The organism is Actinomadura fulvescens, assembly GCF_039533225.1.
Taxonomy (GTDB): Bacteria; Actinomycetota; Actinomycetes; order Streptosporangiales; family Streptosporangiaceae; genus Spirillospora; species Spirillospora fulvescens.
Window position 1 is genome coordinate 503,076 of record NZ_BAAATD010000003.1, and the last position, 56,393, is coordinate 559,468.

Genomic DNA, 56,393 nt, shown 5'->3' on the forward strand with positions numbered 1-56,393 from the left:
CGGCGAAGTACGCGAGGCCTTCGAGGCCGCCGGTATCAGCCCCGCCCAGGGCCGCTCGATCCTGCGCGGGCTCTCCGAGGCCGGCATCAGCCTGGCCAGCGAGGCCGAGTCCGCCGGGAAGAAGACCCCCGCCACCAAGACCAGGACCCGCAAGCCGGCCAAGGCGGCCGGTGCCGCCGAGGGCGACGCCGAGGCTCCGGCCGACGCGGACGTGACGAAGGTCACCAAGGCCCCCGCCAAGAAGCGGGTCAGCGCCAAGAAGGCCGCGAGCGGCGTCAAGTCCGCCGCCGCGTCGGCCGTGCAGGCCGTCGACGACCGCGAGCCCGCCGCCGCGGAGCTCGACGACGCCGAGGCCGAGGCCACCGCCGACGAGACCTTCGAGGTCACCGAGGTCGAGGCCGCGCCGGTCGCCGATCTGGACGACCAGTCGACCACCATGGGCGACTCGGTGCACACCTACCTCAAGGCGATCGGGCGGCGCCAGCTGCTCACCGCCGAGCAGGAGGTCGATCTGGCCAAGCGCATCGAGGCCGGACTGTACGCCGAGCACCTGCTGGAGACGACTGAGAAGCTCAGCCGCCAGCGGCGCCTGGACCTGGAGTGGGTGGCCGCCGACGGCAACCGCGCCAAGTCCCACATGCTGGAGGCCAACCTGCGCCTGGTGGTCTCGGTCGCCAAGAAGTACTCCGACCGCGGGCTGTCGCTGCTGGACGTCGTCCAGGAGGGCAACCTCGGGCTGATCCGCGCGGTCGAGAAGTTCGACTACTCCAAGGGCTACAAGTTCTCCACCTACGCCATGTGGTGGATCCGCCAGGCCATCCAGCGCGGCTTCGCCGACTCGGCCCGCACGATCCGCCTGCCCGTCCACGTCCTGGAGATGCTCAGCAAGCTGAGCCGTATCGAGCGGGACATGCACCAGCGGCTGGGCCGTGAGCCCACGCCGGAGGAGCTGGCGGTGGAGCTCGACAAGAGCCCCGAGCAGGTGCGCGAGCTCCTGCGCACGAGCCGGCAGCCGATCAGCCTGGACTCCACGATCGGCGAGGACGGTGAGACGCGCATCGGCGACCTCATCGAGGACACCGACAGCCCCGAGGCCTCCGATCTGGTCGACCGCCAGCTCATGGCCGAGCAGCTGCGCCGCACCCTCGACATCCTCAACCCGCGCGAGGCCAAGATCATGGCGATGCGGTTCGGGCTGTACGACGGGACGCCGCGGACGCTCGACGAGATCGGCAAGGCCCTCGGCCTGACCCGCGAGCGGATCCGGCAGCTGGAGAAGGAGTCGCTGTCCAAGCTGCGGCACCCCAGCAACGCCCAGCCCCTGCTGGACTTCGCGGTCTGACGTTCGCAAGCGCGCACACGAGCCCCGCCCGGCCTCCACGGCCCGGCGGGGCTCGTCGTTTTCCCGTCTCGTCAGGCCCGTCTCGTCAGGCGCCTCTCGTCAGCCGTCCCTCGTCAGTCGCCCCGGCGGAACTCCCAGATGGCCACGCCCATCAAAGCCAGCCCCATGGCGACGACGAGGAGGAGTTCCAGCCAGACCGGGACGACCCAGCCGTTCCACGTGACGCCGGGATTGAAGGTCCGCTGCAGCTCCTGCGACACGTCCAGGTGGGCGAAGACGGCCTGGCGCAGCGGGTCGACCGCGTACGTCAGCGGGTTGAGCCGGGTGAGCACGCTCAGCCAGGTGGGCAGGCCGCTCAGCGGGTAGAGGGCGCCCGACAGGAACATCATCGGCATCATCGCCATCTGCATGAGGGCGAAGAACGACTGCATCGTCTTGATCCGCGCGGCCATCACCACGCCGAAGCCGGTCAGCGCGAAGGCGCCCAGGAACATCATCCCGACCAGCTGGAGAAGCAGCAGCGGATCGTACGGCACGCCCGCCAGCCCGGCCAGCAGCACGATCACCACGCCCTGCAGGGTCGCCACCGTCGCGCCGCCGACGCACTTGCCGACGACGATCGCGGCCCGGCTGACCGGCGCGACCAGCATCTCGCGCAGGAAGCCGAACTCGCGGTCCCACACGATGGACCCGGCCGAGAACATCGCGGTGAACATCACCGACATCGCGCAGACGCCCGGGAAGATGAACGTCCTGAGGTCGACCTCGCCGGCCGGTCCGCCGGCGGCCATGAGGCTGGACAGGCCGGTGCCCATCACCAGCAGCCACAGCACCGGCTGGATCAGGCCCGCGACCAGGCGCATCTTGTCGTGCCAGAACCGGAGCAGCTCCCGATGCAGAACGATCTTCACCGCGCGCAGATCGTGCCGAGCGCTGCGCTCGGGCACCACGACCCGGACGATGCCGCCGCCCGCCTCCGCCGTGGCCGGAGTCCCCACGGTCATCTCCTTCCCCGCGCCATCACGCGCATCCAGTCGTTCACCGATCCCTCGGCGTCGCGGATCGTGCTGCCGGTGAACGACATGAACACATCGTCCAGCGACGGCCGCGACACGCTCACCGACCTGATCGGCAGTCCCAGCTCGGCGAACAGCCGCGGCACGAACGACTCCCCCGACGCCACCGCGAAGGTCACCGCGCCCTCGGCCACCTTGGCCGCCAGGCCGAAGCGGTCCCGCAACGCCGCGATCGCCGCCGCGTCGTCGTCGGTCTGGATCTGCACCCGGTCCTTGCCCACCCCCGCCTTGAGCGCCTCGGGGGTGTCCAGCGCCACGATGGCGCCCTGGTCGATGATCGCGATCCGGTCGCAGTACTCCGCCTCGTCCATGTAATGGGTCGTCATGAAGATCGTGATCTCTTCAGCGTCCTTGAGGCGGCGGATGTAGTCCCAGATCGAGGAGCGCGTCTGCGGGTCGAGGCCGACCGTCGGCTCGTCCAGGAACAGCACCCGGGGCGAGTGCAGCAGGCCCCGGGCGATCTCCAGCCGCCGCTTCATCCCGCCGGAGTAGGTCTCCACGCGGTCGCCGCGCCGGTCCCACAGCGCGACCATCTCCAGCACCTGACGCATCCGGTCCGGTACCAGCGAGCGAGGCACCCCGTAGAGCTCGGCGTGGAAGCGCAGGTTCTGCTCGCCGGTCAGATATCCGTCCAGTGTCGGGTCCTGGAAGACCAGCCCGATGTTGCGCCGCACGTCGTCGCGTTCGGTGACGACGTCGTGGCCGCCGACCCGCGCGGTGCCGGACGTGGGCCGCAGCAGGGTGCAGAGCATGTTGATGGTGGTCGACTTGCCGGCGCCGTTGGGCCCGAGGAAGCCGAAGATCTCACCCTGCTCCACCCGGAGCTCGATGCCCCGTACCGCCTCCACCTCGCCGAAGCGCTTGACCAGCCCGTCGACCACGACGGCGGGTTCCCCGTTCGCCATGTCCCTCCCGCAGAAAACTTGGCGATGCCAACGATAGGAATATCCTAAGTTTCGGGTCAAGAGACGATACGACCGCGAGGAGTAGGAGACGTGACGAATTCCGACGGCGCCGAGACGCCACCGGATCCGTTGCTCCGGGTGCCCACGTACCTGATGTTCGAGCTCATCAGGCTCGCCCGCCGCCGCTCGGCCGAGCTCTACCCGCAGGAGCCGCTGCGGCTGCCGCACACGCTCGCGCTGGCCTGGCTGGCGGGCCGCGGGCCGATGTCGCAGCGCGAGCTCAGCGAGCGCCTCAGCGTCGACCAGGGCGATCTGGTCTCCGTGATCGACCTGCTGGAACGGCAGGGCTACGTCGAACGGCACCGCGACACCCGCGACCGGCGCCGCTACGCGCTGCACCTGACCGACTCCGGCCGCCGCGCGCTCCACGACCGCCGTGTCCGGGGGGAACGGGTGAACGAGCTGCTGCTCGATCCCCTGGACCCGGGCGAACGCGAGCACTTCCAGGCCCTCATGCTCAAGATCCTCGCCCACCACGATCCCCGCTTCGCCGGCACCCGGAGCCCGGACCCGCGCGATCCGCACACCCGCGATCCGGACGCGCCGAGCCCGCGCGAAATACCATCCATGCCACACCGATGACTTCCCGGTGCGCGGCAGGTCAAGACCGTGTCCGCATTCGTTCCGAGGACGGGATGGCACCCCCATGGGCAAGATCGTTTCTAACTTCTTCATCTCGCTGGACGGCGTCGTCGAATCGCCCGACCAGTGGCACTTCCCCTACTTCAACGACGAGATGGGCGCCGCGGTCGGCGCCGGCATGGAGACCTCCACGGCGTTCCTGATGGGCCGCAGGCTCTACGACGAGTGGGCGGACTACTGGCCGCGGCAGAGCGCCGACGAGCCGTTCGCCTCGTTCATCAACGACCACCCGAAGTACGTGGTGTCCAGCTCCCTCGACAAGGCCACCTGGAACAACACCACCATCATCTCGGGTGACGTCGCCGCCCGGCTCCGCGAGCTCAAGGAGCGGAACGAGGGCGCCATCACCATGTCCGGCAGCGCCACCCTCGTCCGCTGGCTGCTCGCCAACGGGCTGCTCGACGAGCTGCACCTGCTGGTCCACCCGATCGCCGTCGGCCACGGCCGGCGGCTCTTCGAGGACACGCCCACGCACCGGCTGCGCCTGCTCAGCAACAAGGTCTTCCAGACCGGCGTCCTGCACTCGGTCTACGCGCCCGCCGAGCCCGAGACGGCCGAGACCGGGACGGCCGAGACCGGGACGGCCTAGGACAGCCGCGCGGCGGGCACCACGCCACCGAGCCGCTGACGGGCCTCTTCGAACCGGCGCAGCACCAGCCGCGCCACCGCGTCGTGGGCCCCGATCGGCGCGCTGACGGCATCGGCGCCCGCCGCCTCGATGCGGCGATGGAACAACCCGGGCGCGAGCAGGTACGAGGCCACCAGCACCCGGCCCGCCCCGGCGCGGCGGCGCCGCTCCACCACTTCGGCCAGTACCGGGCCCTCCGCCGCGACGAAACCGTACGGCACGGGCCGGCCCAGCCGCCGCGACAGCATCCGCGCCGCCGCCCGCACGTCGGCGACGCCCGCCGGGTCGGACGACCCGGCCGCGCCCAGCACGACCGCGTCGGTGCGCCGCAGCGGCTCCCCGCCGGCCAGGCCCGCCGCCAACCGGTCGATCATGGCGGTGGTGAGCATGCCGTCCGGCCCGAGCGGACGCGACGTCACCAGGCCCGGGTGCAGCCGCTCGGCCCGCCCCGGGATGTCGATCAGCGCGTGGTAGCCCCGGGCGAGCAGCAGCGGCACCGCGACCACCGGCCCGTCGAGGCCGCGCACCGCGGTCTCCAGCGACGGCTCGGCGATCTCCGCGTACGCCTCGGCGACCCGCAGCCACGGCCGCAGCGCCCGTACCCGGTCGAGCAGCGCCCGTACCGTGGCGGGGCCCGCCGGATCGCGGGTCCCGTGCGCCACGGCCAGCAACGTCGGTTGTAGGTCCATCAGGTCAGCCACTCATCTCCGCTCGGACGGGGTCGATCAGGCGCGGGTCGCAGGCGAGCCGGTAACCGCGCTTCACGACGGTCTCGACGATCCCGGACCGGCCCAGCCCTCGCCGCAGCCGCGCCACCGCCATCTCCACCGCGTGCTCGTCGGCCTGGGGCCGCCCGTCGCGGCCCCACGGCGTCCCGCCCACCATCAGCCGGCTGGGCAGCACCCCGCACAGCTCGGCGCGCGACACCACGTGCCCCGGACGCCGCGCCAGCGCCCGCAGGATCGCCATCGGGGCCGGCGCGATCGGCTTCAGCTGCCCGTCGAGCACCACGGCGTGGCCGCGCAGCTCCAGCGACAGCCCGCGCACCTCAAGCCGGCGCGCCCGCCGCTGCGGCAGGTCGGAGACCAGCGCCCGCACCAGCGCCCCGATCCGGGCACGCTCGGGCTGCACGGTCGGAACGCCCTTCTCGGTCAGCCGCTGCGCCGTCACCGGCCCCACGCAGGCCGCCACCACGTGCGTCCGCAACGCCTCCAGCAGCGGCTCCTCCAGGCCGTCCTCGGCGGCGACCGCGAGCGTCGCGGCGACCGCCGGGGAACTGGTGAACGTGATCGCGTCCACCGTCCCCGTCACCGCCTGCCCGACCAGCCGCCGCAGCGGGGTGGGGTCGTCGGTGCGCGACCACCGGTACACCGGGATCTCGATCACCTCCGCCCCGGCCGCCCGCAACGCGCCGGTGAACTCGGGAAGCTGCTCGCCGTACAGCTGCACGGCGATCCGCGTGCCGTTCAGGTCCTTCTCCAGCAGGTGCTTGAGCACCTCGGCGCAGCTCTCCGACTCCGGCGACCACGCCTCCTGGAGCCCGGCCGAACGGATCGCGCCGCGCGCCTTGGGCCCGCGCGCCAGCAGGTCCACCCGTGACAGCCGTTCGATGAGCGCGTCGCGCAGGCCCCAGCCGTCGGCGGTCTCCAGCCAGGCCCGGAAGCCGATCCCGGTCGTGACGACCACATGGTCGAGGGGGCGTTCGATGCAGTCCCCGGTGGCGTGCAGCAGGTCGGCGTCGTCCGACAGCGGGATGAGCCGGATCGCCGGCGCGTGCACGACCCGGGCCCCGCGCCGCTCCAGCAGGGTGGCCAGCTCCTCGTGCCGGCGGTCGGCGGTCACGCCGACCGCGAAGCCGGCCAGCGGCTCATTCCCGGTGCTCATCGGACCCTCGTTGCTCGTCGGACCCTCGGTGTTCATCGATGCCCCGGTGTTCATAGGCGACTGCCACCTCCACACGGTCACCCGCCGCACGGCGGATCGGGAAGGTGGGCAGCGCCACCTCCGGGTCGGCCAGGCAGACGCCGGTCCGCAGGTCGAAGACGTCCTTGAACATCGGGGACGCGACGGTCGGAGCGCCGCCGCGGCTGCCGAGGATGCCGCGGGAGATCACGTAGGCGTTGCTGAACGGGTCGAAGTTCGACACCGCGAACAGCTCGCCCTCGAACGTCCGGAAGATCGCCACCTGGACGCCGTCGACCATCGCGCAGACACCGCGTTCGGGGATCAGGTCGCGGTAGGAGCAGACGTCCGCCCAGCGGCCGGCGGCGGGCGGCGCGGCGGCGGGGGGCACGGCGGTTCTGCTGATCGTCAGGTCGGGTGTCGTGGTCATCGGGCGGCCACCTCCAGGCGTGGACCGGTCACCAGGACCGGCTTGATCTGATCGCGTTCGTGCTCGAAGACGATGCTCGGGTCGGGCGTGCCGGGGGCGTTGACGAACGAGACGAAGCGGCTCAGCTTGTCGGGGTCCTCGATGGCGGCGCGCCACTCGTCGGCGTAGGCGCCGACGTGCCGGTCCATCGCCGCGTCCAGCTCGGCGCAGATGCCCAGGCGGTCCTCGATGACCACCTCGCGCAGGTAGTCGAGCCCGCCCTCCAGGCCCTCCAGCCAGCTCGCGGTGCGCTGCAGCCGGTCGGCGGTGCGGATGTAGAACATCAGGAACCGGTCGATGTAGCGGACGAGGGTCTCGTCGTCCAGATCGGTCGCGAACAGGTCGGCGTGCCGGGGCCGCATACCGCCGTTCCCCGCCACGTACAGGTTCCAGCCCTTCTCGGTGGCGATGACGCCGAAGTCCTTGCTCTGCGCCTCGGCGCATTCCCGGGCGCACCCCGACACGGCCGACTTGAGCTTGTGGGGGGCGCGCAGACCGCGGTAGCGCAGCTCCAGCAGGATCGCCATCGCCACCGAGTCCTGCACCCCGTAGCGGCACCAGGTCGAGCCGACGCACGACTTCACCGTGCGCAGGGCCTTGCCGTAGGCGTGGCCCGACTCGAACCCGGCGTCCACCAGCCGCTTCCAGATCAGCGGCAGCTGCTCGACACGGGCGCCGAACAGATCGATCCGCTGCCCGCCGGTGATCTTGGTGTAGAGGCCGAAGTCGCGTGCGACCTCGCCGATGACGATCAGCTTGTCCGGCGTGATCTCACCGCCGGGGATGCGCGGCACGACCGAGTAGGTGCCGTTCTTCTGCATGTTGGCCAGGAAGTGGTCGTTGGTGTCCTGCAGCGCGGCCTGCTCGCCTTCGAGGATGTGGCCGTTGCCGAGACTCGCCAGGATCGAGGCCACCACCGGCTTGCAGATGTCGCAGCCCCGCCCGCCCCGGCCGTGCTCGCCGATGAGCCGCGTGAACGTGGTGATCCCGCGGACCCGCACGATGTCGAACAGCTCGGCGCGGCTGTAGTCGAAGTGCTCGCACAGCGCCCGGCTGACCTCGATGCCGGCCGCCGTCAGCTCGGCGTCGAGGATCTTCTTCACCAGCGGCACGCAGCTGCCGCAGCTCGTTCCGGCGCGCGTGCAGCCCTTGACCCCGCCGACGTCGGTGAGGCCCTCGTCCCGGATGGCGCAGCGGATGTGCTCGGCGTCGACGTTGTTGCAGCTGCAGATGACGGTGGCGCCGGGCAGCTCGCCCCCCGCCGCCTCGGTGCCGCCGAACAGCGCCTGCTCGGGGGTGCCGGGCAGCTTCGCGCCGATGTACGCCCGCAGCGTCGGGTAGGACTCGGCGTCACCGACCAGGACGCCGCCCAGCAGCGTCCGCGCGTCGTCGCTGACCACGAGCCTCTTGTAGATCCCCGCCACCGGGTCGGTGTAGGTGACGTCCAGCGCGCCCTGGTCCGGCCCGGCGAACGGGTCGCCGAAGCTGGCGACGTCCACGCCCATCAGCTTCAGCTTCGTCGACAGGTCGGCGCCGGTGAAGCACGCGGGGCTCGTGTCGCCCGCGACGGCGGCCAGGAGCTGGTCGGCGACCACCTCGGCCATGCTGAAGCAGGGCGCGACCAGCCCGTACACCTGGCCGCCGACCAGCGCGCACTCCCCCACCGCGTAGATGGCGGGGTCCGCGGTGCGGCAGGCCTCGTCCACCACGATCCCGCCGCGTTCGCCCACGGGCAGGCCGCAGCCGCGGGCCAGCTCGTCGCGCGGCCGGATGCCGGCCGAGAAGACCACGACCCCGGCGTCGATGGCCGAGCCGTCCGCGAGCGCGACCCGCGCCACGGCGCCGTCGGCGCCGGCCTCCAGGCCCGCCATCGGCGTGCCCGCGTGCACCTTCATGTCGAGGTTCTCGATGTGGCGGCGCAACATCGCGCCGCCGCCCTCGTCGAGCTGCCGCGGCATCAGCCACGGCGCGACCTCGACCACGTGCGTGTCGACACCGAGGCCCTGCATGGCGCGGGCGGCTTCGAGGCCGAGGAGCCCTCCGCCGACGACGACGCCACCTGCCCCGGGGCTTGACGTTGTAAGGTTGACGCAGTGTGACCGGAGCGCCTCCAGGTCGTCGATCGTGCGGTAGACGAAGACGCCCGGCAGGTCCTTGCCCTCCACGGGCGGCACGAACGGCGCCGAGCCCGTCGCCAGCACCAGCGCGTCGTAGCCGAGCTCCCGGCCCTGCCGGGTCCGGACCGTCCGCGCGTCCCGGTCGATGGCCACCACCGGGTCGCCGGTCAGCAGCTCCACGTCCGCGTCGTGCGCCGGATAGGCCAGCTCCGCGTCCTCCGTCAGGTAGGAGGTCAGCGCCACCCGGTCGTAGGCGGGCCTGATCTCCTCACCGACCACCGTGACCCGCCAGACGCCCGCGGTGTCGCGCTCACGCAGTGCCTCCACCAGCCGGTGCCCGGTCGGGCCGTGCCCGACGACGACCAACCTCATCCGCTCGTCTCCTCCATCGCCCATGCGCCGATCCTCAGCAGGAGCGGTTTCGCGGCTGCGTCCCCTTTGTCACCGGCGTGTTAAAAGACGCTCACGGTGAAATCGAATCGTGGTCATCCCCCAATCACGGACCCGGATATTTCGCGAGTTCTTTCGCAAAGCACAAACCCCGCCGCTCTCGCGACGGGGTTCGGTGGACGTAACTGCGGAACTGACTCCGGGGCTCACCCGACGGGCGCCGACTCCTGCTCGTCCAGCCAGGCCACTATGCCCTCCAGAGCGTCACGGCATCCGCCGCAGCCGGTGCTAGCCCGCGTCTCGGCGGCGACTTCTATCGCCGAACGCGCACCTTTCTCCCAGCACGCACGTATTTGCCCCTTGGAAACGTTGTTGCAGTGACAGACCGTCGCCGCGTCCGGCATGCGCACCGGCGAATCGGCGGCCTGCGCGCCGCCCGTCCCCGGGAAGAACAGGCTGAGCCGGTCGGCGGGCAGCGGCGCCGCCCGGTCGTACAACTGGGTGAGCGTGCCCGCCGTGCTCGTCTCGCCGAGCAGGATCGCCCCGATCACCCGGTCGTTCCTGATCACGACCTTCTTGTACGTGCCGCGGCTGGCGTCGGCGAACTGCATGATCTCGACGTCGGGGTCGTCGTCGCCGTGATGGGTCTCCCCCATCGCCGCCAGCTCCACGCTGGCGGCCTTGAGCCGGGTGATCTGCCGCGCGCCGGTGAACCGCGCCCCGGCGTCCGCGCCGGTGAGCACGTCGGCCAGCACCGTCGCCTGTTCCCACGCCGGCGCGACCAGTCCGTAGACCACGTCGCCGTACTGCGAGCACTCCCCGATCGCCCGGACGGCCGGATCGGTCACCGAGGTCAGCGTCTCGTCCACCACGACACCGCGGTCGATCTCCAGCCCGGCGGCGCGGGCGAGGCCGACCTCGGGCTTGACCCCGCACGCCATGACCACCAGGTCGCCCTCCACCACGTCGCCGGAGGCCAGCTCGACCCCTGTGACCCGCGTGCCGCCGGCGGCCGTGCCGGCGCCAGGCGCGCCGGCGCGGGCGCCCATGCGCAGCCCGGTCACGTTGGCGTCCAGGAGAGCGCGGATACCCAGGCGGCCAAGGGTCCGCGCCAGCACCTTGCCGGCCCCGGGGTCGAGCTGGCGTTCCATGAGGTGACCGGCGAGATGGACCACCGTCACCTCCAGTCCGCGCCCGGCGAGCCCGCGGGCGGCCTCGATGCCCAGCAGGCCGCCGCCGACCACCACCGCCGTCCGGGCGGACGCCGCGGCGTCGAGGATCGCGCTGCAGTCGTCCAGGGTGCGGAAGGCGACCGCGCCCGGCGGCAGCCCGTCCTCCGTCCCCGGGATCGGCGGCACGAACGACGTGCTGCCCGTGGCGATGACGAGCGTCTCGTACGGGGTGACGCTGCCGTCGGAGGCGTGCACCCGCCTGGCGGCGCGGTCGATGCGGACGACCTCGACGCCGAGCCGCGCGTCGACGTCGTTGCGCCCGTACCAGGCGGGGTCCACCAGGCCGATCTGGTCCGGTCCCGCCACCCCGGCGAGCACGTTCGACAGCAGGACGCGGTTGTAGGGCTGCTGGCGTTCGGCACCGAACACCGTCAGCGGCGTCTCCCGGTCCCGGGCCCGCACCTCGGTGACGAACCGCGATCCGGCCATCCCGTTGCCGATGACGACGATGCTCACAGCTTCGCTCCGTTCGATGTTCCAGTGACGGCGGTCTCAGTGGCGTCGGGCGGTCCGGCCGGTTCGAGCCGTACGGCGCACACCTTGAACTCCGGCATGCGCGACAGGGGGTCGAGTGCCGGGTTGGTGAGCAGGTTCGCCCGTTGCCCGCCCGCCCAGTGGAAGGGGATGAACACCGTGTCGGACCTGATGGCGTCGGTGAGCCGCGCCCGGACGGTCGCCGTGCCCCGCCGGCTGGCCACCCGGACCCCGGCCCCCTCGTCGATGCCCAGCCGTTCGGCCAGGTCGGGGTGCAGCTCCACGAAAGCCTCGGGGGCGGCCTCGACGAGCGGCCGTACCCGCCGGGTCTGCGCGCCGCTCTGGTACTGCGCGAGGACGCGGCCCGTGGTGAGGTAGACCGGGTACTCCTCGTCCACGTCCTCGGCCGGGCCGTGGTGCTCGACCGGGGTGAACCGCGCCCGCCCGTCGGGGGTGGCGAACCGGTCCAGGAACGGCCGGGGCGTCCCGGGATGGTCCTCGCCGGGGCAGGGCCAGAACACGCCGCCCTCCGCCTCGATCCGCTCGTAGGTGATGCCGGAGTAGTCGGCCAGGCCGCCCGCGCTCGCCGCGCGCAGCTCGTCGAACACCTCGGCGGGCTCGCAGCTCCACTTGCCGGGCGCGTCCAGCCGGTCGGCGAGCGCGGCGATGATCTCCAGATCGGTCCGGACCCCGGCGGGCGGCCGCACGGCCCGGCGGCGGCGCAGCACCCGGCCCTCCAGGTTGGTCATCGTGCCCGACTCCTCGGCCCACTGCGCGCTGGGCAGCACGATGTCGGCGCGAAGTGCCGTCTCCGACAGCACGAAGTCCGCGACGACCAGCAACTCCAGTGCGTCGAGCCGTTCCTCCACGGCGGAGGCGCGCGGCGCCGACACCACCGGGTTGGAGCCGAACACCAGCATCGCCTTCGGCCCGCCGGCGGTGCCGAGCGCCGACAGCAGCTCGTACGCCGAACGCCCCGGGCCCGGCAGGCTTTCGGGGTCCACACCCCAGACCCCGGCGACGTGCTCGCGCGCCGCCGGGTCGTCGATCTTGCGGTAGCCGGGCAGCTGGTCGGCCTTCTGGCCGTGCTCACGGCCACCCTGGCCGTTGCCCTGCCCGGTGAGGCACCCGTAACCGGCGCCCTCGCGGCCGGGCAGGCCGAGCGCCAGCGCCAGGTTGATGAACGCGGTCACCATGTCGGTGCCCCGGGCGTGCTGTTCGGCGCCGCGTGCGGTGAGGATGAGGGATCGCCCGCCCCTGGCCAGCAGCCGCACCGCCTCCCGCATGTGCGGCACCGGTACCCCGGTGATGCGCTCCACGCGGTCGGGCCAGTAGCCGTTGACCACCGTCCGCACGGCCTCGAAACCGTTCGTGCGGGCCGCGACGTACTCCTCGTCCACCAGCCCTTCAGCGAGGGCCAGATGCAGCAGCCCGTTGGCCAGCGCCAGGTCGGTGCCGGGCGTCGGCTGCAGGTGCAGGCCCGCCTGGCGGGCCGTGGCGGTACGGCGCGGATCGACCACGATCAGCGCGCCGCCGCGGTCCTGCATCTCGGTCAGGTGGCGCATGAACGGCGGCATGGTCTCGGCGACGTTGCCGCCCACGACCAGGATCGTGTCGGCCCGGCCCAGGTCGGTGATCGGGCCCGGCAGTCCGCGGTCCATGCCGAACGCCCGGTTGGTGGCCGCGGCGGCCGACGACATGCAGAACCGGCCGTTGTAGTCGATCTGAGAGGTGCCCAGCGCGATCCGGGCGAACTTGCCGAGCTGGTAAGCCTTCTCGTTGGTCAGACCCCCGCCGCCGAAGACCGCGATGGCGTCGTCGCCGTGCGCCGCCCGCAGCCGCCCGGTCTCGGCGGCGATCCGGTCGAGGGCCTCGTCCCAGCCGCACGGCTCCAGCGGCGCGCCGCGCCGCGCGCGCATCAGCGGGGCGGTCAGCCGGTCCGGGACCGTCAGCATCTCCGCCGAGGTCCAGCCCTTCTGGCAGAGGCCCCCTCGATTGGCCGGCACGTCCTCGCGCGGCGTGACCCGGACGGGGCTGCCGCCCAGGGTCATGCCGCACTGCAAGGCGCAGTAGGGACAGTGCGTCGGGGTCTCGGTCATGCCCTGAGACTGTTCGGGAGGCATTTCACGGTTGCGTCCCTCTTGTGACCCGGATGTTAAATGCCGCTCACGCGGTTCCGTTCTCCAAGGTCAGACCGGTACGGTCAGCGGCACCGCGCAGGCGATCACGTGTCGAGCGTTGTCGGCCGCCACCAGGGCCCATTCGGCGCCGCCCGGCCGCATCCCGAACGGATTGGCGGTGCCTCTCCGATCTCGCTTGCGGAAGCGGTCCCGGTGCCCGGACGGGGCCTCGCGGTCCTGGCCGGGGCGCCTAACCTCGGACTATGCCCGACCTTGCTTACTATGCCTCACTCCCCCGCACCCGCGGAGCCGCCGCGGCCCTCCTGCTCGACGACCTCGGGCGGGTCCTGCTGGTGAAGCCCACCTACAAGGAGGGATGGTTCCTGCCCGGCGGGGTCATCGAGGAGGGCGAATCGCCGCTGACCGCGTGCGTGCGGGAGTGCCGGGAGGAGCTCGGGTTCGTTCCCCGCCTGGACGGGCTGGTCTGCGTGGACTGGGGCTCGCCCCGCGGCGGCATCGACGCGGTCAACGTCTTCGTGTTCGCCGGGATCGTCACGGCCGAGCAGGCCGCCGCCATCCGGCTGCCGGCCGACGAGCTCTCCGACCACGTCCTCGTGGCCGTCGAGAAGGTCCCCGAGCTCGCCCCGCCGCACATCGCCCGCCGCATGGAGCCGAGCCTGCGCGGCCTGGCCGAACGCCGGGCGGTGTATCTGGAGGACGGCCGCGAACCCTCGTTCGTCACCCTGGGTGACCGGGAGGGATAGAACCCGGCCCGGGATGGGTAGATCGCGTACCGAACGTGACGGGTGAGAGGAACGGGGGACCGTCGATGGCAGCCTGTGAGGTCTGCGGCAACGAGTACGCGATGAGCTTCGAGGTGCACGCGCAGGGCGCGGTGCACACCTTCGACTCGTTCGAGTGCGCGATCAGCCGGATGGCGCCGATCTGCGAGCACTGCGAGTGCCGGATCGTCGGCCACGGGGTGGAGGTCGACCAGCACTGGTACTGCTGCGCGCACTGCGCCCGCACCGCCGACCCGCGCCGGGCCGAGGCGCTCGTGGATCACGTGTGACCGGGCGCTGACCTGGAGGCCCGGCCCGCGGGCCTCACATCTCGTGTCGGACGCGGTGCAGCGGAGTTATCACTGCCGCATTACGTGAAACACACCGGCGAAACTCGCGACTCCTAGCGTCGGCCACGCCAAAGCGACCGACGAGGAGTCCCGATGACCGTCACGACCGATGTCACACGGAAAGGCCGCGGGCGGCCACTGGCCAGTATCAAGGGTCACTGGATCGACGACTGGCGGCCGGAGGACCCTGACTTCTGGGCGAACGGCGGCGCCAAGGTCGCCCGCCGCAACCTGATCTTCTCGATCTTCTCCGAGCACATCGGGTTCTCGGTGTGGACGTTGTGGTCGGTGCTGGTGTTGTTCCTGGGCCCGGCCTACGGCATCGACCCGGCCGGCAAGTTCACGCTCACCGCCGTTCCGGCGCTGTTCGGCGCCGTGCTGCGGATTCCCTACACGTTCGCCGTCGCCAAGTTCGGCGGGCGCAACTGGACGATCTTCAGCGCCGGGCTGCTGCTGGTGCCCTCGGTGCTGGCGGCGTTCCTCATCGAGCCGGGCGTGTCGTACTCGACGCTGGTGATCCTGGCCGCGATCGCCGGCGTCGGAGGCGGCAACTTCGCCTCGTCGATGGCCAACATCAACGCCTTCTACCCGCAGCGCCTCAAAGGCTGGGCGCTCGGCATCAACGCGGGCGGCGGCAACATCGGCGTCGCCGCGGTGCAGCTGGTGGGGCTGCTCGTGCTGGCCACCGCGGGCAGGGACCACCCGGGCCTGGTGGCCGGGATCTACATCCCGCTCATCGTGCTGGCCGTCCTCGGCTCGGCGCTCTACATGGACAACCTGGCGCACGCCCGCAACGACAAGCGCGGGATGCGCGACGTGAGCAGGGACCCGCACACCTGGGTCGTCTCGGTGCTCTACATCGGCTCCTTCGGCTCGTTCATCGGCTTCGGCTTCGCGTTCGGCCAGGTGCTGCAGGTGCAGTTCAAGGCCGACTTCCCGACGCCGATCGACGCCGCCTACCTGACGTTCCTCGGGCCGCTGCTCGGCTCGCTGATCCGGCCCTTCGGCGGCGCGCTGGCCGACAAGCTGGGCGGCGCCAAGGTGACGTTCTGGAACTTCGTCGCGATGGCCATCGCCGCGTCCGTGGTGCTGGTGGCCTCGCAGCAGAAGTCGCTGGCGCTGTTCCTCACCGGCTTCATCCTGCTGTTCGTCTTCAGCGGCCTCGGCAACGGCTCGACCTACAAGATGATCCCGGCGATCTTCCGGGCGAAGGCGGAGCTGGGCGTCGCCAACGGCGGCGACCCGGCCGCCGCCGAGGTCGAGTCCCGCAGGCTCGCGGCCGCCCTGATCGGGATCGCGGGCGCGGTCGGCGCGTTCGGAGGCGTGCTGGTCAACGTCGCCTTCCGGCAGTCGTTCCTCACCTACGGGACCGGCGACGGCGCCTACATCGCCTTCATCGCCTTCTACGCCCTGTGCTTCGCACTGACCTACCTGGTCTACATCCGCACGCACGCCAGGAAGCTGGCCGGAGTCTGATCCGGCCCGGTCACGTCAGGCGCGCCGACCGCGCCCCCGGCGGTGTCCGGGGGCGGCGGCCGGCGCCGCCGCCGCGGGCCGCGGGTCCCTGGGCAGGGGCCTGCTCCGCCGGCCAGCCGGGTGACCGGCCCGAGGAGCACAGCACCGCCTCCCAGGCGTCGCCCGGGCCCAGCGGCAGGTGCGGGACGCCCCAGTGCCACGCCGAGACGAGCAGCTCGGGGTCACGGGGGCGGTAGTCGGTCCCGATCGCCCGGGCGAGGTCCCAGGCGTGCAGGTGCCATTCCACGCAGGCGGCGCCCGCGTGGTCGCCGACGGTGTACTTGGTGCCGCGATAGATCAGGTGGGTGCGGTCCCACATCTCCGGCATCAGGTCGGCGTAGGCGCCGGCCGACACGGTGAACGCCATGATGCGCGACGGCGCGGGCTCGGGCGGCAGGACGGCGAGCTCGGTCGCGTTCTGCCGGGCCTGCTGGCGGATCAGGACGGCGGAGGCGGCGTCCTGGGCGAACAGCTTGGCCAGCCGGCTGTCGGGCGAGTCCTGGAGGTACTCCAGGAAGTTCTCCGCGACACAGCGCAGATGACCGGCCAGGTCGGCGGCCAGCCACTCCGTGCAGGGGGTCGGCACGTTCCAGTCGCCGACCTGGGCCGCCAGCGCCCGGATCGCGTGCACCCCGTCCTGGTAGGACTCGAGTACGCGATGCCGATCAGGCGGCGTGCGCTCCACGTGATTTCCCCCCGCGTTAAGAGCACCGTGACGTTCGTGTGGCCCCTGACGCCGGGCGTTTCCGCCACGCCGGCGCGGTCCTCCCCCGGCCGCCGGCGCAGGGAGCCCCCGGCGATCCCCGAGAGGGTAGATTCTCAGAACTCGGCGGCCGGTGCCACTCGGGTCGGCTGCTGTGTCGCGAAGTCGCGACGCGGGCGGCCGGTCAGACGGCGGCCGCGGGCCGTTCGCGGAAGGTCATCCGGTGCTGCTCCCGCGTGGTGCGGATACGGTCGACCTCGTCGGTCCACGGCTTGACGGCCGGGCGCGCCTTGGCCTGGCGGCGCGCGATCTCCGCGGCGCGCCGGGTCTTGGCGTCCGCCGACGGCGCGGCGTAGGTCTTCGGCCCGGAGGCGACGCGCTCGGCGGCCTCGGCGGCCAGCAGCACCTCGGTCAGCGCCATGTCGAAGGCGACGGCGAGCTCGCGCAGGGCGTCGTCGCCGACGCGGTCGCCGGCGCGCCCGCCGGACTGGGCGGCGCGCAGCGCCTCCTCCGCCTCGGCGGCGGCCCGCAGCCGGTCCTTGTAGGCGTCGGCGAGCCGCTGGTCGGCCTCGTAGGTCTCGATGACGTCCTTGCTGACACGGCGGCCCAGCGGCATGGGTGACTCCTTGCAATCGCGGCTTTCTAGATCCAGCTCCGGGTAAGCGTACGCCCCGGCGTCGGCGTGTCGTGGCGCAGGTCACCCAACGTGTGCCCTTTACGCAGTAAGGTTCTCCCCATGGTCCGACAGCCGGCGATCAACGCCCAGAACCGTGCGCCGCTCAGCATCGAGCGCATCATCGAGGCCGCGCTGCAGATCGTGGACGGCCAGGGGCTCGGCCGCCTCACGATGCGGCGCCTCGGCGACGCCCTGGAGGTGGAGGCGATGGCGATCTACCACCACCTCCCCCGCGGCAAGGAACAGCTGCTGGACGGGCTCGTCGCCCACGTCGCCATCTCCCCGGCCGTCACGCACGGAGCGGCGGACTGGCGCGAGGCCCTGCGCAGGTGGGCCCGCGACTACCGGGCGCGGCTCCTCGGCCACGCCGGGGTCCTGCCGCTGCTGGTCACCAGCCGCAACCCGGCCGCCCTCACCACCACCACGGCCTCGCTCCAGGAGGTGCTGCGGCAGGGCGGCATCCCCGAGGCGACCGCCGCCGTGGCCGCGCACACCCTGCTCGGGTACGTCATCGGGCACACGGCGCTGGAGGTGCGCGGCACGCCGGACGGCACCGGCGAGACCGTCGACTGGGACGCCCGCTTCGACGGCGGGCTCGACCTCGTCCTCGGCGCCGTCTCGCCCTGACCCGGCGGCGGTCAGTCCTCCACCACGATCACTTCGAGGCCGCGGGGGCCGTGCCCGCCCGGCACCCGCGCCAGCTCGACGGCCGTGGTCACCGACGGGCCGGTGATCCAGGTGAGCGGCCGGTACGGGTCGAGACGGGCGACCGCCTCCGGAACGGTCCCGACGATCTGGTCGGCGTGGACCACGCACAGGTGGTGGTCCGGCACGAGCGACAGCGCCCGCCTGCCCTGCGCCCGCCCGCCGTCCAGGACGATCGTCCCCGTCCGCGCGACGGCCACGGCGCAGCCGGTGACCGAGGCGTCCACCGCCCGCAGGGTCGCGACGTCGGTGACCTGCGAGTCCGCCAGGGCGCGCACCCCGTCCAGCTCCGCCAGCCAGCCGTAGGGCAGATCCGCCGGAACGACGATCTGCTTGGCCTCCCGGCCCCACAGCGCGGCGGCGATCGTGGTGCCGAGCTCGTCGGCGCCCACGTGCCGCACGGTCGCCCGCTGGTCGGCGAGCCGCTCGGTGAACAGCGCGATGACATCGGCCCGGCTCGCCGCCTCCTCGGCGCCGAGCCGCCGGCGGTAATCCCGCGGCACCTCCACCGGCGTGCCGCTCGCGGTGCCGAGGGCGTCGCGGACGCGGGCGAGAATCTCCTCCCGGGATCCCATCAGCGTTCCCCCGCGCTGCCCGGCCGCCGTGACCGCCACCAGGAGCGGAAGCTCTCGGCGGGCGGCGCGGGCAGGTCGCGGGCGTCGGTCCATTTGCCGAGCAGGCCGGGCAGCCTCCGGATCCGGCCGCCGCGCGACAGCAGCCGCGCCCAGCGCGTGCCCCGCTGCAGTGACGTCTCGTACCGGCGCCGCTCCCCCATCGTCCACGCGACGGTGCGCATCAGGAGCATCTCCGGCGTCGGCACCGGCCGTCGCCGCCGCGACTCGACCACCTGGCCGCGCAGCCGGACCAGCACGTCCGGGATGTCGATCAGCACGGGGCAGACGTCCGCGCACGCGCCGCACAGCGTGGACGCGTACGGCAGCGATGCCTCGAACGCGCCCTCCACACCGCGCAGCTGAGGGGTGAGGATCGCCCCGATCGGCCCCGGCAGCACCGGGCCGTAGGGTCCGCCGCCGGTGCGCTCGTAGACCGGGCAGACGTTGAGGCAGGCCGAGCAGCGGACGCAGCGCAGTGCCGTGCGGCCCACCTCGTCCGCCAGCGCCCTGGTGCGCCCGTTGTCCAGCAGGACCAGGTGGAGCCGCCGCGGCCCGTCACCGGCAGTGACGCCGGTCCAGGTCGAGACCGACGGGCTCATCCGCCCGCCGCCCGACGCGCGCGGCACCAGTTGCAGGAGGACTTCCATGTCCTCCCACGTGGGCACCACGGACTCGATCCCGGCGACGCAGATCAGCGTCTCGGCGAGCGCCAGGGCCAGGCGACAACCGCCGTCCTGCTCCAGAGCGGCGAGGGTGCCAGTCTCGGCCACCGCGAAGTCGGCGCCGCAGATCGCGACTCCGCAGGCGAGGAGCCGGTCGCGCAGATGGGACCGTGCCATCGCAGCCAGCGCGGCCGGGTCGTCGTCCAGGTCAGGCCCGGCGCCGGGCAGCCCGTTCAGGAACAGCTCGCGGACCTGTGCGCGGTTGCGATGCGCGGACGGCGCCAGCAGGTGCGTCGCGTCCTCTCCTCCCAGGCCGACGATCAGCTCGCCCAGGTCCGTCTCGTACGCGGTGACTCCGGCCTTCGCGAGGGCCTCGGCCAAGCCGATCTCCCGTGTGATCGCGGATGCGGCGGTGATGGCGCCGGTCTCACCGGTCGCTCGGACGAGGCCGTCGATGACGCTCCGCGCCTCGGCGGCGTCGGCCGCCCAGTGCACCGTGCCGCCCGCCTCGGTGACGGCGCGTTCGAGCTCCTCCAACTGGGTGCCGAGGTCGAGGAGCGTCCGGTCCCTGATCGCCCGTCCCGCCTCCCGCAGCTCCTCCCAGTCGGCGGCCTCGCCGGTGGCCGCCGCGGCCCGCGCCCGGAGAGCTCCGGTGGCCGCGCCGAGGTTGCGGCGCTGCCCGGTGTCGGCCAGCGCGGCGCGGGCGCCGGCCGCGAACTTGGGCATGCCGAGCGGCACGGGCGTCATCGTGCCTCCGTGCCCGCGAGGATCTCCGCGAGGTGCATGACCCGGACGCCGCTCCGCAGCCTCGTCAGCGCGCCGCCGATGTGGGTGAGGCAGGAGTTGTCGACCGCGCAGACGACGTCGGCGGCGGCGGCGCGGATGTGCCGGACCTTGTCGGCCACCATCGCCACCGAGAGGTCGGCGTTCTTCATCGCGAACGCGCCGCCGAAGCCGCAGCACTCCTCGGCGGCCGGAAGCTCGGCCAGCTCCAGGCCCTTGACCGCGCGCAGCAGCCGCACCGGCCGGTCACCGACCCGCAGGGCGCGCATCGACTGACAGGTGGGGTGGTAGGTGACGCGGTGCGGGAAGTACGCGCCCACGTCGGTGACGCCGAGAACGTCGACCAGGAACTCGGAGAGCTCGTAGACCGCGAGCTCTTCGACCGCCTTTGCCAGCGCCGTGTCGCCGGCGCCGCGGGCGATGCGCGGATAGGCGTCGCGCACGGTGGCGGCGCAGGACGCGGAGGGCGTCACCACGACGTCGGCGCCGAAGACCCCGGCGAACCGGCGGGCCAGGTCGGCGGCCTCCCGGTGGTAGCCGGTGGTCCAGTGCATCTGGCCACAACAGGTCTGGTCGGGCGGGAACACCACCTCGTGCCCCAATCGTTCGAGCACGGTCGTCACCGCCCGTCCGGTGCCCGGGAACAGCGCGTCGTTGAAACAGGCGACGAACAGCCGCACGCGCATCGCGCCCTCACTCTCCCCCTGTGCCTCCCCGCCCCCAGGGAGCCATCGTAGGAGCACCGGGCACCGCGGACAGGCCGAACATTCCGACCCACTCGGACGGATCGCGGCGCGCCGAGGTCACACCGCGAACCGGGGTGAATCGTTTGTCCGGTGGACGGCGTGTCGTTCTTCGCCCGTTATCGATCAAGGGGAACATTGTGAGTGGCACCTCAGGGTGAGACGGGTCACATCCATCCGGTACCGCGGTACCAAGTCACAACCGTCCCAACGGGCTATGGCCGCGACGATGCGAACCGCATCACACTGGGGAACGTCATAAAGACGACAACAAACCGCACCGAAGTTGAAGACCGGAGGCACGCCGATGTGCCCGCACCAGCCACCCTGTCCCTCTCCTGACGGACCGAACCGCGACGCCGCCCGCACGGTCGTGCACCACCCCGAGCAGGGGTGGAGCCTGCTGTGCAACGGCGTGGTGCTCTTCGAGGACACCGGTGAGCTGCTGCCCGACGGGGAAGTCATCGCACCGCACCGGCCGACGGACCTGATCGCTCCGTCAGCCGCCTGACCTGTTCTCCACACGGGGGACTAGTCCGAACGGGTGATCATCCTCGGGGGCACGCTCACTCGCCCGAGACCTCTGGGCCTTCCCGCAGGCCCAGAGGAGCACGACTCGCACGGCACCACCCACAACCCACCACAGCACCGTCGACGCCCGCTTCGTGCGGGCGTCTTTCGCTTGGCCGTCAGCCGGTGCACTCCTGCGCCAGGGCCGCCCGGCCCTGCCGGACGGCGCCGCTCCAGCGGCGCAGCCACGGCTCGACGGCGGCGCCCACCGCCGCCGGATCCTTCGTGAGATCGTGCCGCTCGCCCGCCAGCACGACCACCTCGGCCGCGTCCGCCGGGTCGGGCACGCCGAACGGGTCACGGTCGCCGTTCACCACGAGCACCTCGACCCCCGCCGAACGCAGCTCGTCGGCCCGCGACCGCTCCGGAGTGCGCGGCGGGTGCAGCGGGAAGGCCAGCGCGATCACCCCGGCCGCCCCCGCCGCCCGGGCGGTGCGGCACGCCACCCGTGCCCCGTTGCTGCGGCCGCCCTGGACGAGCGGCACGGCGCCGCAGCGGTCCCGCAGGACCTTGATGATCTCCAGCCACGCCTCGTCCTGCTTCACCGCCGGGCCCGGGGCACGCCGCCCGGCCGCCCGGAACGGCTGGAGCACCCGCGCGACCGCGCCGCCGAGGCCGAGCGCCACCTCCCGGACGGCCAGCAGATCGGCGGCGTCCACTCCCCCGTTCGACCCGTGGGTCAGCGCCAGCAGGAACGACGGGTCGTCCACCTCGTCCAGGGCGACCCGCGCCAGGCCGTGGGCGGTCTCGATCTCCATGTGACCCACCGTAGCCGCCACGTCCCGGTACGGCAGAATCGCCTCATGACACAGATGACAGACAGTGAGTGGCGCGCGTTCGTGTCGGAGGGCACCCGTACCGGGAAGGTCGCCCTGACCCGTAAGGACGGGGCTCCGCACGTGACGCCCGTCTGGTTCGTGCTGGACGGGCCCGATCTGGTGTTCAACACGGGCAAGGACAGCCTCAAGGGCCGCATCCTGCGGCGCGACCCGCGGATCGCGATCTGCGTGGACGACCAGGAGCCGCCGTACTCCTTCGTCATCGTCAAGGGGGAGGCGGCCCTGTCGGAGGACCTCGACGAGATGCGCGCCTGGGCGACCGCCATCGGCGCCCGTTACATGGGCGAGAAGCGGGGCAAGGAGTTCGGCGAGCGCAACGCGGTGCCCGGCGAGTACCTCGTGCGCGTGCGGATCGACAAGGTCGTCGCCGAACGCGACGTCGCCTCCTGAACCCGCCCGGGCTCGCCGGACCGTCCGGTCAGGCGTCGGGCCAGCCGGGCGGCAGCGGCCGGGCGGGCGTGCCCGTCGCCAGCCGCAGCCGCTCGGCGAAGCTCTCGTGCAGCAGCGGGCCCCAGAGGTAGTCGCTCGGCACCCTGATGGCCCTGCCCAGCAGGTCGTGGGTCTCGGCGGGCGCGGGATCGGCCCCCGGGCCGCCCGCGTACCGGACGGCCAGCAGCGCGTACATGTGATCGAGCGCCCCGAACGCCTCGCCCGCCACCGCGGGGAGCGAACCGTCCGACACCGCCGACTCGACCACCGGCTCCCACCACAGGTCCGCGGGGTCGGCGTCCTCGTCGTCGCCGCCGAAGTCGCGGCGGAGCCGGGCCCGCACCTGGCCCGCCACGCCCGGGTCGGACAGGCCGCGGCGCCACACCTCGCGCGCCTCGTCGCCGCGCCCGCGCAGCGGCAGCGTGCGCGCCAGCAGTTCGGTGGCGAGCGGCCCGACCTCCGGGTCGGCGGCGGCCTCCTCGTCGCCGAGGGCCGCGCCGAACGCGCCGATGGCCTGGTCGAGACAGGAGATGCCGAGGGCCACCGCCAGCCGCGCGTGGGCGTACGGCGCGGACTCGCGGTCGATGACCCTGAGGCCCGCGGTGAGGACGCGCTGGGCGCGTGCCGGTTCGCCGCGTTCGAGCAGCCGCTGGGCGAGGTCGTGGGCCGCCACCGGGCCGTACTCGGCGTCCCCGGTCGCGATCGCCTCCTCCCAGTGCCCGCGCGCGGTCTCGAAGTCGCCCGCGTCGTCGGCCAGCCGGCCGAGCGCCAGGAGGGCCGGCGGCAGGTAGGCGGGGTTGCCGAAGTCGACCACGGCCTGCCAGGCCAGGCCCGCCTCCCGGTGCTCGCCGGCGCGTTCGTGGGTGAGCGCCAGGTGGTAGGCGGCCCGCGGCCCGTACTCGGGGTCGGCGGTGGAGACGGCGATCCGGTCGGCCTCGCGCGCCCCCGTCACGTCGCCGGAGTCGTCGAGGACGACCGCCAGGCCGAGCGCGGCCCGCGCCCGCTCCGGCGTGTCGCCCAGCGCGAGCACCTCCCGGAAAAGCCGGGCGGCCCGGTCGGCCTCACCGTTCTCGGCGAGCCGCCGGGCCTCCTCGCACAGCCGGGCCGGGTCGTCGGGCGTCTTGCTCATGCGGCAGCCTTCTGGGGTCTGGATGGTGCCCAGAGCCTACCGAGAGCGGCCTTCGGCGTCCCGGGACGACACCCGATCCGGCCAAGATCGATCTCGGACCCCGCGCGGCGCGCTCAGTCCTCGAACGCCTCCGGCGGCGGGCAGGAGCAGACGAGGTTGCGGTCGCCGTACGCCTGGTCGATGCGGCGCACCGGCGGCCAGTACTTGTCCTCGCGCAGCGCCGGCACCGGATAGGCGGCCTCCTCACGGGTGTAGGAGTGCTTCCAGTCCTCGGTGACCAGGGTGGCCGCGGTGTGCGGGGCGTTCTTCAGCGGGTTGTCGTCGCGGTCGTACGTGCCGTCCGCGACCCGCTCGATCTCCCGCCTGATCTCGATCATGGCGTCGGCGAACCGGTCGAGCTCGGCGAGGTCCTCGCTCTCGGTCGGCTCGATCATCAGCGTGCCGGCCACCGGGAACGACAGGGTCGGCGCGTGGAAGCCGTAGTCGATCAGCCGCTTGGCGACGTCCTCGGCGGTGATCCCGGTGTCCTTGGTGATCTTGCGGAGGTCGGCGATGCACTCGTGCGCGACCAGGCCGCCCCGGCCGGTGTAGAGGACCGGGTAGTGCGGGGCGAGCCGCGCGGCCAGGTAGTTGGCGCCGAGGATGGCGCTCTCGGTGGCCTCGCGCAGGCCGTCAGGGCCCATCATCGCGATGTAGGCCCACGAGATCGGCAGGATGCCCGCCGAGCCCCACGGCGCCGCCGAGATCGGCCCGACGCCGGCCCCGTCCGGCTCCGCGGCCGGGCCCGCCTCCGCGCGCAGCGGATGGCTCGGCAGGAACGGCGCCAGGTGCTCGCGCACGCCGACCGGGCCGACGCCGGGACCGCCGCCGCCGTGCGGGATGCAGAACGTCTTGTGCAGGTTGAGGTGCGAGACGTCGGAGCCGAACTCGCCCGGCCGGGCCAGGCCCACCAGCGCGTTGAGGTTGGCGCCGTCGACGTAGACCTGTCCGCCCGCGTCGTGCACCGACTTGCACACGTCGGTGATGGTCTCCTCGAACACGCCGTGCGTGGACGGGTACGTCACCATGATCGCGGACAGCTGCGCGCGGTGCTTGTCGATCTTGGCGTGCAGGTCGTCCAGATCGATGTTGCCCCGCTCGTCGCACTTGACCACGACGACCTTCATGCCCGCCATGACGGCGCTGGCGGCGTTGGTGCCGTGCGCCGAGGACGGGATCAGGCAGATCGTCCGGTCCTGGTCGCCGCGGGAGGCGTGGTAGCCGCGGATGGCCAGGAGCCCGGCCAGCTCGCCCTGCGAACCGGCGTTGGGCTGGACCGACACCTTCGCGTAGCCGGTGAGCTCGGCGAGCCAGGTCTCCAGCTCGCCGATCAGCTCCAGGTAGCCCTGGACCTGCTCGACGGGCGCGAACGGGTGGATGTCCGCGAACTCCGGCCAGGTGATCGGCTCCATCTCGGTGGTGGCGTTCAGCTTCATCGTGCAGGAGCCGAGCGGGATCATCGACCGGTCCAGCGCGATGTCGCGGTCCTGCAGCTTGCGCAGGTAGCGCAGCATGGCGGTCTCGGAGCGGTGCGCGTGGAACACCGGGTGGGTGAGGTAGGGGCTCTCGCGGCGCAGCACCTCGGGAATCGCCTGCGCGGCGGGCTCCGGCGCCGGCCCGGCCGGCCCGAACGCGGCGAGCACCGCGGCCACGTCGTCGGCGCCGGTGGTCTCGTCGCACGCGATCGCGAGATGGTCGTCGTCCACGAAACGCAGGTTGCGGCCGTTCTCCAGGGCCTTGGCGAGGATCTCGCGGGCGCGTCCGGGCACCCGCACGAGGACGGTGTCGAAGAAAGAGGCGTGGACGACCTCGGCGCCCGCCCGGCGGAGCCCCTCCGCGATCGCGGCGGCGTGCCCGTGGGTGCGCTCGGCGATCGCGGCCAGGCCCTCGGGGCCGTGGTAGACGGCGTACATGCTCGCCATGACGGCGAGCAGCACCTGCGCGGTGCAGATGTTGCTGGTGGCCTTCTCGCGCCGGATGTGCTGCTCGCGGGTCTGCAGCGCCAGCCGGTAGGCGGTGGCGCCGTCGGCGTCGACGGACACGCCGACCAGGCGGCCCGGCAGCTGCCGCTGGATGCCCTCGCGGACGGCCATGTAGCCCGCGTGCGGGCCGCCGAAGCCGTAGGGCACGCCGAAACGCTGCGACGAGCCGACGACGATGTCGGCGCCTGACTCGCCGGGCGGCCGCAGGAGGGTCAGCGCGAGCAGATCGGCGGCGACGACCACCTGGGCGCCGCGCTCGTGCGCGGCGGCGGTGACGGGCTCCAGGTCGCGCACCGCGCCGGAGGCGCCCGGGTACTGCAGGAGCACGCCGAAGAAGTCGCCGTCGGGCAGGCCGCCGGACAGGTCGGCGGTGACGACCTCGATGCCGAGCGGGACGGCGCGCGTCCGGATGACCTCGATCGTCTGCGGCAGCGCGTCGGCGTCGACCAGGAACGCGCCCGGGTCCTTGCGCTTGGACACCCGGTGCGCGAGCGCCATCGCCTCGGCCGCGGCGGTCCCCTCGTCCAGCAGCGAGGCGTTCGCGACCGGCAGCCCGGTCAGGTCGCTCACCACGGTCTGGAAGTTGAGCAGCGCCTCCAGCCGGCCCTGGGAGATCTCGGGCTGGTACGGGGTGTAGGCGGTGTACCAGCCGGGGTTCTCCAGGACGTTGCGCAGGATGACACCCGGCGTGTGCGTGCCGTGGTAGCCAAGGCCGATCATGGAGCGCACGACGGTGTTCCTGGCGGCGAACTCGCGCAGCCGCGCGATGGCCTGCGGCTCGCTCAGCGCCGGCGGCAGGTCCAGCGGCCGGTCGGTCCGGATCGCGCCGGGCACCGCGTCGCCGATCAGCGCCTCGGCGCTCGAATAGCCGATGGCCGCCAGCATCCGGGACTGGTCGTCGGGAGACGGCCCGATGTGCCGGTCGGCGAACGTGGACCGTGGGTGCTGCGGCGACGCCACCGGGGCGAAGTACTGGGCGGTCATTGGGGAAACCCTCCTGGGCTGCTGCGGTCGCTCAGGGCCGCCGTCGGCCCCGCTGGGCCGATGGCCGGTCTCCCCCTCTGTCATGGGCACCTGAGAGCTTCACCCGCGGAGCGGGGTTTCCCCTTCGGTGAGGATCCAACCCTCCGCCGAGGGATGGACGCCTGCTTTCCAGAGGTGCCTCGCCCAGCGGTCCTTTTGCCTGAGAGGTTCCGGGGAGGGTTGCCCCTTCGGCGCTCCACGCTGGCGGCGTGGAGTCTCTCCCGCACAGGGTCGACGGCATGTCCTGAAGGGAACTCTATCCAAAGACGACCGAAACGATCGACACGGCCCGCGGGCGCGGGCCCATGATCGGCGTTACCGGCCGGACGCGTACGATATGCACAGCTCACAGAGCCGCGGACCGGCCGCGGGCCGGGGAGCGAGACGAACAGGTGAGTCGGGTGAGACCGCACGGGGCGGGATGGCCCACCCCGCTCGACGAGGTGGCGCCGGGTCTGGGACGCTGATCACAGTGATGGTTCCGGACGGTGGTGCGGCATGACACAGGGCGTGACGCACGGCACGCGAAAGGGCGCCTCCGAGGCCCCGAGCGAGGCGCCCGAGCGCAGGCCCGGCGCCGCCGTCGCCGTGCCCGTCGACGAGCCCGCCCAGCCCGAGCGCATCCGCCGCCCGGGCGACGCCCTCCGGTTCGTGGCCGCCGTCGCCGGTCTCGCCGCGGTCCTGCTGCTGGTCTCGATCGCCCAGGGCACCGCGACCGGCCTGCAGAGCGACATCAAGGGGAGCACCGAGCGCGCCCCCCGGTTCCTGCTGACCATGGCCACGCTGATCTCCAGCTTCGGCGTGCTGGCCGTGCCGGTGGCGTTCGCGATCGAGCGGCTGTTCCGCAAGGACGGGGTACGGGTCGCGATCGCGCTGCTGGCCGCGGTGATCGCGTTCGTGCTCACCATCGTCCTGGACGACTGGGTGGTCCCCGTCGCACCCGGCGGCGTGCTGGACTCCCTCATCTGGGGCGACAGCAAGACCGCGCCCGTGCACACCGACATCACACCGGTCATCGCGTTCGTCACGGCGGTGGGGATGGCCGGCCGGGCACGCTGGCAGGCCGCCGTCTGGACCATGATCGGACTGGCGGCGCTGACCGGCCTGACCGCCTCGTACGCCTCGGTGGCGGCGCTGGCGGCCACCTACTTCCTCGGGCGGGCCATCGGCCACGGCACGCTGTACGCCGTCGGCACGCCCAATCCGCGCCCGTCCGGCACCGCCGTCATGAACGCCCTGGCGAAACTGGGCTACCGGCCGGTTCACGCCCGCCGCGTCCCCACTCCGGCGGACGAGCCCCGCGCCTACGACGTGGCGGTCGAGCAGGGCACCGGCCGGCGCCTTCCCCACGGCGACTGGCAGCTGCGGGTCGTCGTCCTGGACCGTGATCAGCAGACCGCCGGGCTCTTCTACCGGGTGTGGCGCCTGGTCCGGCTCCGCGCGGCGACGCCCCGGCGGGCCCTGCGGTCGCTGCGCCGATCGCTGGAGCAGGAGGCCCTCATGGCCTACGCGGTCCACTCGGCGGACGCCCGGACGCCCCGCCTGCTCGGGACCTCCGAGGTGGGCACCGAGGCCGCCCTGCTCGCCTACGAGCACGTCTCGGGCCCCACCCTCGACAGGCTCGCGGACGACGAGATCACCGACGAGCTCCTCGTCGACATCTGGCGCCAGTTCCAGCGCCTCCAGGCCGGGCGCCTCGCCCACCGGCGCCTGGAGGGCGAGGCCATCCAGGTCACCGAGGGCCGGGCCCACCTGATCCACCTGCGCGTCGGCGAGATCGCCGCCGGTGACCTGGCGCTGCGCCTCGACCTCGCCCAGCTCCTGACCACGCTCGCGCTGCGCGTCGGGCCCGAACGGGCGGTCGCGACCGCCTCGCCCGTCATCGGCGACGGCACGCTGGCCGGAGTCGTGCCGATGCTCCAGCGGGTCGCCCTCACCCGCGCCACCCGGGCGGCGCTGCGGCACGACAAGGACCTGCTGACCCGCATCCGCGACCAGATCCTGCGCCTGAAGCCCGAGGGCGAGGCCCCGCCGATCCGGCTGGAGCGGTTCCGCCCGCGCACGATCGTCAGCATCGTGGCCCTCACGCTCGCGGCCTACATCATCGTTCCGCAGCTCAGCAGCGTCAATCTAGGCCAGCTGCTGTCGTCGGCCGAGTGGTGGTGGGCCGCGGTCGGCCTCGCCGCGTCCGCCGTCACCTTCGTGGCCGCGGCGTGGATGCTCATCGGCTTCGTGCCCGAGCGGCTTCCCCTGTGGCGCACGGTCCTGGTCCAGCTGGCCGCGTCGTTCGTCAAGCTGGTGGCGCCGGCCGCCGTCGCGGGCGTGGCGCTCAACACCCGCTACCTCCAGCGCTCCGGGGTGCGTCCCGGGCCGGCGGTGGCCAGCGTCGGCGCCTCGCAGCTGATGGGCCTGGCCACGCACATCCTGCTGCTGATCCTCTTCGGCTTCGTCACCGGCTCCACGACGAACGCCACCAAGGACCTGGCCCCGTCCCGGACGATCGTCATCATCCTGCTGGCGCTCGCCGTGACCGCCGGGATCGCGCTGACGATCCCGAAGGTGCGGCGGTTCGTCGCGGCCCGGCTGAAGAGCATGTTCTCCGGGGTCGTGCCCCGGCTGATGGACGTGCTCCAGTCACCCAGGAAGCTGATCACCGGCATGGGCGGCATCGTCCTGCTCAGCGCCGCCTTCGTCGTCTGCCTGGACAGCTCCATCCGCGCGTTCGGCGGTGCGCTGCCCCTCACCACGGTGATCGTGGTCTTCCTGACCGCCAACGCGGTCGGCTCCGCCGCGCCCACCCCGGGCGGCCTGGGCGCCGTCGAGGGTGCCCTGACCCTCGCGCTGACGCTCGCCGGCCTCAGCGCCGAGACGGCGACGTCGGCCGTGCTGCTCTACCGGCTGCTGACGCTGTGGCTGCCGGTGCTCCCGGGCTGGGCCGCGTTCGCGTACCTGCAGCGCAAGGAAGCGATCTAACCTGTCTTGCGGACCCGGCGCCGGTGCGCCAGCTCGTCGCGCGGGTGATCGTCGTCATCGTCGGTCGCGGCCCGTTCCCCCGGCAGCTCCGCGAGGCTGCCCTCGACCTCCTGCCAGACCCGCCCGAGGGCGATGCCGAAGACGCCCTGCCCCCCTTGGAGCAGATCGACGACCTCGTCTGGCGACGTGCACTCGTAGACGCTCACGCCGTCGCTCATGAGCGTGATCTGCGCCAGGTCGTTGACCCCCCGGTCGCGCAGGTGCGTGACCGCGGTACGGATCTGCTGCAGCGACACACCCGTGTCCAGCAGCCGTTTGACCACCTTGAGGACCAGGATGTCGCGGAAGCTGTAGAGCCGCTGGCTGCCCGACCCGTGCGCCGCCCGCACGCTCGGCTCGACGAGCCCGGTGCGCGCCCAGTAGTCCAGCTGCCGATAGGTGATCCCGGCCGCGGAGCACGCGGTGGGCCCGCGGTAGCCGACATCCTCGGGCGGCGACGACACCTCGGTGTCGAACAGCAGTCCCTGCTCCCCGGCACGCTGAGAGGCCATGTGCCTGTCGGGGGTCGCCTTGCCCTCGCCGCTGCTCACCGCCACGCGGACCTCCGGCTTCTATCAGCCCGCCGCGCTCCGTCAAGGGGGTTTGACGAATTACACCACGGGTGTTCCACCAGCACGGTAGGTGCCGGTCAGGGTGTGGTCAACGTTCAACGTCGGCGCGTCGCATGCCCGGATGAACCGGCTTCACGTGGGCAAATCACGCACCGCACTCCCCAGGCACTCCTACCCACGTGATTACCCAGCGGAAACAGCACCCTCACCCCCGATCCCCGACCACCCGCCCCCGAACATGATCTTGTAGAGCGAAAACCTTTACCTAACCCCTGAGGGCATGCACCACGGAAGGGGCGGGGGCGTGGGGGCGGAGCCCCCACATCGGGGGTTCCAGGGGGTCGCCAGCTCCGTGCAACGGCGAACACAGCTGGGCTAGCACGAGGACTCGGGAGATCGGGGAAAACGCCCGGAGGGCGTTGACCACTATCCAGCTCTTCCGAAGTCCTCCGGCGAGATGGTGTCGAGGAACTCGCGGAACTTCTCGACCTCGTCCTCCTGCTCGTCGGGGATGGCGACCCCGGCCTCCTCAAGGACGTCCTCGCTGGCGAAGATGGTGGCCCCGGTGCGCAGGGCCAGGGCGATCGAGTCGGAGGGGCGGGCGCTCACCTCGACGCCGTTGGAGAACACCAGGTCCGCGAAGAAGATCCCTTCGCGGAGCGCGATGATGTTGACCGTGCGCAGCTGGACGCTCAGCGCGTCGAGGACGTCGCGGAACAGGTCATGGGTCAGCGGGCGCGCCGGCAGGACGCCCTGCTGGGCGAAGGCGATCGCGGTCGCCTCCACCGCCCCGATCCAGATGGGCAGGTACCGATCACCGTCCGTCTCCTTCAACAGGACGATCGGCTGATTGGAGGGCATCTCGACCCGGACGCCGACGACCTCCATCTGCTTCACTGCGGCTCCCTGCTGGTCCTCGCTGTCTCGATCACCAATTGCCCAGATCTGTTCGTCACCGAACCCTGTAGCCAACGTACACCCGACCCCCGACACGGGGGCGCGCGGACGGCCCGGCAATAACCTCCGGGGGCTTCATGATCACGGGTCAAGGCTTTCGCGCAGGCCCGTGGCCAGCAGCGCCGCGTGCAGCCGGACCGACAGATCGGCGATCTCGCGGGCCGCCGAGGCCGCCTGCTCGTGCGCCTCGGGGCTGCGGCGGCGCAGCTGCGGCGCGATCACCTGTTCGATCAGGCCGACGTGCCGGTCGGCGGCGGCCTTGAGGGCGCGCAGGTTGCGGACCTCGACGCCGAACGCGCCGAGCGCGGCGGCGGCGCGGGCGATCGTGAGGGCCTCGCCGTCGTAGTGCCCGCCCGCGCGGGCCACCAGCCCGTAGTCCTCCAGGCTGCTCAGGAGGTCCTCGTCGATCCCGGCACCGTCGAGGAGCTGGCGCCGGGTGAGGCGCACGGCGGGCTCCGGCGCGCCGGAGCCGGCCGCCACGAGCGTGCGCGGACGGCGTTCCTGGACGGGGACCCGCCGGCCGCCGTCCAGGGGCGGCACGGCCTCGCCGCGGTCCTGCGCGTCCAGCCGCTGCTTGATCACTCGCAGCGGCAGGTAGTGGTCGCGCTGGGCGGTGAGGATGTACCGCAGCCGGTCGACGTCGGCCTGGCCGAACTTGCGGTAGCCCGAGGGGCTGCGCTGCGGCTCGATCAGGCCCTCGGCCTCCAGAAAGCGGATCTTGGAGATGGTGATGTCGGGAAAGTCGGCCCGGAGCAGGCCGAGGACGTCCCCGATCGTCATCAGGGCACGGGCCGGCTGCGCGTTCATGGGCCCTCCCCTCGTCCCCGTGGCGGTCTCCCGCCCGGCGTGCCGCCCGTCACCCCGCGCGCGGCCGGCCGGTCAGCCGTGCTGCGGATTGGTCAGGAACACCAGCCGGAACTTGCCGATCTGGACCTCGTCGCCGCCCGACAGGCCGGCCGAGTCGATCCGCTGCCGGTTGACGTAGGTGCCGTTGAGGCTGCCCACGTCCCGGACCGAGAAGCTGCCGCCCTCCCGGGCGAACTCGGCGTGCCGGCGGGACACGGTGACGTCGTCCAGGAAGATGTCGCTCTCGGGGTGGCGTCCCGCCGACGTGCGCTCCTTGTCGAGCAGGAAGCGGCTGCCGGCGTTGGGGCCGCGCTTGACCACCAGCAGGGCGGTGCCCGGCGGCAGCGCCTCGACGGCGACCTGGTCGGAGCCGACGGGCTCCTCGGCGCTCTGGTCGGTGTCGAGGGCCTCGAAGCCGCCGATCGAGATCGTCGACGTCGACTCGCCCGGCGACTCCCGGTAGGGCGGCGGTGGCTGCTGGTGGGGCGCGGGCGAGGGAGGCGTGGCGGTCCGCGTCAGCGGAGTGCCGCAGTTGGAGCAGAAGCGGGCATCATCCGGGTTGGCGTGACCGCACTGCGTGCAGTAGACGCTCGGCATCGATCGGCTCGGCCTCCTACGATCGGCGTGCCACGGGCTCCCTCGCTCTCGCGAGGGCGGCCTGCGCCACGCGCATCCTGTACCAACCCACGCCGGGGACCCGCCCCCGACCACGGTCCGACTCCCCGCCGACCAACACGACGGTTGCCGCAACTTACGCGGGTAGTGCCCGAGGGGTCAACTGGATCGGGGAGCCGACGACCCTCAAGCTACCTTCGATAATGATCGCAGGTCTACGCCGCCGCGCGGACGAGCCCCGATCACCACCCCGCCGCCCCTCACTCCGACCGTACCGCGCTGACCGTGAGCTTGGCGCGCTGGGTGACGGTCACGCTCGCGCCGGCGTTCTGGAGCGTCCTCACCACGCCGCCGGGAATGTTGACCGCCGTGGTCATGGTGTGCGGGTCGCCGATCGCCAGGAACCGGTACGGCGGCCGCAGGATCCGGCCGTCGGCCTCGACGCCCGCGGCGGCGTCGAGGAAGTAGGTGTTCACCCCGGCCCGTACCTCGTTGATCTGGATCACCTCGGCGCCCGCGTCGCGCAGCTCCTGCAGCGTGTCGAGGAGGTTGATGGAGCGCACCGCGCGGCGCGGATCGCCGATCAGCAGTTCGATCCCGGGCCCCTCGGCCGGGAGGGTGCCCGCGAGCAGCCCGTAGGTGGTCGCCCGCCGCCGTGCCTCCTCCAGGGCCGTGCCGCCCTGGACGTCGCGTTCGAGCTCGGCCTTGGTGCCCTCCAGGTCGCGCAGGTCGCCGCGGAGCCGCTCGGACCGCTGCGAGAGGTCGGACAGGATGCCGACGAGCTCGTCCTGCCGGGCGGTGGCGAACGTGGTGTCCCGCTGGGTGGACCTGACCTGGGTCACCACCGCGAAGCCCAGGAGCACGCACAGCAGGCCTCCCGCGAGCTGGCCAAGGGTCGTGCGCGGGCGCAGCAGGTCCAGGAGCCCCGGCGGCCTGTCAGGCGTCTGCTCGGGCCTGTGTTCGGGACTCTCCTCCGGCCCGTGCTCGGGAGTGCCGTGCTCGGGAGTGCCGTGCTCGGGAGTGCCGTGCTCGGTGCCGCTCATGCGCCGAAGAGCTTCCGCCGGATGGCCGCCGCGTTCGAGAAGATCCGGATGCCGAGGACCACCACGACGCCGGTGGACAGCTGCGAGCCCACGCCGAGCTGGTCGCCCAGGAAGACGATCAAGGCGGCGATGATGGTGTTGCTGACGAACGAGACCACGAAGACCTTCTCGTCGAAGACGCCCTCCAGCCGCGCCCGGACCCCGCCGAACATGGCGTCCAGGGCGGCGACGATGGCGATCGGCAGGTAGGGCTGCAACCACAGCGGCACGGTCGGCTCGAACAGCAGCCCCAGCACCACCCCGACCACGAGGCCGATCATCGCGATCACGCCCGGCACCCCGCCCCTTCCATGTCCCGTCCCTCCATCATCTCCGTCCGTCCGCCGTCCCGCTCACGGGCGGCGCGTCCCTTCGCCCTGCGCGCGGGCGTGGCGCAGCTGCAGCACCCCTGCGGCGGGGAGACGCGCCCTGCCCGTGCGGCGCGTCTCGTAGCGGATGCCGAACCGGTCCTCCAGCGCCTGCAGCCGGCGGCCCGCCGCGGAGGCGCGCAGGACGTCCTCCAGGCGGTCGCGGTCCCCCAGCGCGGTCACCTCGTACGGGCCGCTCAGCGGCCGGTAGTCCACCAGGATCGCCTCGCCGGCCGTCCGGATCGCCGTGGTCGGCGTCATCCGCTGGCCGTTGATCCCGATCGCCCGGGCCCCGGCCGCCCAGAGCGCGTTCACCAGCACCTGAAGGTCCTGATCATAGACCCGGCCGTCGTCGGCCCGGCGCCGCTCGCCGTCCGCGGGCTCGGCGTCGGCGAGGGTCACGACCAGCGCGGCGCCCTCGACCGGGGCGGCGGCGGCCGCCGCGTCCGCGGCGGCGAGGTCGGCGCGGGCCTGCCGCCCGGCCTCGCTGCGCGCCAGGGCGGCGACGCGCTGCCGCTCGGTCTGCGCCCGCAGCCGGTCGAGCCGCCGCTGGAGCTCGTCGGACTCGGCGGTCCGGGTGCGGATCTCGCCGATGAGCCGGGAGCGCTGCTGCTGGGCCACCGGCTCGCTGCGCCGTACCTCGGCGACGGCGACCGCGATCAGCAGGCCCACGACGATCAGGACCAGCAGGACGCCGCCGTGGCGGAACCGGCCGCGCCGCGCCCCCGGCTGCCCGGCGGCGGCGCGGCGCGCGGCGGCCTCGGTGTAGCCGGGGTCGAGGAGTTTGCCCGCGAACAGGTCCGACAGCAGGGACATGGAGGCGTCCGGACGCCGCCAGCCCCGCGTGTCGCCGTCCCGCCGCGGTTCGCTCACCGCCCAATCATGGCAAGCGCGGCCCGGTGCTCGCGCACGTCAGGGTGGTGCGGCGGGAAATGTGACGCGGAACGCGGCGCCGCCGCCCGGCTCGGAACGGGCCGTGGCGGTGCCGCCGTGCGCCTCGGCGACGGCGGCCACGATCGACAGGCCCAGCCCGGCCCCGCCGTGGTCGCGCGACCGGGCCTCGTCGCCCCGGTAGAAGCGCTCGAAGACCTTGGTGCACTGCTCCGCGGTGAGGCCGGGGCCGGTGTCGGCCACCTCGATGAAGGCCCGGTCCCCCGTCACGCCCGCGCGGACGGTGGCGGGCGCTCCCGCGGGGGTGTGCCGCCGGACGTTGACCAGCAGGTTCCCGACGACCTGCCGCAGCCGTTCGGCGTCCCCGAGGACGGTCACGGGGCCGTCCGCCTCCAGCGAAAGCGGCCGGTCCGGTTCCACGGCGGCCGCGTCGGCGACGGCGTCGGCGGCCAGCACGGCCAGGTCCACCGGCTCGCGTTCCAGCGGGCGGCCCTGGTCGAGCCGGGCCAGCAGCAACATCTCGTCGACCAGCAGGCCCATCCGCTCGGCCTCGGACTCGATCCGGCGCATGGCCTTGGCCAGGTCACCGGGCCGGTCGGCGGCGCCGCGACGGAACAGCTCGGCGTAACCGCGTACGGTCGCCACGGGGGTGCGCAGCTCGTGCGAGGCGTCGGCGATGAAGCGCCGCAGGCGGTCCTCGGAGGCCGCGCGCTCGCGGAACGCCGACTCGATCTGCGCGAGCATGGCGTTCAGCGCGGCGCCGAGCCTGCCGACCTCGGTCTTCGGGCCGGACGCGTCGACGCGGCGCGCGAGGTCGCCGCCGCCGATGGCGCCGGCGGTCTCGGCGATCTCGTCCAGCGGCCGCAGCGCGCGCCGGATCGCGCGCCAGGCCAGGAACGCGACGCCGCCGAGGACGAGCAGGGTCACGGTGAACAGCGTGCCGAGCGTCCGGCCGATCAGCTCGTCCTGCTCGGTGGTGCGCATCGCCATCACCAGCGTGCCGCGCCCGCCGGGCAGCGACGCGGCCCGGATCCGCCAGTCGGGCGCGTGGTCGCCGAACGGCCCCTCCCACCGGTCGCCGCCGGTCACGTGGGCCTCGATCCGCGTGAACCGCTCGCCGTCGGGGTTGCCCTCGTCGGCCTTCCCCGGCCGGACGTCCGCCGGGATAGGCGGCGTCTCGGCGAACGACTCGGTCTGCAGCACCCGTCCGTCCGGGCCGCGCACCTGGAGGAACGAGGGGAACCCGCCGTGCCTGCTCCCGGCCCGCCACAGCCGTCGCAGGTCGTCGGTGGCGGGCGGCAGCGTCAGGCCCTGGCCCCGCTCGGCGCGGGCCGCGATCAGGACCGCCGCCTCCCGGCCGACCTCGGACATGAGCCGGTCGTTGGTGGAGGTCTTCCAGTCGAAGATCGCCGCGATGGTGGAGGCGCCCACGGTGACCAGGCCCAGGGTCAGGAGCACCAGGACGATGAGGATGAGCCGCCGGCGGAGGGACATCAGCCCTCCCTGGGCAGCCGCAGGATGTAGCCGACGCGCGGCACCGTGTGGATCAGGCGCGGGTCGCGGTCGTCGACCTTGCGCCGCAGATAGCTGACGTAGGTCTGGACGACGCCGTCGCTGCCGCCGAAGTCGTACTCCCAGACGTGGTCGAGGATCTGCCGCTTGGACAGGACCCGCCCCGAGTTCAGCATCAGGTAGCGCAGCAGCTTGAACTCGGTCGGGGTGAGCTCGACCAGGGCGCCGCCGCGCCGTACCTCGTAGGTGTCCTCGTCGAGCTCCAGGTCGGCGAAGGCCAGCCGGGCGCGTTCGGCGTCGCGCGGCCGGGCGCGGCGAAGGACGGCCCGGATGCGCGCGATCAGTTCCTCCAGGCTGAACGGCTTGGTCACGTAGTCGTCGCCGCCGACCGTCAGCCCCTTGATCTTGTCCTCGGTGGCGTCGCGGGCCGTCAGGAAGACCACCGGCGCCTCGCAGCCGTCGCGCCGCAGCTTGGCGCAGGTCTCCAGCCCGGATCCGTCCGGGAGCATCACGTCGAGCACGATGAGGTCGGGGGCGAACCGCGCCACCTGGGCGAGGGTCTGCGCGCCCGTCCCGGCCACGGCCGCCTCGAACCCCTCGTAGCGGAGCGCCGTGGCGACCAGATCGGCCAGGTAGGTCTCGTCGTCGACCACGAGGATGCGTGTGGGGGCATGTGTCACGTGCTCAGTCTCGCCCCAGGACCGCTGCGGGCGCAGTGTGAGACCTCTTAGAGATCGCTGTGAGAGGCCGATGCACGGCGCGATGCCGCCGATTCACAGCGATCCCTAAGAGCGTCCACACGGCCGTCGAAGAGTCGGCGGCTGCACTGATCCGCATGCAGAGACTCGCTGGATTCGTGCTGCGGCACAAACTTCTCATCACGCTGCTGTGGCTGGCCGCCACGTGCGCGGGCACGTTCGCGGTCACGCAGGTCACCGACCGGCTCAAGGAGAACTTCGCGCCGCCGGGATCGGCTGCGGCCGACGCCAACGCCGCGATCGCGCGGGTGTACGGCTCGGGCGGCGAGGACAAGCCGCTCATTCCCGTGATCACACTGCCCGCCGGGCAGGGCGTGGACTCGCCGCAGGTCACCGCGGCGCTCCGGAAGGCCTTTGACACCGCCAGGGAACGGCTGGACGCGCGTGTCGTCTCCTACGCCGACACCGGCGACCCGCGCCTGGTCGGGACCGACGGCCGCACCACGTTCGGCCTGGTCTTCCCGCACGAGCGGGCGGGCGCCGGGGGCGGCGGAGGCGAGGACGACGAGGGACCGGACCTGAGCGGCCCGCTCGGCCAGGTGCTGCGGTCGGCGCTGCCCGCCGGAGCGGCGGTCCACGTGACCAGCCTGGACGGCCTTGAGGAGGGCGCGGGGAGCGAGGGGCCCAGCGTGCTCGTCGAAACGGTGATCGGCGGCGTCGGCGCGCTGGTCGTGCTCGCCTTCGTCTTCGGTTCGTTCCTCGCCCTGGTGCCGCTCGCCATCGCCGTCGTGTCGATCCTGACCTCGTTCCTGGCGGTGTACGGGATCACCGGTGTGACCGACGTCAACTTCATGGTGCAGTTCGTCGTGGCGCTGATCGGCCTGGGCGTGGCTGTCGACTACTCGCTGCTGGTGGTGACGCGGTGGCGGGAGGAACGGGCACGCGGCCACGAAGGCGACGAGGCCGTGCGGCGGGCCATGGCCACCGCGGGGCACGCCGTGCTCTTCAGCGCGGCCGCGGTCGCCATCGGGCTGATCGCCATGCTCGTCATGCCGGTGGAGTTCCTGCGCAGCGTCGCGTACGGCGGAATGATCATCCCGACCGTGAGCGCGCTGGCCACGCTCACGCTGCTGCCGGTCGTGCTGGCCACCGTCGGCCCCTGGCTGGACCGGCCCAGGCTCCGCAAGGAGACGGGCCCGAGCCGGGCCTGGACGGCCTGGACGCGGCTGGTGATCCGGTTCCGGTGGGTGGCGGTGCTGGTCGCCACGGCGGCGCTCGCCTCGCTGGCGTACGTCGCGCTCGGAATGAACCTGGGCGAGGCCCACAGCGGCGCCATGGCCAAGTCCGGCCCCGCCCACGCCGGGCTGACGGCCCTGCGCCACGGGGGCGTGCCGTCCGGCGTCCTCACTCCCGTCGACGTGCTCGTGCCCGGCGGCACCGATCCCGCCCGCGTCGCCGCCGAGCTGCGCGCCCTGCCCGGAGTGCACTCCGTGGTGGCGCCCGTGGGAGACGACTGGCGGCGCGGCGGCTCGGCCCTGGTCACCGTCCTGCCCGTCGGCGAGGGCGGCACCGGAGCGGGCAAGGACACGGTGAAGGCGATCCGGGACGCCGTGCCGGCGGGCGCCCGGGTGGGCGGCGAGACCGCCGCCGACCTCGACTTCACCGACAAGGTGTACGGCGCGTTCCCGATCATGCTGGCGGTCATCGGCCTGCTCACGTTCGTGCTGCTGGCCCGGGCGTTCCGGTCGCTGCTGCTGCCGCTGAAGGCCGTGCTGCTCAACCTGCTGTCTCTCGCGGCGGTCCTCGGCTCGACGGTGCTGGTGTGGCAGCAGGGTCACGGCAGCGAGCAGCTGTGGGGCATCTCGGCGACCGGGTCGATCGCCGTCTTCGTCCCGGCGATGGTGTTCGCGTTCCTGTACGGGCTGTCGATGGACTACGAGGTGTTCATCCTGGCCCGGATGCGGGAGGAGTACGACCGCACCGGGTCCACGGAGACGGCCGTCGTCGAGGGCATCGGCCGGACCGGGCGGCTGGTGACCAGCGCGGCGTTGATCCTGTTCCTGGCGTTCGCCTCGCTGGCCGCGGCGCCCATGATCGAGGTCAAGATCTTCGCGACCGGGCTGGGGCTCGGCATCCTGCTCGACGCGACGATCATCCGGGCCCTGCTCGTCCCGGCGATGGTCTCGCTGTTCGGCCGGTGGAACTGGTGGCTGCCCCCGTGGGCGGCGCGGCTCCTGCGCGTGGCGCCGTCAGGGGGCCGCCACGACCGCCTTGGACTTGTCGAGGCCGAGGTGGAGGGCGAGCGCGCCGAGCACGGTGCCCATCGCGTACCGCTGGACGCGCTGCCAGAGCGGCCGCCGCGCTAGGAAGAGCGCGACCGCGCCCGCGCTCAGCACCCAGATCGCGTTGACCGTGAGCGCCACGGCGACCTGGGTCAGGCCGAGCAGCAGGGTCTGCAGCGCCACATTGCCCCGTTCCGGGTCGACGAACTGGGGCAGCAGCGACACGTAGACGATCGCGATCTTCGGGTTGAGGAGGTTGGTCACCAGGCCCATGGTGAACAGCCGGCGCGGCGGGTCCACCGGGAGCTCCTTGGGGGCGAACGGGGAGCCGCCGCCCGGCTTCACCGCCTGCCAGGCCATCCACAGCAGGTAACCCGCGCCCGCCAGCTTGATCGCCGTGTACAGCGCCGGGACCAGCGTGAAGACGGTGGTGAGCCCGGCGGTCGCGGCGAGCACGTACACCACGAACCCGACCGCGACGCCGCCCAGCGAGATCATCCCGGCCCGCCGCCCCTGCGTGATCGTCCGCGAGACCAGATAGATCATGTTGGGTCCCGGCGACAGCACCATGCCGAGCGCGACCACGGCGATTCCCGCCATTGCCCCGAACGTAATCATCACACCCCATCTCCACGGATCTTGCCCCGAGCCTAGACGTCGGCTCTCTCTCGGTGCAATACTGTGATTGCTCTCGGTGCAATGATGGGGATCGCATGGACGACTACCGGCTCATCGCGGACTCGGTCGCGGCCGACATCGCCGCCGGGCGGCTGCGCCCGGGCGACCGGCTCGCGACGCAGCGCCGGTTCGCGCGCGAACGCGGCATCGCCGGCTCCACGGCCGCCCGCGTCTACAAGGAGCTCGCGCGCCGCGGACTCGTCGTCGGCGAGGTCGGCCGCGGCACCTTCGTGCGGTCGGCGGAGCGTGCCCCGGACCTCGCGCTGATCGATCTGGAACGCAACTACCCCGAGGTGCCGGGCCAGGCGGCGCTGCTCACCACCGGGCTCCGGCGGTTCCAGCGTCCCGGCGCCCTGGAGTCGGCGTTGCGCCCGTCGGGCCCCGAGGGGACGCCGGCGGCGCGCGAGGCGGCGGCCGCCCTCCTCGCCCGGCGCGGCTGGAGCCCGGAGCCCGCGCGGCTGCTGTTCGCGGGCAACGGGCGCCAGGCCATCGCCGCCGCGCTCTCGGCCCTCGTGCCCCCGGGTGAGCGCCTCGGCGTCGAGGCGCTCACCTATCCGGTCATCAAGGGCCTCGCGTCCCGGCTCGGCATCACCCTCGTGCCCATCGCGGTCGACGTGCACGGCCTGTGCCCGGACGCGCTGGCCGAGGCCCATCGCTCCGCCCCGCTCAGGGCCGTCTACGTCCAGCCGACCCTGCAGAACCCGTACAGCACGACGATGCCCGTCGCGCGGCGCGCCGAGCTGGCCCGCGTCCTCGAAGCGCTCGGTCTGCGGGCGGTCGAGGACGCGGTCTGGGCGTTCCTGCCGGACGACGCCCCGCCTCCGCTGGCCGCGTTCGCGCCCGGCCACACGATCCTGGCCGACAGCGTCTCCAAACGGCTCTCCCCAGGCCTGACCGCCGGATTCGCGGTCGTGCCGGAGGACAGGGCCGCGGCCTACGCGGCGGCGGTCCGTTCAGGCGCGTGGCTGCCGGCCGGCTTCGCGCTGGACGCCGTGACCGCCTGGATCGAGGAGGGGGTCGTCGCCCAGGTCACCGCGGCCAAGCGCGCCGACGTGACCGCCCGCCAGAAGATCCTCGCCGCGACGCTGGGAGGTTTCCGGCTGCGTTCCGACCCGTGCTCCTACTTCTGCTGGTGGGACCTGCCCGGCTCATGGCGCGCCGAGACGTTCGTCGCCGCCGCGGCGCGCCGCGGCATCGCCGTCACCCCCGCCGCCGCCTTCGTGGTCGGCGGCGGCGGAGCACCCGGCGCCGTGCGCTTCGGCCTCGCCTCTCCCTCGCCCGAGAAGCTGGAACGCGCGCTGGGCGTGCTGGCGACGCTGGCCAGGGGAGCCCCGGAGGACGCCGCGGTCGACTAGACGCGGTGGACGCCCGGCCTGTCGCGTTCGACGGTGTACGACGCCTCGGTACGGCACGCGGCTCCGGGCAGGACGGGCCGGGAGCCCTCCGAGTCGTGGATGCTGCGGACGTCGGTGCGCAGCCCGGTCACGAAGTGCGAGTGGATGTCGCCGCCGAGCAGCACCGCGCCGGGCACGCGTTCGCGCTCGAACTGCCGGAGGATGGCCCGGCGGTCGGCGGTGCGACAACGCGACGAGTTCTCCCGCGCGCCGCACCTGGTGCGCGTCCTCGTCCAGCTCGATGTCGGCGAACACCAGCCGCCGGGGCGGCTCGTCCACGCCGTCGCGGAAACGCCGCAGCACCGCCTCGACGCGGGCCGTCAGCTCGTCGATGCTGAAGGGCTTGGTCAGGTAGTCGTCGCCGCCCAGCCGCAGTACCCGAGGGTGACGGCGCGCAGCTCGCGGATGTCGGGCTCGTCCTCGACCACCAGCAGCCGGGCGCCACGGGGCAGGCTCATGGCGCCCCACCCTGCAGGAGCTTCCTGACTTTTCGCCGAAAATGCGAAGGTCAGGAACCGGCGCGCTCGACGACGGCGGCCCACTCCTCCAGGAGCGACTGCGCGGCGTCCTCGTCGGGACCCTCCGCCCACAGATGCGTGACCGCCTCGGCCGGGTCGGGCAGGACCAGGACCCAGCGGCCGTCGTCCTCGACCACGCGGACGCCGTCGGTGGTGTCGATCGTGCGTTCGCCGGCGGCCTCGACGACATGGCGCATCACCGAGCCCTTGGCCGCCCACGGCGTCGGGACCGACCGCCGCAGCAGGTGCGCCTCGGGGATGCGCTGGTCGATCTGGGAGAGCGTCAGCCGGGTCCGGGCGACCAGGCCGACGAGCCGCACGAACGCGGCGATCCCGTCCACCGTGGTGCTGAACTCGGGCATCACGAACCCGCCCCGGCCGTCCCCGGCGAAGATGATGTCGGGCTCGGCCGCCGCCTTGGTGAGCACGTCCTGCGAGGTCGAGGTCCACTCCACCCGGACGCCGTGGAACCGGCACACCTGCTCGCCGACGCGGGTCGTGGTGACCGGCAGCGCCACCCGCCCGCCGCGCCGTTCGGCGGCGACCAGGTCGAGCATGACCAGCAGCGCGCGGTCGTGACTGATCAGCTCGCCGTTCTCGTCGACCAGCGAGATGCGCTCGCCCACCGGGTCGAACCGCACGCCGAACGCGGCACGGGAGGAGGAGACCAGCTCGCCGAGCCGCTGCAGGTCGCGCATCCGCTCGGCGAGCGTCTCGGTCGGGTTGGCCTCGTCCAGCCTGTTGTTGCGGGTGAGGACCTCCACCCCGACCGTGCCGAGAAGGGTGGGCAGGACCAGCGACACGGTGCCGCCCGCGCAGTCCAGCACGATCTTCAGCTCCGCCTCGCGGACCCCGGTCATGTCCACACGCCGCAGCAGGTCGCGGGTGTAGGTCTCGACGGTGCGCGCCGGATAGGTCAGCTCGGCGATCTCGCCGGGGAACGCCCGGCGGTACTCCTGGCGGCCGAAGACGCGTTCCAGCTTGCGCTGGGCGCCCAGGGACAGGTCGGCGCCGTCGGCGTCGAGGAAGAGGATGTCGACGCCCTGCGGGTCGCCGAGCGTGGTGCGCAGGTAGATGCCGCCCGCGCAGTCCTCCCGCCCGGTCTCGAACCGGGCGGTGGGCAGCGGGGTGGCCTCCAGGTCCTTGACGTTGATGGCGCTCGCGGTGAGCGCGCTGATGACCGCGCGCTTGAGGGTGCGGGCGGCGCGCGAGGCGTCCCGGCCGGTGACGACCGTGGTGCCCTTCTTCAGGGTGGTGGCGTACGCGCTGGCCAGCCGGACCGCGAGCTCGGGCGTGATCTCCACGTTGACCAGCCCGGACACGCCGCGCGGGCCGAACAGGTTGCGCTGCCCGCGCGACTCCCAGATCACGCTGGTGTTGACGACGGCGCCGGCCTCGATCGTCTTGAACGGGTAGACCTTGACGTCGCTCGACACGTACGCCTCGGCCTCGATCACGCACTCGTCGCCGACGACCGCGCCCTCCTCGACGCGGGCGCCCGCCATGATGTCGGTGTTCTTGCCGATCACGCAGCCGCGCAGGTTGGTGGACGGGGCGACGAAGACGTTGTCGTGCACGACGGCACGGTGCAGGAACGCTCCCTCCTTGACGACCACGTTGCTGCCGAGCACGGTGAACTCGCGCAGCTCCACGCCCGCCTCCACCTTGGCGTAGTCGCCGATGTAGAGCGGGCCCTTCAAGATCGCCTCCGGGTCGACCTCGGCCCCCTCGGCGATCCAGACGCCCGGCATGACCTCGAACGCGTCCAGGTCGACGTCCACCTTGCCCGACAGCATGTCGGCCTGGGCCTTCAGGTAGCTCTCGTGGGTGCCGACGTCCTCCCAGTAGCAGTCGGCGACGTAGCCGTAGAGCGCGGCGCCCTCGGCCAGCAGCTTGGGGAACACGTCACCGGACCAGTCGACCGGCTCGCCCGCCGCGACGTGGTCCAGGACCTCCGGCTCCATCACGTAGATGCCGGTGTTGACGGTGTCGGAGAAGACCTGTCCCCAGGTCGGCTTCTCCAGGAACCGCTGGATGCGGCCCTCCTCGTCCACGATGATGATCCCGAACTCCAGCGGGTTGGGCACCCGCTTGAGCCCGATCGTGACCAGCGCGCCGTTGCGCTCGTGGAAGCGCACCATGTCGGTCAGGTCGATGTCGGTGAGCGCGTCCCCGGAGATCACCAGGAACCGGTCGTCGCGCAGCGCCTCCTCGGCGTTCTTGACGCTGCCGGCCGTGCCGAGCGGCATCTCCTCGGTGGCGTAGCTCAGCGACATGCCGAGCTCCTCGCCGTCGCCGAAGTAGTTGCGGATCAGCGCCGCCAGGAACTGCACCGTGACGACGGTCTCGGTCAGCCCGTGCCGCTTGAGCAGGCGCAGCACATGTTCCATGATCGGCCGATTGATGACGGGGAGCAGGGGCTTGGGCTGGTTGGCGGTCATGGGACGCAGCCGCGTCCCTTCGCCGCCCGCCATCACAACGGCCTTCATCGGGGGGTCTCCGCTCCCTTCCGCGCGCCGGCCGACGGAACGGGGGGTGAGGCGCGGTCGGCCAGCACCAACTGCCGCGCCTGTACCCAGTAGAGGACGGCCGCCCACCAGTAGAGGGCGGTGCCCCAGATGGCGAACGACCAGCCGACGACCTTGGCGGTCGTGGCCACGGCCCCGTCATGGTCCCCCAGCAGCAACAGCGGGAACGCGTAGAGCAGGCACATCGTGCCCGCCTTGCCGACGAAGTGCACCGGCAGCGTCCCGCCGTACCCCATCCGCCGGACGATCGGCACGATCGGCGTGATCACCAGCTCGCGGGCGACCAGCAGCGCGATCAGCCACACCGGGATGATCTCCCGGACGGTCAGCCCGATGAGCGTGGCGAGGATGTAGAGCCGGTCGGCGGCGGGGTCCAGGACCATGCCGAGCCTGCTCGTCTGGTTGAGCGCCCGCGCCAGCTTGCCGTCCAGCCAGTCCGACAGGCCCGCGAAGACCAGCAGGCCGAGGGCCCACCAGTCCGCCTCGACCAGGACCAGCCACAGGAAGAGCGGCACCCCCAGCAGCCGCGCGAAACTCAGGAGGTTGGGCACCGTCCAGATCCGGTCCGGTGCTCCTTCCACTTCTTGCACGCCCGCTTGCCGCCCGCCATCCCCCATCGACCGGAGCCTCCCTTCCCTAATGATCCTGACCCTATCGGTAAGGGTTTGAAAGCCCCCCGATAGCGTCCCCGTCATGAGATGGACGCTGCACGGCGAGCGGGCCCTTTACGAGAGCCCCTGGATGGATGTACGGCTGGCCGACGTCGAACTGCCCGACGGGCGCCGGTTCGACCACCACCTGCTGCGGGTGCGGCCCGCGGCCGGCGTGATCGCGGTCGACGGGCAGGACCGGGCTCTGCTCATCTGGCGGCACCGGTTCATCACCGACCAGTGGGGATGGGAGATCCCGGGCGGCCGGGTCGAGGCCGGCGAGGAGCCCGCCGAGGCCGCCGCCCGCGAGCTGGTCGAGGAGACCGGATGGCAGGCCGGGCCGATGCGCCACCTGCTGGACGTCCGGCCCTCGCCCGGTATCCACGATGGTGTTCATCACATCTTCCGGGCGGACGGGGCGGAACGGATCGGGGAGCCCACCGACGTCGAGGCCGAGCGGATCGAGTGGGTGCCGCTCTCGTCGGTGCGGGAACTGATCACGCGGGGGGACATCGGGCAGGCTTCTACCATGGCCGCACTGTTGTACCTCGCCGCCGGCGGCCCCGGATGACCACCACCCTGCCGAGACGAGCGCCGCGCCCACCTCAATGGTGTGGAGACGCACCGCTTCGCGTGAGGGAGTCCACGACCATCGGCAGGGTGGCGGTGACGGCGAAGCCGCCGCCCGGTCCCCGGCCGGTCCGGACCGTCCCGCCCACGCTGCGGGCCCGCTCGGTCATGCCGAGGATGCCGAAGCCCTCCCCGGCGTGCTCGCCCGGCCCGCGCCCGTCGTCGGTCACCGTCAGCCGGAGGTCGCCGTCCGACCGGACGACGCGGACCTCGACCGCGCCGGCCCCGGCGTGCTTGATCACGTTGGTCAGGGCCTCCTGCACGATCCGGTGCGCGACGATCCCGACCTCGGGGGCGGGCTCTCCCTCGCCCAGCTCCACCAGGCGGGCGTCGAGCCCGGCCGCGCGCGCCGCGTTCACCAGCTCGCCGAGGCCGTCCAGCCCGGCCGCCAGCTCGCCGGGCACGCCGGGCCTGTCGGTGCGCCGCAGGACCTGGAGCGTGGCGTGGACCTCCGCCCGGGCGTCGCGGCAGGTCGCGGCGATGGAGTTGAGCGTCCCGGCGAGCTCCTCGCGGTCCAGCGGCCGGTCGCCCGCCACCTGGTGCCCGGCGGCCGCGGCCTGCACGCCGATCACGGTGATGGTGTGCGCGAGCAGGTCGTGCAGGTCGCGGGCGATGCGCAGGCGCTCCTCGGCGACGCGCCGCAGCGCCTCCTCCTCGCGGGTGCGCTCGGCGCGCTCGGCCCGTTCGGTGATCGCCGCGACCCGCGCCCGGTGCACCCGCCATGCCTGGATCGCGATGATCACGGCGACAACGGCCTCCAGCGCGCCGATCTGCTCCAGGCCGCTGCGCTCGCTCGCGCGCATCGCGAAGGTGACCGCGCAGACCGCCAGGATCGCGCACACCGTCATGAGGACGGCCCGCACCCTGCGGCCCAGGAACGCGTAGGTGAACAGCGCGAGGACCGTGGCGGGCACGACCGCGTGGTGCTGGTAGCCCAGGACGTGGAAGGGCAGCACCAGGGCGGCGAAGGCCAGCAGCACCGCACCGGGCCATCGCCTCCGCCACGCGAGCGGCGCGTGGAGGACGACGAGCAGCAGCGCTCCCCCGGGGTCCAGGGTCCGCTCCTCCGGCCAGGCCAGCGTCACCGCCAGCGCGGCTCCCGCCAGGACGGCCGCGATCAGGCCGTCCGTCACCTCTGGCCGCATCCGGCGCACGATCACCACGTTCCATACCGTAACGGAACCTCCCCATGGCCTTCAGGCCGGTGTGCGCGGGCATGAGTCGCGGATGAAGGCCGTCGTCTACGAGGAGGTCCGGCGGGTCGGCGTGCACGACGTCGCCGACGCGGCGGTCGAGGAGCCGTCGGACGCGCTGGTGCGCGTCACGTCCAGCGCGATCTGCGGGACCGACCTGCACATGTACGACGGGCGTACGGGCGCGGAGCCGGGCCTGGTCCTCGGGCACGAGCCCATCGGCGTCGTCGAGGAGACCGGGGCCGCCGTCGACCTGGTGAGGCGCGGCGACCGGGTGGTGATCCCGACCCATCTCTACTGCGGGGTCTGCGTGAACTGCGCCCGCGGCTACTCGGCGGCCTGCATGCGCGTACGGCCCGGTGGATTCGGCGCGGCCTACGGGTACGCGGGCATGGGGCCTTACCGGGGAGCCCAGGCCGAGCTGCTGCGCGTGCCCTACGCCGACGCCAACTGCGTGCGGTTGCCCGGCGAGCCGGGGGACGACCGCGAGGACGACTTCCTCATGCTGGCGGACGCGTTCGTCACGGGCTGGCACGCGACCGAACTGGCGGGCGTCGGCCCCGCCGACACGGTCGCGGTCTTCGGGGCGGGCACCATCGGCCTGCTGGCCGCCTACAGCGCGCGGCTGAGGGGCGCGGCCGAGGTGTACGTGGTCGACCACGTCCCCGAGCGGCTCGCGCTCGCCGAGCGGATCGACACGATCCCGGTCGACCTGCGCGACGGCGATCCCGTCGAGCGCATCAAGGAGCTGCGGCGGCCGCCCGCCGGTGAGGAGGGCCTCGACGGCGTCCGGTGCGGGATCGACGCGGTCGGCTTCCAAGCCGTTGACCGTGCGGACCCCTCTCGCGAGAACCCGCGGCAGGTCGTCTCGGACCTGGCGCGCCTGGTCAACCCCACCGGTCGGCTCGGCATCGCGGGTGTCTATGCCGAGAAGGACCTCTCCCCCGCCCCAACGGGAAACGCCGACGGCAGCATCGACGTGCCGTGGGCCACGCTGTTCGGCAAGGGCGTGCGCGTCGGCTTCGGCCGTACGCACGACCGCCGCTACACCGTCCCGCTGCGCGACCTCGTCATCTCCGGCCGGGCGCGTCCGGGCGTGGTGGTCACCCACCACGCGCCGCTCGACGACGCGCCGGACCTGTACAGGCGCTTCGACCAGCGCGCCGACGGCGTCGTCAAGGCCGTGCTCCACCCGCGCGGCCGGTAGGGCCATACATCACCCGCGGTGGTTGCGGCAACGGGGGGACGGCGCGTTAACGTCGGGCACGACAGATCGCGGGGGCCCGGCGAACCGGGCTGAGATCGCGGCTGATACGGCCGCCGACCGCTGGAACCTGACCGGGTAATGCCGGCGTAGGGAGAGATCGAGTCGTCATGAACGACACCACTGTTTCACGTGCCCGCAAGACCTACCTCCAAGGCTCGCGCCCGGACATCCGGGTCCCCATGCGCGAGGTGCCGCTGACCAACGGCGACACCGTGGTGCTGTACGACACCTCGGGGCCGTACACCGACGCCGCGTACGAGACCGACGTGCGGCGAGGACTGCCCGCGCTGCGCTCGGCGTGGATCGCCGAACGCGGCGACACCGCCGAGTACGAGGGCCGTGGCCACCGTCCCGAGGACGACGGCCGCAAGTCCACCGATCCGTTGCGTGACCGGGCGGCCTTCCCGGCGCGCAGGCCGCGCAGGGGCACCGGGACGCCGGTGACGCAGCGCGCCTACGCGCGGCGCGGCGAGATCACGTCCGAGATGGAGTACGTGGCGCTGCGCGAGGGCGTCGCGCCGGAGTTCGTCCGCGACGAGCTCGCGGCGGGCCGGGCCGTGCTGCCCGCCAACGTCAACCATCCCGAGATCGAGCCGATGATCATCGGTAAGAACTTCCTGGTGAAGGTCAACGCCAACATCGGCAACTCCGCGGTGGCGTCCTCCATCGAGGACGAGGTGGAGAAGATGACGTGGGCGACCCGCTGGGGCGCCGACACCATCATGGACCTCTCGACGGGCCGCGACATCCACACCACGCGCGAGTGGATCCTGCGCAACTCCCCCGTCCCGGTCGGCACGGTGCCGCTCTACCAGGCGCTGGAGAAGGCCGGCGGCGACCCGGCGGCGCTGAGCTTCGAGGTGTTCCGCGACACCGTGATCGAGCAGGCCGAGCAGGGCGTCGACTACATGACGATCCACGCGGGCGTGCTGCTGTCGTACGTGCCGCTGACGGCGCGCCGCAAGACCGGCATCGTGTCGCGGGGCGGGTCGATCATGGCGGCCTGGTGCCTGGCCCACCACGAGGAGAACTTCCTCTACACCCGCTTCCGCGAGCTCTGCGAGATCTTCGCCGCGTACGACATCACCTGGTCGCTCGGCGACGGGCTGCGCCCCGGCTCCATCTACGACGCCAACGACGAGGCCCAGTTCGCCGAGCTGCGGACGCAGGGCGAGCTGACGAAGATCGCGGCCGAGTACGACAACCAGGTGATGAACGAGGGCCCGGGCCACATCCCGATGCACAAAATCAAAGAGAACGTCGACCGCCAGCAGGAGTGGTGCGACGAGGCCCCGTTCTACACGCTCGGCCCGCTGACCACCGATATCGCGCCCGGCTACGACCACATCACCTCGGCCATCGGCGCCGCGATGATCGGCTGGTACGGCACCGCGATGCTCTGCTACGTCACGCCCAAGGAGCACCTCGGCCTGCCCGACCGCGACGACGTCAAGGCGGGCGTGATCGCCTACAAGATCGCGGCGCACGCGGCCGACCTGGCCAAGGGCCACCCGGGCGCGCAGGCCTGGGACGACGCGCTGTCGGACGCCCGGTTCGAGTTCCGCTGGGAGGACCAGTTCGACCTCTCGCTCGACCCGGACACCGCGCGGTCGTTCCACGACGAGACGCTGCCCGCCGCCCCGGCCAAGACCGCGCACTTCTGCTCGATGTGCGGCCCGCACTTCTGCTCGATGAAGATCACGCAGGACGTGCGCCGGTACGCGGGCGAGCGGGGCCTCGGCGAGTCCGACGCGCTGGCCGCGGGCATGCGGGCGAAGGCCGCGGAGTTCCAGGCCGCCGGCGGGCAGGTCTATCTGCCGGTGGTGCCCTCCGACGGCTGAGACCCGGCGAGCCGGGCCCAGGCGATCACGTTGCGGGTGTAGCTGCGGCGGGCCCGGTCGAACGACCCGCCGCAGGTGATCAGGCGCAGGCCGGCATGGTCCAGGTCGCCGTACACGCGGGCGGTCGGGAAGCGGTCCTTGGAGACGTCCTCGACGGAGGTGATCCGGAACCGCACGGACCGTCCGTCCGCGCGGATCACCCGCACCGTGTCGCCCGGGCGCAGCGTGCGCACCCGGTGGAAGACGCCCGGCCCGCCGCGCCCGGAGTCGACGTGACCGAGGAGCACGGCGGGTCCGCGTTCGCCCGGCACCGGGCCGTACCGGTACCAGCCCACTTCGTGGACCCGGGAGAGCGGCGGCACCTGGACGCTGCCGTCGCGGCGCAGCCCCACCGGGCCGACCGGGGCGGTCACGCCGAGCCTGTCGATCACGACCTTGACCGGCCGCGCCCCGTCGCCCGGCGGCCGCGCGGCCGGTGTCCGCGCGGCGGTCGCGGCGGGCGCGGGCCTGGCGGGCGCGGCGGCCCCGGACGCGGGAGCGACGGGACGCGGCGAGGCGTCCGGCCGGGTCACCGCCCACCAGGTCGTGCCCACGCCCGCCGTCCCGGCGAGGACCACGGCGGCGACGCCGATCCGGCCGGGCCGGCGTGAGCGAGACCCCGTCATCGACCGACCAGCACCTCACCGAAGCCCGTCGCCGCCGCGCCCGCCGGCACCTTGCGCGTCTGCTTCGTCCGGCCGGCCACCGGCGACTTGCGCGGCGGCGCGCCGCGCCGCTGCTGCGGCGGCGCGGGCGGCGCCACGACGGTGAACCGCGTGTCGTCGGCGGACGGGTTCTTCTTCACGAACGCGCCCGGCGCCTTGCAGGAGCCCCGCACGGTGTAGGTCCCCGGCTTGATCGCGGGGTCCAGCCGGGGGCTGAACGACGTGTGCTCCCGGACGGCCTTGACCGTGGGGAACGCGGGCGAGGACACCTTCAGCACGGCCCTGCCCCCGACATGGGTCATGCACCGCACCTTCACCCGCACCTTGTCACCGGGCTTGATCTTGGCCGGGGACACGGTGACGACGGTCGGCCGCGCGTTGCCCGGAAGCGTGGGGCCGTCGGCGGTCGCCGACCCCGCCATGCCGGCGAGAGCCGCGCCGGCCACGGCGACGAGCAGGGACGTGCGATACATGGTTTCCTCCCGAGAGCGCCCGGAGCCGGACGCGGACCTGTGGACCTGTTAGACCGTTGGCGTGGAGCCTTGGGCGTGGCCCCTTGGGCGAGAGGAAACCGAACGTCGGCTGTGCGCGACCCTGCGACACACCGCGCCTTACGTTCCGTTGGGCGCCAGTTTCCACGCAGGAGGGGCGGAGGCTACTCCTCCAAGGCCCGGCTGACGCGGACGTCGGTCGAGACCACCGGCGCCTCAGTGGCGACCCACGGATCGCCGCCGAAGTAGGTGGTGAAGATGGTCTCGGCCGTCCGGGTGGCCAGCGCCTGCGTGGTGAGGGTCGGGTTGGGCCCGCCGAGGCTGTTGGCCAGCGCGCAGTTGTCGGCGACGTAGAGCCTGCGCACCCAGCGGGCCTCGGCCGTGGCGTCGAGGACGGAGTCGTCCGGCGAATGCCCCATCCGCATCGTCGAATGGACGTGCAGCAGCAACGGAGACCAGTCGAACCGGTAGACCTTCCTGGCGCCCGCGCCGCGCAGCAGTTCCACGGCCTTGCGCGCGAGGAACTCGCGGTTGGCGACCGTGCGGCGGGTGCGTTCCCGGCCGCGCATGATGACCTTCGGGATGAGGCCGTGCCGGTCGGGCGGGTACACCGACTGGACCACCCGGTTGCCCGCCTGCACGTCGTCGTCGGTGAGGACGAGGATGTTGAGCAGCCGGTTCACGCCGTTCTGGAGCGCCTCCTTGAGCTCCGGCCCGGGCAGCCGTCCCGCCCTGCCGTCCCACGGCCCGGTCATGCCGCGGCCGTTGTGGTACTGCCCGCGCACCCCGCTGTCGGAGAACACCATCAGCGCCGCCTGCATGGCGGGCGGAAGCCCGATGTTCTCCAGGGCCCCGTGACCGGGGAAGTCGCAGCGTGCGCTGGAGCTGGTCCCCTTCGAGGAGCCGGTGTCCTTGTCGAACAGGCCCGTCACCCCGTCCAGGAAGTGGTCGGTGAAGCCGCGCCCGACCCAGCCGTTGGGGTCGGGCAGCCCGCTGTTGAGCCAGAGGCGCGGGGTCTCGGCCGCCCCGCCCGCCAGTACCACGACGGCCGCGTCCTCGCGGTGCAGGCCGTCGGCCGCCCGCCACGTCACGCCCGTCGCGACCGTCTCCCCGCCGCGGCGCGCGGTGTGGACTTTGACTACGAACGCGTCGGGGATCAGCGTGACCCGCCTGCCCCCGGGCGCCCAGGCGTCCGCGGTCAGCGCCATCGGCACGTAGCTGTTGTCGGTCGAGCGTTTCGCGAACTGGTTGCGCGGCGCGGCGATCGGCTCCATGCAGCCCTGCTGGCAGAAACCGCAGAACGTGCAGCCGATCGCCTCCGGGTAACGCAGGCGTGCCGGGTCGATCGTGCGCCCGGCGGTGCCGTGGGGCTGGAGGATCGCGTTCTCCTGCGGCCGGTACGAGTCGCCCGTGGTGTCCTTGGCCTTCTGCAGGGGGATCCCGAGCGTCTCGGCGCCGTCGAAGAAGACACGTTCCTTGGTGCCCATGGCGGCGGTCTGCACCGGGAGTGTGGCCTCCACCCACTCGTAGTACGGGATCAGCGTCCGGTACGGGAACGGGAAGGCGTGCGCGGTGTCGTACGCCTCCCGGTCGGGGCCGTCATAACCCGCGAAGGCGCCCGGGTAAGCCCTCGGTGAGTTGGCGTAGTAGTGCTTCGTGGTCCCGCCGACTCCGCCGTTCTGGAAGAGGAACGAGTTCTGCGGCAGTTCGCGGAGCCATTGGGGCTTTCCGCGGTCACCCGGCCCGAACCGGAAGAATCCCGTCAGGGGGTTGTTGGAGTCGTTCTCGTAGTGCGTCCACTGGCGGCGCGGATCGGTGTGGTGCGCGCCCGCTTCCAGGAGGAGCACGTCGAGACCGCGCGCCGCGAGCTCCTTGGCGACCACCGGGCCGCCGCCGCCCGCCCCGACCACGATGACGTCACGCATGGGCCTTGTCCCGCCCCTGGTAGTAACCCCGGAAGTCGTCCCACCCGTCGGCCGAGGGCGTGTAGCCCGAGACCTGCCAGCCCACCGGCCTCCCGGTGAGCCGCTTGGTCGCCGGGTCGAACACGGCCCATTCGCTGTAACCGCCCAGCCCGCAGAGCAGATAGAGGGCGTTGCCCAGATAGCGGAGCAACCCCGAGGCGGTGCGCCGCAACGGCTCGGGCAGGGCCGCGTCCAGCCGCGCCACCAGATCGGCGTCGGCGCCTTCGATGTTGGCCAGCACCTTGGCCTTGCCGGCGAACGACAGCCGCGCCATCGGGCTGAGGAAGGGTCCCGCCAGCGAGCGCGGATCGACGCGGACGGCGCCGATGTTGAGCAGGACGGCCACTACCGGGGACAGGGGCAGTGAGCCGCCCGAGCCCAGCGGCAGCGGGAAGTAGCGGTCGAGCATCTCGGTGAGGAAGTGGGGCAGGCGGGCCTCGACGGCGCCGGGCTCATGGCGCGGCGTGCCCTGGGCCCGCGAGTAGGGGTCCGGTCCCGGCATCACGAACACGGCCAGCGCCGTCATCGTGTCCAGGACCACGGCATCCGGTACCCGCGCCGGCACCGCGGCGCCGGCGGGCCGCGCCAGGGCGGTTCCGGATGTCGCGGCGGTCCCGGCGGTTCCTGCGGCGCCGACTAGGCCAAGGGCCTGGAGGAGCGTGCGCCGTTCCAGCGAAGAGGACATACAGCATCCTTCAGGGCGGCGGGGGAACCCTATTGGACCCCGTGTCAATCCAAGGGTCAATAGCACCATCCGCGAACTTCCGTCGCGCTTTTGTCACCCGGCGACCATCGGCCCGGCTACGAGCCGACCTCGTACAGGCGCACCGCGCCGTCGTCGCCGCCGGTGGCCAGCAGCCGGCCGTCCGGGCTGAAGGCGAGCGCGTTGACGACCGCGCCGCCCGGCCTGACGACCGCCGTGGACCTGCCCGTGGCCGCGTCCCAGACCCGCACCGTCTCGCCGCCCGCCGAGGCCAGCACCCGCGCGCGCGGGTGGAACGCCACGGCCGTGATGCTCTTGTCGTGCCCGGTCAGCGTGGCGACCGGCCGCCGCCGGACCGTGTCGTGCAGGCGCACCCGCCCGTCGAACCCGCCCGCCGCCAGGGTGCCGCCGTCGCGGCTGAAGGCCAGGCTGGAGACGACCGCCCTGACCTTGGCGAGGGTGACGCTCCGGGCCCTGCCGACGACGGTGTTCCAGAGCCGGATGGTGGCGCTGCCCGCGACGGCCAGCCGGCCCTGGCGGCTGAACGCGGTGGTGAACGTGCTCTCGTTCGCGGCGGGGCTGCGCAGGGTCGACGTCCAGGACCGGTCCGCGGTGCTCCACAGGCGCACCGCGTCGCTGCCCGCGCATGCGAGGATCGTTCCGTCCGGGCTGAACGCCAGCGAGGCGACGCTGTTGCCGGACGTGCCGAACCCGGAGCTGCGGCGCTGGGTCGCAGTGTTCCAGAGGATGACCCGGCCGTCGTAGCCACCGGTGGCGAGAATGCGGTCGTCGGGGCTGAACGCCGCGCTGAAGACCGTGTACTTGTGCCCGCGCAGGGCTCCGGTCTGGCGCTGCCCGGCGACGTCCCAGAGCCGGACCGCCCCGCCTTCGCCCCCCGTGGCCAGCGTGTTCCCGTCGTGGCTGAACGCGAGGGCGTAGACCCGGTCACCGGCGAGCGTGCCGATCAGCCGGGGGTTCGCCGAGGCGCCGCGCGTCTCGCCCGGCTCGGGCGGGCGGAGCGTCGCGCCGTTCCGCTGCGACAGGCCGACGAGCAGGGCGAGGACCACCGCGGGCACGATCGACAGGGCGAACGTGCGGCGCCGCGCCGGACTCCGGCCCCTGGAGCCGCTCGCGGGGCCGAGCCGAGGTGGCGCGGGGCGATGCCCGTTCCCCGGGATCGGATCGGTCACCTCGGCGCGCCGGTCGCCGCCCGCCCGGACCGTCGTGGCCGCCGCGTCCGCCCACACCTCGTCGTCCCGCAGGAGGCCGGCGAGTATCGCGGCCGTCTCAGGCGCGGTGAGGCGTTCGGCCGCGTCCCGGTGGAGCAGCCCGTTCAGCACGGGAGTCAGGGGTCCGGCGAGCCTGGGCACGGGCGGGTCGGTGGTCAGGATCGAGTACAGGACGGCGTTGGCGTTGGGTCCCGGGAACGGCCTGCCGCCCTCGACCGCGTAGTAGAGCGTGGCGCCCAGCGACCACAGGTCCGAGGCCGGCACCGCCTGCTCGCCCCGCGCACGCTCGGGCGAGGTGTAGGCGGGCGCGCCCATCACGACCCCCGTGTGCGTGAGCGACGGGTCGCCTTGGATGACCGCGATGCCGAAGTCGGTCAGCACCGCGCCCTGTTCGCCGATGAGCACGTTGGCGGGGTTGACGTCCCGGTGGACCACGCCCGCGCGGTGGGCGGCGTCGAGCGCGCCCACGATCCGCAGGCCGATCTCGGCGACCCCCCGGGGCGGCAGCGGGCCCTCGCTGCGGACGACGGCGTTCAGCGACCGGCCGTCGACGAGTTCCATGATGATCCACGGATCGCCCTCGTGCTCGACGACGTCGTAGACGCGCACGGCCGCCGGATGGTCGATCCGGGCCGCGGACCTGGCCTCCCGGAACGTCCGGCGGCTGCGCTCCTGCCACTGGTCGTCGCCCTGCGTGCCCGCGTGCGACGCCAGGAACAGCTTCTTGGCCGCCACGTCCCGGCGCAGGCGCTCATGCCGCGCCCGCCACACGACGCCGAACCCGCCGCGGCCGATCTCCGCGACGAGCCGGTACCGACCGGCGACCAGCTGACCGGGTTTCTCGGTCATGGGGAGCCCGCTTCCGGG

Annotated in this window: 50 protein-coding genes and 3 riboswitches (1 of these 53 only partly in view); of the genes, 15 read left to right on the plus strand and 35 right to left on the minus strand. The window is 72.8% G+C overall.

Annotated elements, in window-relative coordinates:
- A protein-coding gene (locus tag ABD333_RS14410; protein ID WP_344541195.1) for an RNA polymerase sigma factor crosses the window boundary here: on the plus strand, positions 1-1,342 show its 3' portion. It extends 98 nt beyond the left edge of the window; the window shows 1,342 of its 1,440 coding nt (coding positions 99-1,440); the start codon falls outside the window, past its left edge; its stop codon occupies positions 1,340-1,342.
- 113 nt (positions 1,343-1,455) lie between these two features.
- Here the strand turns inward: ABD333_RS14410 and ABD333_RS14415 are convergent, their stop codons facing one another.
- Both ABD333_RS14415 and ABD333_RS14420 read right to left on the minus strand, forming a co-directional pair.
- Positions 1,456-2,340, minus strand: a complete 885-nt coding sequence (locus ABD333_RS14415; protein WP_344541197.1) for an ABC transporter permease — start codon at positions 2,338-2,340, stop codon at positions 1,456-1,458.
- A gap of 2 nt (positions 2,341-2,342) precedes the next feature.
- Entirely contained in the window at positions 2,343-3,323 is a 981-nt protein-coding gene (locus ABD333_RS14420; RefSeq protein WP_344541199.1) for an ATP-binding cassette domain-containing protein, read from the minus strand.
- 90 nt (positions 3,324-3,413) lie between these two features.
- Between ABD333_RS14420 and ABD333_RS14425 the strand changes: the two genes are divergently transcribed.
- Positions 3,414-3,965, plus strand: coding sequence for a MarR family winged helix-turn-helix transcriptional regulator (locus tag ABD333_RS14425; protein ID WP_344541201.1), 552 nt, complete (start codon positions 3,414-3,416; stop codon positions 3,963-3,965).
- A gap of 64 nt (positions 3,966-4,029) precedes the next feature.
- Entirely contained in the window at positions 4,030-4,614 is a 585-nt protein-coding gene (locus ABD333_RS14430) for a dihydrofolate reductase family protein (RefSeq protein ID WP_344541203.1), read from the plus strand.
- On the opposite strand, the gene ABD333_RS14435 is transcribed toward ABD333_RS14430, so the two are convergent.
- The 6 genes from ABD333_RS14435 to ABD333_RS14460 all read right to left on the minus strand — a co-directional run bounded on the left by ABD333_RS14435 (position 4,611) and on the right by ABD333_RS14460 (position 13,336).
- Entirely contained in the window at positions 4,611-5,354 is a 744-nt protein-coding gene (locus tag ABD333_RS14435) for a sirohydrochlorin chelatase (RefSeq protein WP_344541205.1), read from the minus strand. The genes ABD333_RS14430 and ABD333_RS14435 overlap by 4 nt on opposite strands.
- Complete coding sequence (locus tag ABD333_RS14440) at positions 5,347-6,537, minus strand: uroporphyrinogen-III synthase (RefSeq protein ID WP_344541207.1); 1,191 nt, start codon at positions 6,535-6,537, stop codon at positions 5,347-5,349. Before ABD333_RS14440 ends, ABD333_RS14435 begins: the two co-directional genes overlap by 8 nt.
- Positions 6,521-6,985: a nitrite reductase small subunit NirD gene (gene nirD / locus ABD333_RS14445; protein ID WP_344541209.1), complete on the minus strand. Its 465-nt coding sequence runs from the start codon at positions 6,983-6,985 to the stop codon at positions 6,521-6,523. The genes ABD333_RS14440 and nirD overlap by 17 nt, the downstream gene beginning before the upstream one ends.
- Positions 6,982-9,537 carry a nitrite reductase large subunit NirB gene (nirB, locus tag ABD333_RS14450; RefSeq protein WP_344541211.1) on the minus strand — a complete coding sequence of 852 codons (2,556 nt, stop codon included), beginning with the start codon at positions 9,535-9,537 and terminating at the stop codon, positions 6,982-6,984. The genes nirD and nirB overlap by 4 nt, the downstream gene beginning before the upstream one ends.
- Before the next feature lie 200 nt (positions 9,538-9,737).
- Entirely contained in the window at positions 9,738-11,219 is a 1,482-nt protein-coding gene (locus tag ABD333_RS14455; protein WP_344541213.1) for an FAD-dependent oxidoreductase, read from the minus strand.
- Positions 11,216-13,336, minus strand: a complete 2,121-nt coding sequence (locus ABD333_RS14460) for a molybdopterin oxidoreductase family protein (RefSeq protein ID WP_344541215.1) — start codon at positions 13,334-13,336, stop codon at positions 11,216-11,218. Before ABD333_RS14460 ends, ABD333_RS14455 begins: the two co-directional genes overlap by 4 nt.
- Positions 13,337-13,620: 284 nt before the next feature.
- Here ABD333_RS14460 and ABD333_RS14465 point away from each other — a divergent pair, with 284 nt between their 5' ends.
- From ABD333_RS14465 to ABD333_RS14475, 3 genes are all read left to right on the plus strand, one after another.
- Complete coding sequence (locus tag ABD333_RS14465) at positions 13,621-14,121, plus strand: NUDIX domain-containing protein (protein ID WP_344541217.1); 501 nt, start codon at positions 13,621-13,623, stop codon at positions 14,119-14,121.
- 65 nt (positions 14,122-14,186) lie between these two features.
- The gene (locus tag ABD333_RS14470) at positions 14,187-14,429 is read left to right on the plus strand and encodes a hypothetical protein (protein ID WP_344541219.1); all 243 of its coding nucleotides are present in this window, start codon (positions 14,187-14,189) and stop codon (positions 14,427-14,429) included.
- Between the two features lie 153 nt (positions 14,430-14,582).
- Complete coding sequence (locus tag ABD333_RS14475) at positions 14,583-15,965, plus strand: nitrate/nitrite transporter (protein ID WP_344541221.1); 1,383 nt, start codon at positions 14,583-14,585, stop codon at positions 15,963-15,965.
- A 10-nt stretch (positions 15,966-15,975) separates the two neighbouring features.
- Here ABD333_RS14475 and ABD333_RS14480 read toward each other — a convergent pair whose 3' ends face one another.
- Positions 15,976-16,689, minus strand: a complete 714-nt coding sequence (locus ABD333_RS14480) for a maleylpyruvate isomerase N-terminal domain-containing protein (protein ID WP_344541223.1) — start codon at positions 16,687-16,689, stop codon at positions 15,976-15,978.
- 202 nt (positions 16,690-16,891) lie between these two features.
- The gene (locus tag ABD333_RS14485; RefSeq protein WP_344541225.1) at positions 16,892-17,323 is read right to left on the minus strand and encodes a plectin; all 432 of its coding nucleotides are present in this window, start codon (positions 17,321-17,323) and stop codon (positions 16,892-16,894) included.
- Positions 17,324-17,443: 120 nt separating this feature from the next.
- On the opposite strand from ABD333_RS14485, the gene ABD333_RS14490 reads away from it, so the two are divergent.
- Positions 17,444-18,010, plus strand: coding sequence for a TetR/AcrR family transcriptional regulator (locus ABD333_RS14490; protein ID WP_344541227.1), 567 nt, complete (start codon positions 17,444-17,446; stop codon positions 18,008-18,010).
- 11 nt (positions 18,011-18,021) lie between these two features.
- On the opposite strand, the gene ABD333_RS14495 is transcribed toward ABD333_RS14490, so the two are convergent.
- From ABD333_RS14495 to ABD333_RS14505, 3 genes are read right to left on the minus strand one after another with little or no spacing between them, the layout of a single operon-like run.
- Complete coding sequence (locus ABD333_RS14495) at positions 18,022-18,663, minus strand: LutC/YkgG family protein (protein WP_344541229.1); 642 nt, start codon at positions 18,661-18,663, stop codon at positions 18,022-18,024.
- A complete protein-coding gene (locus ABD333_RS14500; RefSeq protein WP_344541230.1) occupies positions 18,663-20,111 on the minus strand; it encodes an LUD domain-containing protein in 1,449 nt (482 codons plus the stop codon). Before ABD333_RS14500 ends, ABD333_RS14495 begins: the two co-directional genes overlap by 1 nt.
- A complete protein-coding gene (locus ABD333_RS14505) occupies positions 20,108-20,833 on the minus strand; it encodes a (Fe-S)-binding protein (protein ID WP_344541232.1) in 726 nt (241 codons plus the stop codon). The genes ABD333_RS14500 and ABD333_RS14505 overlap by 4 nt, the downstream gene beginning before the upstream one ends.
- Positions 20,834-21,197: 364 nt before the next feature.
- Here ABD333_RS14505 and ABD333_RS14510 point away from each other — a divergent pair, with 364 nt between their 5' ends.
- A complete protein-coding gene (locus ABD333_RS14510) occupies positions 21,198-21,401 on the plus strand; it encodes a DUF5999 family protein (protein WP_344541572.1) in 204 nt (67 codons plus the stop codon).
- A 178-nt stretch (positions 21,402-21,579) separates the two neighbouring features.
- On the opposite strand, the gene ABD333_RS14515 is transcribed toward ABD333_RS14510, so the two are convergent.
- Positions 21,580-22,218: an alpha/beta hydrolase family protein gene (locus ABD333_RS14515; RefSeq protein ID WP_344541234.1), complete on the minus strand. Its 639-nt coding sequence runs from the start codon at positions 22,216-22,218 to the stop codon at positions 21,580-21,582.
- A 45-nt stretch (positions 22,219-22,263) separates the two neighbouring features.
- On the opposite strand from ABD333_RS14515, the gene ABD333_RS14520 reads away from it, so the two are divergent.
- Positions 22,264-22,689 carry a PPOX class F420-dependent oxidoreductase gene (locus tag ABD333_RS14520; RefSeq protein WP_344541235.1) on the plus strand — a complete coding sequence of 142 codons (426 nt, stop codon included), beginning with the start codon at positions 22,264-22,266 and terminating at the stop codon, positions 22,687-22,689.
- 28 nt (positions 22,690-22,717) lie between these two features.
- On the opposite strand, the gene ABD333_RS14525 is transcribed toward ABD333_RS14520, so the two are convergent.
- Positions 22,718-23,857: a tetratricopeptide repeat protein gene (locus tag ABD333_RS14525; RefSeq protein ID WP_344541236.1), complete on the minus strand. Its 1,140-nt coding sequence runs from the start codon at positions 23,855-23,857 to the stop codon at positions 22,718-22,720.
- A 113-nt stretch (positions 23,858-23,970) separates the two neighbouring features.
- Positions 23,971-26,862, minus strand: coding sequence for an aminomethyl-transferring glycine dehydrogenase (gcvP, locus tag ABD333_RS14530; RefSeq protein ID WP_344541237.1), 2,892 nt, complete (start codon positions 26,860-26,862; stop codon positions 23,971-23,973).
- A gap of 70 nt (positions 26,863-26,932) precedes the next feature.
- Positions 26,933-27,039: riboswitch (glycine riboswitch) on the minus strand.
- Positions 27,040-27,135: riboswitch (glycine riboswitch) on the minus strand.
- A 264-nt stretch (positions 27,136-27,399) separates the two neighbouring features.
- Here gcvP and ABD333_RS14535 point away from each other — a divergent pair.
- Complete coding sequence (locus ABD333_RS14535; RefSeq protein WP_344541238.1) at positions 27,400-29,874, plus strand: flippase-like domain-containing protein; 2,475 nt, start codon at positions 27,400-27,402, stop codon at positions 29,872-29,874.
- Here ABD333_RS14535 and ABD333_RS14540 read toward each other — a convergent pair.
- From ABD333_RS14540 to ABD333_RS14580, 9 genes are all read right to left on the minus strand, one after another.
- Entirely contained in the window at positions 29,871-30,470 is a 600-nt protein-coding gene (locus ABD333_RS14540) for a MerR family transcriptional regulator (RefSeq protein WP_344541239.1), read from the minus strand. The genes ABD333_RS14535 and ABD333_RS14540 overlap by 4 nt on opposite strands.
- A gap of 441 nt (positions 30,471-30,911) precedes the next feature.
- Positions 30,912-31,382 carry a bifunctional nuclease family protein gene (locus ABD333_RS14545; protein WP_151570878.1) on the minus strand — a complete coding sequence of 157 codons (471 nt, stop codon included), beginning with the start codon at positions 31,380-31,382 and terminating at the stop codon, positions 30,912-30,914.
- Positions 31,383-31,523: 141 nt separating this feature from the next.
- Positions 31,524-32,249, minus strand: a complete 726-nt coding sequence (gene ftsR / locus ABD333_RS14550; RefSeq protein ID WP_344541240.1) for a transcriptional regulator FtsR — start codon at positions 32,247-32,249, stop codon at positions 31,524-31,526.
- A gap of 72 nt (positions 32,250-32,321) precedes the next feature.
- Positions 32,322-32,885, minus strand: a complete 564-nt coding sequence (gene odhI / locus ABD333_RS14555; RefSeq protein ID WP_344541241.1) for an oxoglutarate dehydrogenase inhibitor Odhl — start codon at positions 32,883-32,885, stop codon at positions 32,322-32,324.
- Positions 32,886-33,163: 278 nt separating this feature from the next.
- A complete protein-coding gene (locus ABD333_RS14560; RefSeq protein ID WP_344541243.1) occupies positions 33,164-33,946 on the minus strand; it encodes a DUF881 domain-containing protein in 783 nt (260 codons plus the stop codon).
- Complete coding sequence (locus ABD333_RS14565; protein WP_425546911.1) at positions 33,943-34,266, minus strand: small basic family protein; 324 nt, start codon at positions 34,264-34,266, stop codon at positions 33,943-33,945. The genes ABD333_RS14560 and ABD333_RS14565 overlap by 4 nt, the downstream gene beginning before the upstream one ends.
- 72 nt (positions 34,267-34,338) lie before the next feature.
- The gene (locus tag ABD333_RS14570; protein ID WP_344541245.1) at positions 34,339-35,226 is read right to left on the minus strand and encodes a DUF881 domain-containing protein; all 888 of its coding nucleotides are present in this window, start codon (positions 35,224-35,226) and stop codon (positions 34,339-34,341) included.
- A 39-nt stretch (positions 35,227-35,265) separates the two neighbouring features.
- Positions 35,266-36,738, minus strand: a complete 1,473-nt coding sequence (locus ABD333_RS14575; RefSeq protein ID WP_344541246.1) for a sensor histidine kinase — start codon at positions 36,736-36,738, stop codon at positions 35,266-35,268.
- The gene (locus tag ABD333_RS14580) at positions 36,738-37,436 is read right to left on the minus strand and encodes a response regulator transcription factor (protein WP_344541247.1); all 699 of its coding nucleotides are present in this window, start codon (positions 37,434-37,436) and stop codon (positions 36,738-36,740) included. The genes ABD333_RS14575 and ABD333_RS14580 overlap by 1 nt, the downstream gene beginning before the upstream one ends.
- Positions 37,437-37,591: 155 nt before the next feature.
- Between ABD333_RS14580 and ABD333_RS14585 the strand changes: the two genes are divergently transcribed.
- Complete coding sequence (locus tag ABD333_RS14585) at positions 37,592-39,820, plus strand: MMPL family transporter (RefSeq protein WP_344541248.1); 2,229 nt, start codon at positions 37,592-37,594, stop codon at positions 39,818-39,820.
- Here ABD333_RS14585 and ABD333_RS14590 read toward each other — a convergent pair.
- Positions 39,704-40,336: a LysE family translocator gene (locus ABD333_RS14590; RefSeq protein ID WP_344541249.1), complete on the minus strand. Its 633-nt coding sequence runs from the start codon at positions 40,334-40,336 to the stop codon at positions 39,704-39,706. The two genes, ABD333_RS14585 and ABD333_RS14590, sit on opposite strands and share 117 nt — an antisense overlap.
- Positions 40,337-40,449: 113 nt before the next feature.
- Here ABD333_RS14590 and ABD333_RS14595 point away from each other — a divergent pair, with 113 nt between their 5' ends.
- Positions 40,450-41,769, plus strand: coding sequence for an aminotransferase-like domain-containing protein (locus ABD333_RS14595; protein WP_344541250.1), 1,320 nt, complete (start codon positions 40,450-40,452; stop codon positions 41,767-41,769).
- Here the strand turns inward: ABD333_RS14595 and ABD333_RS14600 are convergent.
- The 3 genes from ABD333_RS14600 to clsA all read right to left on the minus strand — a co-directional run bounded on the left by ABD333_RS14600 (position 41,766) and on the right by clsA (position 45,471).
- Positions 41,766-41,945 carry a hypothetical protein gene (locus ABD333_RS14600; RefSeq protein ID WP_344541251.1) on the minus strand — a complete coding sequence of 60 codons (180 nt, stop codon included), beginning with the start codon at positions 41,943-41,945 and terminating at the stop codon, positions 41,766-41,768. The genes ABD333_RS14595 and ABD333_RS14600 overlap by 4 nt on opposite strands.
- 371 nt (positions 41,946-42,316) lie before the next feature.
- Entirely contained in the window at positions 42,317-44,815 is a 2,499-nt protein-coding gene (locus ABD333_RS14605) for a sugar phosphate nucleotidyltransferase (protein ID WP_344541253.1), read from the minus strand.
- Positions 44,812-45,471 carry a cardiolipin synthase ClsA gene (gene clsA, locus ABD333_RS14610; protein ID WP_410558664.1) on the minus strand — a complete coding sequence of 220 codons (660 nt, stop codon included), beginning with the start codon at positions 45,469-45,471 and terminating at the stop codon, positions 44,812-44,814. Before clsA ends, ABD333_RS14605 begins: the two co-directional genes overlap by 4 nt.
- Before the next feature lie 76 nt (positions 45,472-45,547).
- On the opposite strand from clsA, the gene ABD333_RS14615 reads away from it, so the two are divergent.
- Complete coding sequence (locus ABD333_RS14615) at positions 45,548-46,075, plus strand: NUDIX domain-containing protein (RefSeq protein WP_344541256.1); 528 nt, start codon at positions 45,548-45,550, stop codon at positions 46,073-46,075.
- 34 nt (positions 46,076-46,109) lie between these two features.
- On the opposite strand, the gene ABD333_RS14620 is transcribed toward ABD333_RS14615, so the two are convergent.
- The gene (locus tag ABD333_RS14620; protein ID WP_344541257.1) at positions 46,110-47,297 is read right to left on the minus strand and encodes a sensor histidine kinase; all 1,188 of its coding nucleotides are present in this window, start codon (positions 47,295-47,297) and stop codon (positions 46,110-46,112) included.
- Positions 47,298-47,361: 64 nt separating this feature from the next.
- Here ABD333_RS14620 and ABD333_RS14625 point away from each other — a divergent pair, with 64 nt between their 5' ends.
- Together ABD333_RS14625 and thiC are read left to right on the plus strand one after the other, a co-directional pair.
- Complete coding sequence (locus tag ABD333_RS14625; RefSeq protein ID WP_344541259.1) at positions 47,362-48,534, plus strand: glutathione-independent formaldehyde dehydrogenase; 1,173 nt, start codon at positions 47,362-47,364, stop codon at positions 48,532-48,534.
- Between the two features lie 58 nt (positions 48,535-48,592).
- A riboswitch (TPP riboswitch) is annotated at positions 48,593-48,706 on the plus strand.
- Positions 48,702-50,435: a phosphomethylpyrimidine synthase ThiC gene (gene thiC, locus ABD333_RS14630; protein WP_344541261.1), complete on the plus strand. Its 1,734-nt coding sequence runs from the start codon at positions 48,702-48,704 to the stop codon at positions 50,433-50,435. It overlaps the preceding riboswitch by 5 nt.
- On the opposite strand, the gene ABD333_RS14635 is transcribed toward thiC, so the two are convergent.
- The 5 genes from ABD333_RS14635 to ABD333_RS14655 form a co-directional block, all read right to left on the minus strand.
- Positions 50,405-51,100 carry a class F sortase gene (locus tag ABD333_RS14635; protein WP_344541263.1) on the minus strand — a complete coding sequence of 232 codons (696 nt, stop codon included), beginning with the start codon at positions 51,098-51,100 and terminating at the stop codon, positions 50,405-50,407. The genes thiC and ABD333_RS14635 overlap by 31 nt on opposite strands.
- Positions 51,097-51,612 carry a hypothetical protein gene (locus ABD333_RS14640; RefSeq protein ID WP_344541265.1) on the minus strand — a complete coding sequence of 172 codons (516 nt, stop codon included), beginning with the start codon at positions 51,610-51,612 and terminating at the stop codon, positions 51,097-51,099. Before ABD333_RS14640 ends, ABD333_RS14635 begins: the two co-directional genes overlap by 4 nt.
- A 182-nt stretch (positions 51,613-51,794) precedes the next feature.
- A complete protein-coding gene (locus ABD333_RS14645; protein ID WP_344541267.1) occupies positions 51,795-53,555 on the minus strand; it encodes a GMC family oxidoreductase N-terminal domain-containing protein in 1,761 nt (586 codons plus the stop codon).
- Positions 53,548-54,279: a hypothetical protein gene (locus ABD333_RS14650; protein WP_344541269.1), complete on the minus strand. Its 732-nt coding sequence runs from the start codon at positions 54,277-54,279 to the stop codon at positions 53,548-53,550. Before ABD333_RS14650 ends, ABD333_RS14645 begins: the two co-directional genes overlap by 8 nt.
- 116 nt (positions 54,280-54,395) lie before the next feature.
- Positions 54,396-56,375, minus strand: coding sequence for a WD40 repeat domain-containing serine/threonine protein kinase (locus tag ABD333_RS14655; protein ID WP_344541271.1), 1,980 nt, complete (start codon positions 56,373-56,375; stop codon positions 54,396-54,398).
- Positions 56,376-56,393: the final 18 nt, after the last annotated feature.

Coding starts and splice junctions, on each gene's coding strand:
- ABD333_RS14420 (WP_344541199.1), bottom strand. CDS start 3,323: ATGGCGAACGGGGAACCCGCCGTCGTGGTCGACGGGCTGGTCAAGCGC.
- ABD333_RS14430 (WP_344541203.1), top strand. CDS start 4,030: ATGGGCAAGATCGTTTCTAACTTCTTCATCTCGCTGGACGGCGTCGTC.
- ABD333_RS14440 (WP_344541207.1), bottom strand. CDS start 6,537: ATGAGCACCGGGAATGAGCCGCTGGCCGGCTTCGCGGTCGGCGTGACC.
- nirD (WP_344541209.1), bottom strand. CDS start 6,985: ATGACCACGACACCCGACCTGACGATCAGCAGAACCGCCGTGCCCCCC.
- nirB (WP_344541211.1), bottom strand. CDS start 9,537: ATGGGCGATGGAGGAGACGAGCGGATGAGGTTGGTCGTCGTCGGGCAC.
- ABD333_RS14460 (WP_344541215.1), bottom strand. CDS start 13,336: ATGACCGAGACCCCGACGCACTGTCCCTACTGCGCCTTGCAGTGCGGC.
- ABD333_RS14465 (WP_344541217.1), top strand. CDS start 13,621: ATGCCCGACCTTGCTTACTATGCCTCACTCCCCCGCACCCGCGGAGCC.
- ABD333_RS14470 (WP_344541219.1), top strand. CDS start 14,187: ATGGCAGCCTGTGAGGTCTGCGGCAACGAGTACGCGATGAGCTTCGAG.
- ABD333_RS14475 (WP_344541221.1), top strand. CDS start 14,583: ATGACCGTCACGACCGATGTCACACGGAAAGGCCGCGGGCGGCCACTG.
- ABD333_RS14485 (WP_344541225.1), bottom strand. CDS start 17,323: ATGCCGCTGGGCCGCCGTGTCAGCAAGGACGTCATCGAGACCTACGAG.
- ABD333_RS14490 (WP_344541227.1), top strand. CDS start 17,444: ATGGTCCGACAGCCGGCGATCAACGCCCAGAACCGTGCGCCGCTCAGC.
- ABD333_RS14495 (WP_344541229.1), bottom strand. CDS start 18,663: ATGGGATCCCGGGAGGAGATTCTCGCCCGCGTCCGCGACGCCCTCGGC.
- ABD333_RS14500 (WP_344541230.1), bottom strand. CDS start 20,111: ATGACGCCCGTGCCGCTCGGCATGCCCAAGTTCGCGGCCGGCGCCCGC.
- ABD333_RS14505 (WP_344541232.1), bottom strand. CDS start 20,833: ATGCGCGTGCGGCTGTTCGTCGCCTGTTTCAACGACGCGCTGTTCCCG.
- ABD333_RS14510 (WP_344541572.1), top strand. CDS start 21,198: ATGTGCCCGCACCAGCCACCCTGTCCCTCTCCTGACGGACCGAACCGC.
- ABD333_RS14515 (WP_344541234.1), bottom strand. CDS start 22,218: ATGGAGATCGAGACCGCCCACGGCCTGGCGCGGGTCGCCCTGGACGAG.
- ABD333_RS14520 (WP_344541235.1), top strand. CDS start 22,264: ATGACACAGATGACAGACAGTGAGTGGCGCGCGTTCGTGTCGGAGGGC.
- ABD333_RS14525 (WP_344541236.1), bottom strand. CDS start 23,857: ATGAGCAAGACGCCCGACGACCCGGCCCGGCTGTGCGAGGAGGCCCGG.
- gcvP (WP_344541237.1), bottom strand. CDS start 26,862: ATGACCGCCCAGTACTTCGCCCCGGTGGCGTCGCCGCAGCACCCACGG.
- ABD333_RS14535 (WP_344541238.1), top strand. CDS start 27,400: ATGACACAGGGCGTGACGCACGGCACGCGAAAGGGCGCCTCCGAGGCC.
- ftsR (WP_344541240.1), bottom strand. CDS start 32,249: ATGAACGCGCAGCCGGCCCGTGCCCTGATGACGATCGGGGACGTCCTC.
- odhI (WP_344541241.1), bottom strand. CDS start 32,885: ATGCCGAGCGTCTACTGCACGCAGTGCGGTCACGCCAACCCGGATGAT.
- ABD333_RS14560 (WP_344541243.1), bottom strand. CDS start 33,946: ATGAGCGGCACCGAGCACGGCACTCCCGAGCACGGCACTCCCGAGCAC.
- ABD333_RS14565 (WP_425546911.1), bottom strand. CDS start 34,266: ATGATCGGCCTCGTGGTCGGGGTGGTGCTGGGGCTGCTGTTCGAGCCG.
- ABD333_RS14575 (WP_344541246.1), bottom strand. CDS start 36,738: ATGTCCCTCCGCCGGCGGCTCATCCTCATCGTCCTGGTGCTCCTGACC.
- ABD333_RS14585 (WP_344541248.1), top strand. CDS start 37,592: ATGCAGAGACTCGCTGGATTCGTGCTGCGGCACAAACTTCTCATCACG.
- ABD333_RS14590 (WP_344541249.1), bottom strand. CDS start 40,336: ATGGCGGGAATCGCCGTGGTCGCGCTCGGCATGGTGCTGTCGCCGGGA.
- ABD333_RS14595 (WP_344541250.1), top strand. CDS start 40,450: ATGGACGACTACCGGCTCATCGCGGACTCGGTCGCGGCCGACATCGCC.
- ABD333_RS14605 (WP_344541253.1), bottom strand. CDS start 44,815: ATGAAGGCCGTTGTGATGGCGGGCGGCGAAGGGACGCGGCTGCGTCCC.
- clsA (WP_410558664.1), bottom strand. CDS start 45,471: ATGGGGGATGGCGGGCGGCAAGCGGGCGTGCAAGAAGTGGAAGGAGCA.
- ABD333_RS14615 (WP_344541256.1), top strand. CDS start 45,548: ATGAGATGGACGCTGCACGGCGAGCGGGCCCTTTACGAGAGCCCCTGG.
- ABD333_RS14625 (WP_344541259.1), top strand. CDS start 47,362: ATGAAGGCCGTCGTCTACGAGGAGGTCCGGCGGGTCGGCGTGCACGAC.
- thiC (WP_344541261.1), top strand. CDS start 48,702: ATGAACGACACCACTGTTTCACGTGCCCGCAAGACCTACCTCCAAGGC.
- ABD333_RS14635 (WP_344541263.1), bottom strand. CDS start 51,100: ATGACGGGGTCTCGCTCACGCCGGCCCGGCCGGATCGGCGTCGCCGCC.
- ABD333_RS14640 (WP_344541265.1), bottom strand. CDS start 51,612: ATGTATCGCACGTCCCTGCTCGTCGCCGTGGCCGGCGCGGCTCTCGCC.
- ABD333_RS14645 (WP_344541267.1), bottom strand. CDS start 53,555: ATGCGTGACGTCATCGTGGTCGGGGCGGGCGGCGGCGGCCCGGTGGTC.
- ABD333_RS14650 (WP_344541269.1), bottom strand. CDS start 54,279: ATGTCCTCTTCGCTGGAACGGCGCACGCTCCTCCAGGCCCTTGGCCTA.
- ABD333_RS14655 (WP_344541271.1), bottom strand. CDS start 56,375: ATGACCGAGAAACCCGGTCAGCTGGTCGCCGGTCGGTACCGGCTCGTC.